Annotated in this window: 58 protein-coding genes and 4 pseudogenes; 42 read left to right on the top strand and 20 right to left on the bottom strand. The window is 43.1% G+C overall.

Annotation, left to right across the window (positions count from 1 at the left end; translation table 11 throughout):
- Positions 1–218: 218 nt before the first annotated feature.
- Entirely contained in the window at positions 219–563 is a 345-nt protein-coding gene (locus E1963_RS16675) for a sporulation initiation factor Spo0A C-terminal domain-containing protein (protein WP_132280432.1), read from the bottom strand.
- Positions 564–674: 111 nt separating this feature from the next.
- On the opposite strand from E1963_RS16675, the pseudogene E1963_RS23150 reads away from it, so the two are divergent.
- The 3 genes and pseudogenes from E1963_RS23150 (at position 675) to E1963_RS16660 (ending at position 5,479) form a co-directional block, all read left to right on the top strand.
- Positions 675–1,588, top strand: a pseudogene (locus E1963_RS23150) (LysM peptidoglycan-binding domain-containing protein).
- Positions 1,589–2,125: 537 nt separating this feature from the next.
- On the top strand, positions 2,126–2,821 hold the full coding sequence (locus tag E1963_RS16665; protein WP_132280429.1) for a response regulator transcription factor: 696 nt from the start codon (positions 2,126–2,128) through the stop codon (positions 2,819–2,821).
- Positions 2,822–2,833: 12 nt separating this feature from the next.
- Positions 2,834–5,479 carry a sensor histidine kinase gene (locus E1963_RS16660; protein WP_132280426.1) on the top strand — a complete coding sequence of 882 codons (2,646 nt, stop codon included), beginning with the start codon at positions 2,834–2,836 and terminating at the stop codon, positions 5,477–5,479.
- Positions 5,480–5,795: 316 nt separating this feature from the next.
- Here the strand turns inward: E1963_RS16660 and E1963_RS16655 are convergent, their stop codons facing one another.
- The 3 genes from E1963_RS16655 to E1963_RS16645 form a co-directional block, all read right to left on the bottom strand.
- Positions 5,796–5,966 carry a cysteine-rich KTR domain-containing protein gene (locus tag E1963_RS16655; RefSeq protein WP_132280441.1) on the bottom strand — a complete coding sequence of 57 codons (171 nt, stop codon included), beginning with the start codon at positions 5,964–5,966 and terminating at the stop codon, positions 5,796–5,798.
- A 73-nt stretch (positions 5,967–6,039) separates the two neighbouring features.
- Positions 6,040–6,627, bottom strand: coding sequence for a nitroreductase family protein (locus tag E1963_RS16650; protein ID WP_132280423.1), 588 nt, complete (start codon positions 6,625–6,627; stop codon positions 6,040–6,042).
- The gene (locus E1963_RS16645; protein ID WP_132280420.1) at positions 6,624–7,229 is read right to left on the bottom strand and encodes a TetR/AcrR family transcriptional regulator; all 606 of its coding nucleotides are present in this window, start codon (positions 7,227–7,229) and stop codon (positions 6,624–6,626) included. The genes E1963_RS16650 and E1963_RS16645 overlap by 4 nt, the downstream gene beginning before the upstream one ends.
- A gap of 339 nt (positions 7,230–7,568) precedes the next feature.
- Between E1963_RS16645 and E1963_RS16640 the strand changes: the two genes are divergently transcribed.
- From E1963_RS16640 to E1963_RS16630, 3 genes are all read left to right on the top strand, one after another.
- Positions 7,569–7,826, top strand: a complete 258-nt coding sequence (locus E1963_RS16640) for a hypothetical protein (RefSeq protein ID WP_132280417.1) — start codon at positions 7,569–7,571, stop codon at positions 7,824–7,826.
- 164 nt (positions 7,827–7,990) lie between these two features.
- Positions 7,991–9,142 (top strand): class I SAM-dependent methyltransferase, encoded by a 1,152-nt coding sequence (locus E1963_RS16635; RefSeq protein ID WP_132280414.1) that lies wholly within the window; start codon positions 7,991–7,993, stop codon positions 9,140–9,142.
- Positions 9,142–11,601 (top strand): hypothetical protein, encoded by a 2,460-nt coding sequence (locus E1963_RS16630; protein WP_132280411.1) that lies wholly within the window; start codon positions 9,142–9,144, stop codon positions 11,599–11,601. Before E1963_RS16635 ends, E1963_RS16630 begins: the two co-directional genes overlap by 1 nt.
- 77 nt (positions 11,602–11,678) lie before the next feature.
- Here the strand turns inward: E1963_RS16630 and E1963_RS16625 are convergent, their stop codons facing one another.
- Both E1963_RS16625 and E1963_RS16620 read right to left on the bottom strand, forming a co-directional pair.
- Positions 11,679–12,170, bottom strand: coding sequence for a QueT transporter family protein (locus E1963_RS16625; protein ID WP_132280408.1), 492 nt, complete (start codon positions 12,168–12,170; stop codon positions 11,679–11,681).
- Positions 12,171–12,384: 214 nt separating this feature from the next.
- Positions 12,385–13,032 carry a helix-turn-helix domain-containing protein gene (locus tag E1963_RS16620; RefSeq protein ID WP_132280405.1) on the bottom strand — a complete coding sequence of 216 codons (648 nt, stop codon included), beginning with the start codon at positions 13,030–13,032 and terminating at the stop codon, positions 12,385–12,387.
- 171 nt (positions 13,033–13,203) lie between these two features.
- Here E1963_RS16620 and E1963_RS16615 point away from each other — a divergent pair, with 171 nt between their 5' ends.
- From E1963_RS16615 to E1963_RS20815, 7 genes are all read left to right on the top strand, one after another.
- Positions 13,204–13,410 carry a hypothetical protein gene (locus tag E1963_RS16615; protein ID WP_132280402.1) on the top strand — a complete coding sequence of 69 codons (207 nt, stop codon included), beginning with the start codon at positions 13,204–13,206 and terminating at the stop codon, positions 13,408–13,410.
- Between the two features lies 1 nt (position 13,411).
- Complete coding sequence (locus tag E1963_RS16610) at positions 13,412–13,813, top strand: hypothetical protein (protein WP_132280399.1); 402 nt, start codon at positions 13,412–13,414, stop codon at positions 13,811–13,813.
- The gene (locus E1963_RS16605) at positions 13,782–15,650 is read left to right on the top strand and encodes a bifunctional DNA primase/polymerase (RefSeq protein ID WP_132280396.1); all 1,869 of its coding nucleotides are present in this window, start codon (positions 13,782–13,784) and stop codon (positions 15,648–15,650) included. Before E1963_RS16610 ends, E1963_RS16605 begins: the two co-directional genes overlap by 32 nt.
- Before the next feature lie 280 nt (positions 15,651–15,930).
- On the top strand, positions 15,931–16,095 hold the full coding sequence (locus tag E1963_RS19815; protein WP_167482231.1) for a hypothetical protein: 165 nt from the start codon (positions 15,931–15,933) through the stop codon (positions 16,093–16,095).
- 81 nt (positions 16,096–16,176) lie between these two features.
- A complete protein-coding gene (locus tag E1963_RS16600) occupies positions 16,177–17,205 on the top strand; it encodes a sigma-70 family RNA polymerase sigma factor (protein ID WP_132280393.1) in 1,029 nt (342 codons plus the stop codon).
- Between the two features lie 335 nt (positions 17,206–17,540).
- The gene (locus E1963_RS20190; protein ID WP_201272057.1) at positions 17,541–18,059 is read left to right on the top strand and encodes a hypothetical protein; all 519 of its coding nucleotides are present in this window, start codon (positions 17,541–17,543) and stop codon (positions 18,057–18,059) included.
- Between the two features lie 199 nt (positions 18,060–18,258).
- Positions 18,259–18,351 (top strand): putative holin-like toxin, encoded by a 93-nt coding sequence (locus tag E1963_RS20815; RefSeq protein ID WP_243117774.1) that lies wholly within the window; start codon positions 18,259–18,261, stop codon positions 18,349–18,351.
- 296 nt (positions 18,352–18,647) lie between these two features.
- Here E1963_RS20815 and E1963_RS16590 read toward each other — a convergent pair whose 3' ends face one another.
- Positions 18,648–18,854 (bottom strand): DUF1778 domain-containing protein, encoded by a 207-nt coding sequence (locus E1963_RS16590; RefSeq protein WP_132280390.1) that lies wholly within the window; start codon positions 18,852–18,854, stop codon positions 18,648–18,650.
- Between the two features lie 450 nt (positions 18,855–19,304).
- Between E1963_RS16590 and E1963_RS16585 the strand changes: the two genes are divergently transcribed.
- The 9 genes from E1963_RS16585 (at position 19,305) to E1963_RS16540 (ending at position 28,581) form a co-directional block, all read left to right on the top strand.
- Positions 19,305–19,580: a hypothetical protein gene (locus E1963_RS16585; protein ID WP_132280387.1), complete on the top strand. Its 276-nt coding sequence runs from the start codon at positions 19,305–19,307 to the stop codon at positions 19,578–19,580.
- Between the two features lie 120 nt (positions 19,581–19,700).
- Positions 19,701–20,213, top strand: coding sequence for a hypothetical protein (locus tag E1963_RS16580; protein ID WP_145964197.1), 513 nt, complete (start codon positions 19,701–19,703; stop codon positions 20,211–20,213).
- A 274-nt stretch (positions 20,214–20,487) separates the two neighbouring features.
- Positions 20,488–20,733, top strand: coding sequence for a hypothetical protein (locus E1963_RS16575; protein WP_132280381.1), 246 nt, complete (start codon positions 20,488–20,490; stop codon positions 20,731–20,733).
- 146 nt (positions 20,734–20,879) lie between these two features.
- Positions 20,880–21,863, top strand: coding sequence for a tyrosine-type recombinase/integrase (locus E1963_RS16570; protein ID WP_243117773.1), 984 nt, complete (start codon positions 20,880–20,882; stop codon positions 21,861–21,863).
- A gap of 873 nt (positions 21,864–22,736) precedes the next feature.
- The gene (gene asnS / locus E1963_RS16560; RefSeq protein ID WP_132280372.1) at positions 22,737–24,128 is read left to right on the top strand and encodes an asparagine--tRNA ligase; all 1,392 of its coding nucleotides are present in this window, start codon (positions 22,737–22,739) and stop codon (positions 24,126–24,128) included.
- 18 nt (positions 24,129–24,146) lie between these two features.
- Positions 24,147–24,836, top strand: a complete 690-nt coding sequence (vanR, locus tag E1963_RS16555; RefSeq protein WP_132280369.1) for a VanR-ABDEGLN family response regulator transcription factor — start codon at positions 24,147–24,149, stop codon at positions 24,834–24,836.
- Positions 24,826–26,064 carry a sensor histidine kinase gene (locus E1963_RS16550; RefSeq protein WP_132280366.1) on the top strand — a complete coding sequence of 413 codons (1,239 nt, stop codon included), beginning with the start codon at positions 24,826–24,828 and terminating at the stop codon, positions 26,062–26,064. The genes vanR and E1963_RS16550 overlap by 11 nt, the downstream gene beginning before the upstream one ends.
- Positions 25,970–27,031, top strand: a complete 1,062-nt coding sequence (locus E1963_RS16545) for a metallophosphoesterase family protein (protein ID WP_132280363.1) — start codon at positions 25,970–25,972, stop codon at positions 27,029–27,031. The genes E1963_RS16550 and E1963_RS16545 overlap by 95 nt, the downstream gene beginning before the upstream one ends.
- Entirely contained in the window at positions 27,028–28,581 is a 1,554-nt protein-coding gene (locus tag E1963_RS16540; protein ID WP_132280360.1) for an ATP-binding protein, read from the top strand. Before E1963_RS16545 ends, E1963_RS16540 begins: the two co-directional genes overlap by 4 nt.
- A gap of 104 nt (positions 28,582–28,685) precedes the next feature.
- Here the strand turns inward: E1963_RS16540 and E1963_RS16535 are convergent, their stop codons facing one another.
- The 5 genes from E1963_RS16535 to E1963_RS16510 form a co-directional block, all read right to left on the bottom strand.
- Positions 28,686–29,852 carry an iron-containing alcohol dehydrogenase gene (locus E1963_RS16535; RefSeq protein WP_132280357.1) on the bottom strand — a complete coding sequence of 389 codons (1,167 nt, stop codon included), beginning with the start codon at positions 29,850–29,852 and terminating at the stop codon, positions 28,686–28,688.
- 27 nt (positions 29,853–29,879) lie between these two features.
- Positions 29,880–30,650, bottom strand: coding sequence for a DeoR/GlpR family DNA-binding transcription regulator (locus tag E1963_RS16530; RefSeq protein WP_132280354.1), 771 nt, complete (start codon positions 30,648–30,650; stop codon positions 29,880–29,882).
- 602 nt (positions 30,651–31,252) lie between these two features.
- Positions 31,253–32,446, bottom strand: coding sequence for a site-specific integrase (locus tag E1963_RS16520; protein ID WP_132280351.1), 1,194 nt, complete (start codon positions 32,444–32,446; stop codon positions 31,253–31,255).
- Positions 32,447–32,524: 78 nt separating this feature from the next.
- Positions 32,525–32,728: an excisionase gene (locus E1963_RS16515; RefSeq protein WP_002610247.1), complete on the bottom strand. Its 204-nt coding sequence runs from the start codon at positions 32,726–32,728 to the stop codon at positions 32,525–32,527.
- Entirely contained in the window at positions 32,728–33,789 is a 1,062-nt protein-coding gene (locus E1963_RS16510; protein ID WP_279230718.1) for a replication initiation factor domain-containing protein, read from the bottom strand. The genes E1963_RS16515 and E1963_RS16510 overlap by 1 nt, the downstream gene beginning before the upstream one ends.
- A 494-nt stretch (positions 33,790–34,283) precedes the next feature.
- Here E1963_RS16510 and E1963_RS16505 point away from each other — a divergent pair, with 494 nt between their 5' ends.
- The 3 genes and pseudogenes from E1963_RS16505 to E1963_RS16500 form a co-directional block, all read left to right on the top strand.
- On the top strand, positions 34,284–34,919 hold the full coding sequence (locus E1963_RS16505; RefSeq protein ID WP_132280348.1) for a helix-turn-helix domain-containing protein: 636 nt from the start codon (positions 34,284–34,286) through the stop codon (positions 34,917–34,919).
- A gap of 182 nt (positions 34,920–35,101) precedes the next feature.
- A pseudogene (locus tag E1963_RS23540) lies at positions 35,102–35,176 on the top strand (YdcP family protein); the annotation flags it as partial.
- Positions 35,163–35,779: pseudogene (locus E1963_RS16500) on the top strand (conjugal transfer protein); the annotation flags it as partial. The pseudogenes E1963_RS23540 and E1963_RS16500, both read left to right, overlap by 14 nt.
- A 40-nt stretch (positions 35,780–35,819) precedes the next feature.
- On the opposite strand, the gene E1963_RS16495 reads toward E1963_RS16500, so the two are convergent.
- Complete coding sequence (locus E1963_RS16495) at positions 35,820–36,671, bottom strand: LysR family transcriptional regulator (RefSeq protein WP_167482230.1); 852 nt, start codon at positions 36,669–36,671, stop codon at positions 35,820–35,822.
- Positions 36,672–36,789: 118 nt separating this feature from the next.
- Between E1963_RS16495 and E1963_RS16490 the strand changes: the two genes are divergently transcribed.
- From E1963_RS16490 to E1963_RS16425, 14 genes are all read left to right on the top strand, one after another.
- A complete protein-coding gene (locus tag E1963_RS16490) occupies positions 36,790–37,314 on the top strand; it encodes a DUF4865 family protein (RefSeq protein WP_021372156.1) in 525 nt (174 codons plus the stop codon).
- Positions 37,315–37,373: 59 nt separating this feature from the next.
- A complete protein-coding gene (locus E1963_RS16485) occupies positions 37,374–37,733 on the top strand; it encodes a winged helix-turn-helix transcriptional regulator (RefSeq protein WP_010776691.1) in 360 nt (119 codons plus the stop codon).
- An 89-nt stretch (positions 37,734–37,822) separates the two neighbouring features.
- Complete coding sequence (locus E1963_RS16480) at positions 37,823–38,374, top strand: cysteine hydrolase family protein (protein WP_021364918.1); 552 nt, start codon at positions 37,823–37,825, stop codon at positions 38,372–38,374.
- Positions 38,358–38,723, top strand: coding sequence for a winged helix-turn-helix transcriptional regulator (locus tag E1963_RS16475; RefSeq protein WP_021364917.1), 366 nt, complete (start codon positions 38,358–38,360; stop codon positions 38,721–38,723). The genes E1963_RS16480 and E1963_RS16475 overlap by 17 nt, the downstream gene beginning before the upstream one ends.
- Before the next feature lie 87 nt (positions 38,724–38,810).
- A complete protein-coding gene (locus E1963_RS16470) occupies positions 38,811–39,311 on the top strand; it encodes a YbhB/YbcL family Raf kinase inhibitor-like protein (protein ID WP_132280341.1) in 501 nt (166 codons plus the stop codon).
- The gene (locus E1963_RS16465) at positions 39,301–39,816 is read left to right on the top strand and encodes an FUSC family protein (RefSeq protein WP_010776687.1); all 516 of its coding nucleotides are present in this window, start codon (positions 39,301–39,303) and stop codon (positions 39,814–39,816) included. Before E1963_RS16470 ends, E1963_RS16465 begins: the two co-directional genes overlap by 11 nt.
- 44 nt (positions 39,817–39,860) lie before the next feature.
- On the top strand, positions 39,861–40,214 hold the full coding sequence (locus E1963_RS16460; protein WP_025480781.1) for a winged helix-turn-helix domain-containing protein: 354 nt from the start codon (positions 39,861–39,863) through the stop codon (positions 40,212–40,214).
- A gap of 175 nt (positions 40,215–40,389) precedes the next feature.
- Complete coding sequence (locus E1963_RS16455) at positions 40,390–41,589, top strand: Na+/H+ antiporter NhaC family protein (protein WP_132280338.1); 1,200 nt, start codon at positions 40,390–40,392, stop codon at positions 41,587–41,589.
- Between the two features lie 15 nt (positions 41,590–41,604).
- Positions 41,605–42,813 carry an S-methyl-5-thioribose kinase gene (gene mtnK, locus E1963_RS16450; RefSeq protein WP_132280335.1) on the top strand — a complete coding sequence of 403 codons (1,209 nt, stop codon included), beginning with the start codon at positions 41,605–41,607 and terminating at the stop codon, positions 42,811–42,813.
- A gap of 69 nt (positions 42,814–42,882) precedes the next feature.
- The gene (locus E1963_RS16445) at positions 42,883–43,935 is read left to right on the top strand and encodes an S-methyl-5-thioribose-1-phosphate isomerase (RefSeq protein WP_132280332.1); all 1,053 of its coding nucleotides are present in this window, start codon (positions 42,883–42,885) and stop codon (positions 43,933–43,935) included.
- Between the two features lie 10 nt (positions 43,936–43,945).
- Entirely contained in the window at positions 43,946–44,929 is a 984-nt protein-coding gene (locus tag E1963_RS16440) for a 2-hydroxyacid dehydrogenase (RefSeq protein ID WP_132280329.1), read from the top strand.
- A gap of 11 nt (positions 44,930–44,940) precedes the next feature.
- The gene (locus E1963_RS16435) at positions 44,941–46,383 is read left to right on the top strand and encodes an FGGY-family carbohydrate kinase (RefSeq protein ID WP_132280326.1); all 1,443 of its coding nucleotides are present in this window, start codon (positions 44,941–44,943) and stop codon (positions 46,381–46,383) included.
- A 44-nt stretch (positions 46,384–46,427) separates the two neighbouring features.
- Positions 46,428–47,081 (top strand): L-fuculose-phosphate aldolase, encoded by a 654-nt coding sequence (locus tag E1963_RS16430; protein ID WP_132280323.1) that lies wholly within the window; start codon positions 46,428–46,430, stop codon positions 47,079–47,081.
- Between the two features lie 132 nt (positions 47,082–47,213).
- The gene (locus E1963_RS16425; RefSeq protein WP_132280320.1) at positions 47,214–48,071 is read left to right on the top strand and encodes an IS256 family transposase; all 858 of its coding nucleotides are present in this window, start codon (positions 47,214–47,216) and stop codon (positions 48,069–48,071) included.
- A gap of 156 nt (positions 48,072–48,227) precedes the next feature.
- Here E1963_RS16425 and E1963_RS20805 read toward each other — a convergent pair.
- The 5 genes and pseudogenes from E1963_RS20805 to murC form a co-directional block, all read right to left on the bottom strand.
- Positions 48,228–48,800 (bottom strand): annotated as a pseudogene (locus E1963_RS20805) (IS3 family transposase); the annotation flags it as partial.
- Between the two features lie 56 nt (positions 48,801–48,856).
- Positions 48,857–50,041: a ribose-phosphate pyrophosphokinase gene (locus tag E1963_RS16410; RefSeq protein ID WP_132280317.1), complete on the bottom strand. Its 1,185-nt coding sequence runs from the start codon at positions 50,039–50,041 to the stop codon at positions 48,857–48,859.
- The gene (locus E1963_RS16405) at positions 50,028–51,041 is read right to left on the bottom strand and encodes an ATP-binding protein (RefSeq protein ID WP_132280314.1); all 1,014 of its coding nucleotides are present in this window, start codon (positions 51,039–51,041) and stop codon (positions 50,028–50,030) included. Before E1963_RS16405 ends, E1963_RS16410 begins: the two co-directional genes overlap by 14 nt.
- 27 nt (positions 51,042–51,068) lie before the next feature.
- Complete coding sequence (locus E1963_RS16400) at positions 51,069–52,118, bottom strand: DnaD domain protein (protein WP_132280311.1); 1,050 nt, start codon at positions 52,116–52,118, stop codon at positions 51,069–51,071.
- 136 nt (positions 52,119–52,254) lie between these two features.
- Entirely contained in the window at positions 52,255–53,634 is a 1,380-nt protein-coding gene (murC, locus tag E1963_RS16395) for a UDP-N-acetylmuramate--L-alanine ligase (RefSeq protein ID WP_132280308.1), read from the bottom strand.
- Positions 53,635–53,865: 231 nt separating this feature from the next.
- Between murC and E1963_RS16390 the strand changes: the two genes are divergently transcribed.
- From E1963_RS16390 to spoVG, 3 genes are read left to right on the top strand one after another with little or no spacing between them, the layout of a single operon-like run.
- On the top strand, positions 53,866–55,140 hold the full coding sequence (locus E1963_RS16390) for a glucose-1-phosphate adenylyltransferase (protein WP_132280305.1): 1,275 nt from the start codon (positions 53,866–53,868) through the stop codon (positions 55,138–55,140).
- Complete coding sequence (gene glgD, locus E1963_RS16385) at positions 55,137–56,255, top strand: glucose-1-phosphate adenylyltransferase subunit GlgD (protein ID WP_132280302.1); 1,119 nt, start codon at positions 55,137–55,139, stop codon at positions 56,253–56,255. The genes E1963_RS16390 and glgD overlap by 4 nt, the downstream gene beginning before the upstream one ends.
- Before the next feature lie 30 nt (positions 56,256–56,285).
- A complete protein-coding gene (gene spoVG / locus E1963_RS16380; RefSeq protein WP_066571483.1) occupies positions 56,286–56,579 on the top strand; it encodes a septation regulator SpoVG in 294 nt (97 codons plus the stop codon).
- A gap of 10 nt (positions 56,580–56,589) precedes the next feature.
- Here spoVG and E1963_RS16375 read toward each other — a convergent pair whose 3' ends face one another.
- Both E1963_RS16375 and E1963_RS16370 read right to left on the bottom strand, forming a co-directional pair.
- Positions 56,590–57,123: an RNA pseudouridine synthase gene (locus tag E1963_RS16375; protein WP_262202166.1), complete on the bottom strand. Its 534-nt coding sequence runs from the start codon at positions 57,121–57,123 to the stop codon at positions 56,590–56,592.
- Positions 57,124–57,321: 198 nt separating this feature from the next.
- On the bottom strand, positions 57,322–57,558 hold the full coding sequence (locus E1963_RS16370) for a helix-turn-helix domain-containing protein (protein WP_132280296.1): 237 nt from the start codon (positions 57,556–57,558) through the stop codon (positions 57,322–57,324).
- Positions 57,559–57,671 lie beyond the last annotated feature (113 nt).

The raw sequence follows: 57,671 nt of genomic DNA, 5'->3' as shown, positions 1-57,671 counted from the left end.
TGTTGTTCAACTATCTGACTCTAAGTATAATGGATAAATATGTCTAAAGTATGTTAAATATCTAAAAGAAATCGAAAATTCCTTAAGCCCTTCTTAAGAAGTCAGAAAGAAAGAGTGAATACGACGCCATTGGGTAAGAGGCAGGCTGGCAAAGACGTACCATCGTCTTTTTCCAGCCCGTCAGTGAGGGTGAAGGACAGCTATGTTGAGCTGCCGCGTTATATTGTATCCGTACAGCTCTGGCTTAGATGGTCGACCAGTATATCCAGGAAGACGCTGGACGTCGGCCTGGCGGATAATGGGCGCAGGGATATCTCCTGAAGGAGCTGCCGGTTCCCTTTCTCCCAACAGACGTTGATGACAGTACGGATATCCCGTTCCACGCTGCTGCTTGTGGCCCGATACTCTTTGGCTATCTTAGGATAGAGCAGCTTGCTGACGGACAGAAGATAATTTTCATCTTGCATACACAGTTGAATACCATAGTTAAGATACCGGTATCCCCGGTAAGTTGCACCTATACCCAGCGTGCGGACCAATCGTTGGATTTTTTGTTCTTTCATGGTAACTTTCCCCCATACATAAAAACCTCACATTGAAAAACTTCTGCTGTGACTGAACACACCAGCTATATCATAACTCATAGGGTTTTAAGTTTCGACACATTATTCAAAATGAAGCATAAAATAATAAAAAATATTGAGGTAGATAATATGAGCATTCATGGTATAGATGTAAGTGAATTTCTGGGTGGCATCAACTGGGCGGATGTGAAAGGCTCCGGGACCCAGTTCGTAATGATACGTGCCGGATATGGACAGGGCAACCTTGACCCGGAATTTAGACGGAATGCGGAGGAATGCAACAGACAGGGCATCCCGTCTGCTTTGACTTTGAAGACGCATCGGTAACTTATGCGGCGGGCCAGGGCGTGGCAGTAACGCGGCAGCTGGCGACCAGCCTGGTAACCGCTTTCTGCAGCAGGGTGGAACAGCTTGGGTACTTTGCCATGTACTACAGCAACCTGGACTTTTTGAACCGTATGTTCGACGCATCACTGCGGCAGAAATATGCATTGTGGTACGCCCAGTATGCATCGGAACCGTCTATCCGGGGCATGGCAATATGGCAGTACAGCGATGCCGGCCGCGTCAGCGGCATCTCGGATAATGTAGACCAGAATATTGCGTATTATGATCTGGCAAATGTCATCTCCCGGGCAGGCCTCAACAAAATGAACCGGGAAGTCACGACACCGGCTCCGCCGGCTGCCTACCCTACAGATGTGATCATATATACGGTTAAGCCGGGAGACAACCTGAGCAGCATCGCGGCCAGATATGGTACGACGTATGAGACGCTTGCATCTTATAATAATATAGAGAATCCTAATCTCATATTTCTGGGACAGGAAATAAGGATACCGGTCGGATATCAAGAAACGTCTGCGAGATATTACACTATCAAGCCTGGCGATACGCTCAGCGGCATAGCGCTTCGCTTCGGCACCACCGTGGCGGAGCTTCAGCAGCTGAACGGCATCACGAATCCCAATCTTATATATGCAGGGACGACAATCCGGGTTTAAATCATGAAATATTATTATATGACATAAAGATATTGTTAAGTTGATAAAAGCACGTTATTATATAGAAAGATAATGCTGGCTCATCCGGGGATATAAATATCGGCCCGGGAGATCTGGGGTATCTGGTGAGGACAGCGGGGAAAATGGCTAGTCCGGGGACATAGCGGTGCATTAAGGCCGGAAGGCAGGATTTGTTATTTGATTTTGGAATCTGGTGACGCTATGGGATGAAACTGGGAATGTGTCCATATCCAGGACGTGGTTCTTCTGTGGGTAGAGAAATAGTAATAGCGCGGATGCCGGTGGCTGCCTGTGACGTAGCCCTGTAAGCACATGCAGCGGAATCTGGTATTCCGTCTATTTGTCTCCGGGTATGGAGCCGCGTTATCTTGTCTGGCCGGACAGCAATGGTCCGGCGGGTATCAAGGCCTGAATCCTTCAAGGATTTGGGCCTTTTTCATACAATCTTAAGAAATTTCTGTCGAAGCCCTTAAAAATTCTCTGTTAATCTTGTATAGTATAAGGGAGGTGATGAAAATGTCTAAAATATTAGTATGTGATGATGACAGAGAGATTGTGGAAGCAATCGATATATATTTGACACAGGAAGGTTATGAGGTATTAAAAGCATATGACGGGGAAGAGGCGCTGAAAGTGCTGCAGTCAGATAAGGTAGACCTTCTGATTATCGATGTCATGATGCCAAGGCTTGACGGTATCAGAGCCACCCTTAAGATACGGGAACAAAACAATATGCCTATTATTATCCTGTCCGCCAAGTCGGAAGATGCGGATAAGATACTCGGGCTCAATGTGGGAGCTGATGATTATGTGACGAAACCATTCAACCCGCTGGAGCTCGTGGCAAGGGTCAAATCTCAACTGCGCAGATATACGCAGCTTGGAAGTACGGTAAGTGGTGAGAGCCAGGCGGTATATGAGGTTGGAGGCTTGTCTATCAATGACGACCTGAAGGAGGTCACGGTTGACGGTGAGCAGGTAAAGCTTACGCCGATTGAATACAACATTTTATTATTGCTTGTTAAAAATCAGGGAAAAGTGTTCTCCATCGACCAGATATATGAAAATATCTGGAACGAAGACGCCATAGGCGTAGATAATACGGTAGCGGTACATATCAGACATATAAGGGAGAAGATAGAAATCAATCCGAAGGAGCCGCGTTACCTGAAAGTGGTCTGGGGAGTCGGGTATAAGGTGGAGAAACTTTAGAAGGGAGTTTATATGAATCAATGGTATAAGGCCAACCTGACGAAAGGGATACTGATCGTGGCGGAGCATGTCCTGGCAGTCGTGACGGTGGCCAGCCTGGTCTGGGTCCTGACGTACCCTGCCTTGATGGGGGATCTGTTTTCGGGGCATGCGGCCAGGAAATTTGAGGATTCTACAGCTTTCAGCGGACAGCTGCAGTCAGCGACGTCTGAGATACTGAAAGGCATCGGAACACGGGGGCTGTTTGAGACAGAAGGGAAATTTGACACGGAACGTGTGGTGGACCTAAAGGAATTCTATGAAAATAGCAAGATCAGCAATGAAAACAGCAGCGGCCTGGCTTATAAGCTTGGGGACTTGGAAAAGTGGGCGGAAGGATCAGCGTATGCAGACGGCCGTGCCATGAACGAGAACGATAACCAAGAGCCGATAATTGTGTGCAAGAGGTCGGATGGGACATTTCGCTACTATTATTTTACACAGCTAGAGCAGCTGATTAATGACGGGGAGCTGAGTTTTGTCATTGCGAGCAACAGTAACGGCGAGGAAATCACTTCTGACCAGATTCTGTATGAACTGCGCAGCGGGGGCCGGAGCGAAGTTACGTACAGCACCGAGACAGAATCCAGATTCAAAGGGCTCCAGAACCGTGAGGGCAAGATTGAATTTATAGACTGCTGGAACTATGACGGGTATCAGATCGATGAAAAGTATGCACCGATCGGTGCCGCGAATCTGCTTGAGATTGCCAATGACAATGCAAACTGGAACGGCAGGCTCAATGACATCTTCCAGATGCTGGAGAGCAGCATCTATTCAGTCAATGGCTATATCCAGACATATGAGACTTGGGAAAACAACTGGAGGGAAGGGGACACGAACCTCGTCTACCTGTATGCGGACACAGCGGGCAAGAAGGTCTATACAAATAAAGAAGAATTAAAAGACTTTAACAAGCTGGATGAAAGCTTGAAGATGATATCTAAGAGTGGAAAATATCTCATCGTGAAGCCAAGGCTGTCTGATTTTAACTCTAACATCGACAACGAAGACGCGTCTACCTGGAAGGACCTGATACAGTACAGCGGGCCTGCAGAAGAGAATTTTGTGTATGCGGTCGGCGTGGATACATCCTACCCGATTCAGGACAGCTTCTATTCGCAGAATCAGATATATGAAAAGTATGGCTCCCGCATACGGGGCATAGCGGTGCTTGGGCTGGCGGCAGCGATTTTGCTTTTGACAGGAATCGTATGGCTGACTATCATTGCAGGCAGAAATATCAAGGACGAGGAACTGCACTTGAACTGGTTTGACAGGTGGAAGACAGAACTGGCGGCTGCAATCGTCATCTTGCTGTGGATAGGGCCTGTGCTGCTGGTAGGGAGGGGCATATCTGATTACTTTATCGGTCAGGTCCCTGATTACAGCGATACGTATGCGCTGACCGTGTACAGCTATAACGCAATGCCCGGTGTCGTGCGCAGCGGCATGGTCGCAGCCTACACATGCGGCCTGTTCCTGATCGGATATATGAGTCTTGTCCGCAGAATCAAGGCGCGAACGGTGTGGAACAACAGTATCGTAAAGGGTCTGCTCAGCTTTATCAAACAGTTGTTTGTCAACATGCACTTCGTGTGGAAGACGGTTATACTATTCTTTATGTTCGGTTTTGTACACTGGCTTGCTGTGCTGAGCGGTGCGATTGTAAACTGGTTCTGGTTTCTGGTGATGCTGGCTGTGGAGGCGGCGGCATTTATCTATCTGGTACGGATGTCTATTGCCAGACAGAAGATCCGGTCGGGTATCGAACATATATCTGCCGGGGAAGTCGATTTCAAGATACCGCTTGACGGGCTGAAAGGCGAGCAGCTGATGCTGGCGGAACGGGTCAACTCAATCGGAGAAGGTCTGGATGCCGCGCTGGAAGAAAGTATGAAGAGCGAGAGGCTGAAGACGGATTTGATAACAAACGTCTCCCATGACATCAAGACACCGCTTACTTCCATTATTAACTATATCGACCTGCTCAAGATGGAACACCTCGATGATTCGAAGATACAGAGATATCTGGAAGTGCTGGAGGCAAAGGCGCAGAGGCTGAAGACATTGACGGAAGACGTGGTCGAAGCCTCCAAGGTCAGCTCCGGCAATATAACGCTCGACTTAATGAATATCAACCTTGTAGAAATGATACAGCAGACGAGCGGAGAATTTGAAGAGAAGTTTACCGAGAGAAATCTAAATGAAGTCCTGAACCTGCCGGAAGGGGATGCTATTATACATGCCGATGGACGCCGCATGTGGCGCGTACTTGAAAATATATACAACAACGCGGCAAAATATGCGATGGAAGGTACCCGGATCTATGCGGACCTGAGTGTGACGGACATGATCGTAATCTTCAGTCTGAAGAACATATCGGACCAGCCGCTTAACTTTACTGCGGATGAGCTGACGGAAAGATTCCTGCGCGGTGATGTGTCGAGAAGCACAGAAGGCAGCGGGCTCGGACTGTCCATTGCGAAAAGCCTGACAGCGATGCAGGGCGGCACCTTTGATCTGTATCTCGACGGAGACTTGTTCAAAGTGACGATAACCTTCCCTCGAGTTGCAAAGGCGGCCGAAAACGAAGAGGGACATGGAGAAACGAATTAGGGACACCATGATACCAAGATAAAGAGGGATAAGGAATTATTCAACGGCTGACAGACAGGTTGTAGTAACTGAAAGCGGGTATATCGTGAAATGCGGTATATCCGCTTTGTTACGCAATAGAACGCTGTTTTTGAGGGATTGAATATAAAACCCTTACCTCTCTATTTTCGCGCCCGCAAAGCCGCATAAATCAAGGCTTTTTTAATCCCTAAATGACCACAAGACACCCATAATAGATAGAGGGCGCAAGCGGTCTTTCCATTTGTGCCCTCTTGCCTTCCTGTGAGCAAAGACGGGAAAAGCCGTCAAGGGCGTGTTATCGGCTCTGCGTCGGTGCGTCCGGCTCTTTGATAACGGATATATTGAGTTGCTTTACATTGATTAAGGTTTCCTGCTTACACTTCGGACAGAACAACGGGAAGTTTTCAAGTACCGTATCTTCCCGCAACCTTATCCGCGTTTTACTTTTGCAAACAGGGCATAACAGCCATTATTCTATATTTGCCACCTACTTTTGAAACAAATAGTTATTGTTCGCATTTACTTATTCAAAACAAAACTTATTGAAATTCAACTACTTCTTCAAAACTTTTTCTTGGTCGTTCAGAAGGATTTTCAGCGGGGTATCCTAATGCTACTGCTGCAATTATTTCGCCTTTATCTCCAAAATAATTTTTCAAATCATCATAGGCAAAATATGTATCACAAATCCATAATGTTCCTATTCCTAATGCAGTTGCTTCTAACAGCATATTTTGAATTGCAGCACCGATTGACTGAATATCCGCGCGCTCATAAATTTTTTCTTCAGGCGTCAAATTTTCGTATAATGAATGTCCTGTGGGATTGCATATTACAATTAAAGCTGAAGCCTGCGCCATAATCGTAGCGGTATGTTTAGCCCCTGCAATATAACTACCGCTATTTGGTAAAAGCGATTTAGTATTTTCTTCTTTTTCTATTCCTTGACGCATTATGCTCACAAATTTTTCCTTTGCTTCGGATGTTAAAACAATAAACTTCCAAGGTTGTCTGTTTTTAGCTGACGGAGCTTTGAGAGCTGCATAAATTATTTTCTTTAATATTTCAAAAGGAATAGTTCTGCTTTGGTATTTTCGTATGCTTCTACGCTCGAATATTTCTTTCATTTTTCAACAACTCCCTCTAAACGCCCTGTAAATATCAACTTTTTCATTAAATCAATTTGCAAGTACAAGCTCTCTATCGGTACATTTGTAGAAAGCATTATTTCCTCAAGACCTATTTGCCAATAAAAAACTAAATCTGCTGCTTCGGATAGATTATCATAAGAAATCTTTTGTAGCTTTTTTCTTAAAGACAATATTTCGACAATAGGAGCTTTTAATCCGTCCATTGCCCTTACAAAAAAATTATTATCGGTTTCTGCTTTATGAGCTATGAAAAACTCAATCATAGCCAATTTCAAACTGCCTTTAACATTTATCATTTCTTGTTTCAGATTTTCAAAATAAGCATTAACTACCGTCTGAAAATCTTTGACATCATCAATGTTATGCTTGGTTTTTTGCATACAGGTTTGATGATGTGATTTTATTACCTCCATAAATATTTCGTCTGTTGAGTTAAAATAAAGATAAATCCCCCCTCGGCTAATATTACAAGCGTCTATGATGTCTTTCATGGTAACGGCTGAAAACCCTTTTTTACTGAATACTTGTTCTGCACGCTCTAAAATTAGATTTCGCTTTTCCAATGACTTTTTAGCCATACTTCTATACCTCCAAAAATGACATTATTTTATGACACCAATGTCATTTTGTCAATAACTTTCAAATATACTTGTAAGGTAACCGTGATGTAATAACGATTAAAAGCAATTTTTTCAAAAAAACTTTCTCAAATCTTTGGCAAAATCGCAAAGTGCAGTGTTGTATATAGTGAGGGGCAAAGTGCAACAAAAGCCGCCTTTCAATCGGGATATTGAATGAGAGAACACACAAGGGTTTGGGATTTTCCCAACAAGAGAAAATGCAGCGCATTTTACGGAAAGGGTACCTCTTTCCTATGCTTGCTCCCTACTCAAAACAAAGGAAAGGACGGGAAAGGAATGGAAAGGAAACGAGAAACTGAACACAACGATTTATTACTTCAAAAGGGCAACCCGCTGAACGAAACCGTTACATACAAAGTCGGCGGCACGCTTTATGAGGTGTCAACGGTCTGCGGCGGCTCTGGATTCCTCTACGACAAAATGAAACGGCTCATAAAATCGGAAACCGTGAAAACGCCTACTGACAAAGAAAAGGAAGTCCGCTATAATAAAGATAACAACCTGTTTGTCGGGCGTTCATTACAGGAGGAATGAACAATGACGACAACGAAAAATTCATGAAGCAATCATTGACGAAAAACTCTTTGAACGGGTACAGGAATTAAGGGCAAGCAAACGCCGTCCCGCCAAGCAAGCGGAACGGCAAGGGCTGTTTTCCAACTTGCTTATATGTGGAAAAAACAGTACAATATACTATTATGAAAGAGATAAGAAGACTATTAGCTGAAAACTTAAATGATATGTTTATACATGCTGTACTGAGCAATCCGAGAACGCGGGAAGGATGGTCCAAGGTGAAGGCACGCCCGGTCCTGATCAAGGAAGAACGGATGATCCAGCTTGAGATGTTCAGGGGGAACCAGGCTTTCCATCAGAATGTGGGCATGGTAGAAGCCGGGGAGGCCATAGCCGGACTGATGGAGTCTATGAAACAGATGCAGCTTGAGACTACGGAAGCGCTGTATACCGTGCTCATAAGCAAGAAAGGGAAAGTCACTGTCAAGAAGAAGATTCAGAAAAAGGAGCCTATACCTGCGGATATAAGCCATAACAGGAGAAAACAGTATATCCTCAGGGAAGGGGTGCCGGTTCCATTCCTGACGGACCTGGGAGTCATGACGGAGGAAGGGAAAGTTATTAAATCCAGATTTGACAAATTTCGTCAGATTAACCGTTTTCTTGAGTTTATCGAAGATATACTCCCTCAGCTTGAGCGAGGAAGAGAGGTTACGATTCTTGACTTCGGGTGTGGGAAGTCTTATCTGACATTTGCAATGTATTATTATCTGCATGAGCTGAAAGGGTATGATGTCAGGATTATCGGGCTTGATCTAAAAAGCGATGTAATCCGCCGCTGCAATGAATTAAGTGAAACGTATGGATACAGCAAGCTTCGTTTCTTAGAGGGTAATATTACAGATTATACAGGAGTGGAGAAGGTAGATATGGTCGTCACCCTCCACGCGTGTGACACGGCGACAGATTTTGCGCTGGCTAAGGCCGTCCGGTGGGATGCAAAAGTTATCCTGTCTGTTCCGTGCTGCCAGCATGAACTGAACGCACAGATGAAGAATGACGTGCTTGGGCCGGTTATGAAGTACGGGCTTCTGAAAGAGCGGTTTGCAGCGCTCGTCACTGACGGGCTGCGGGCACAGTATCTGGAACGGGAAGGTTACGACGCCCAGATCCTGGAATTTATAGACATGGAGCATACGCCGAAAAATATATTGATTCGTGCAGTAAAGACAGGAAGAAAAAGGGAGAATCAGGATACAATAGATATATGTGAAGAATTTCTTCATGTATCACCAACCTTAGGCAGGTTGTTAGATGAAAAAGGGGAACTGTGATGAACATAAAAAACCGATTGATAAACGCGGGGATATTATTAGCAGTCTTTATCACGGCTGTACTTATATTCAGCTATTTTACGAACCGGAGAAACGATAATATGACAGCGGATATGGGAGTCACGACCTATCCGCAGGTATCATTTTCCTGCAATGGTTTCAATGTGAACCTGCTGTCGGGTTATGCCAAAAAAATGGACATCCCTGCCATGAGGGATACGATTACCCCGGTTGACGGCCAGACGCTCGATCTGAATATTGAAGCATATGGCAACAAGATCAACAGACTCAAGTATACGGTATACACTTTGGATGGTAAGGACAAGCTGTTGGAGAAGAAGGTGAAAAAGGCGGGAAAAGGTGTCAGCCTGGAACTGGCCGGTGAGAATCTTCTCTCCGAGGAGAGGGTATTGGAGATTGTGCTAAGTCTGGATGGCGGTAAATCGGTATATTTTTATACGCGTATCGTTGATTCCACCAATGATAATGTTGCCGAATGTCTCAACTATATCAGCGATTTTCATGAAAATGCATTAGCCAAGGCGGAAGGGACGGGCATCGGAACTGCAATCGAACCAAATGAAGAAGGAGATAATTCCACATTCCAGCATGTGACCATCCATTCTGATTATAACCAGGTGACATGGGGAAGCCTGGAGCCTTCCGTCGAAGGCGGGGAGCGCTGGTACATCAAGGAAACCAACAGCACATACACTTCCGTACAGCTGGAATATAAAGTGCGCTGCAAAGGAGAGGAGAATGAGGAAGATGTGTATAAGGCCAAGGAATTCTTCCGTGTCCGGCACATTGCAGATGCTCAGAAGACCTATCTCCTCGATTATGACAGAACCATGGAGCAGATTTTCGATCCGACGAAGAAGGTGCTCAGTGAGAAGGGAGTCCTGCTCGGGATTACGTCACATGACGTACAGTATATGGTGAGCGACGACGGCAGTACCGTTTCCTTCGTGCAGGCGGACGAGCTGTGGAATTACAACAAAGATACAGATGAGCTTTCACTCGTGTTCAGCTTTTCCGACGCGGAGAATTCCGATACAAGGAGCCTGATGGCAAAGCATGAGGTAAAGCTGCTGGCGTCGGATGACGACGGGAATGTGACATTTGCGGTATATGGCTATATGAACAGGGGAGAGCATGAAGGCGAAGTCGGGGCTGCCATCTATTACTATAATATAGACCAGAATTCCGTGGAAGAGAAGGCATTTATCGCAAGCGACAAATCATACGGGACAGCGGTGTATGAGCTTGGCAGATTCGTCTACTACAATGTCGGGAAGGATATGCTGTATGTAGTGGTAGAGGGAAACCTCTATGAAGTAAATGTAGAAAAGAAAGGAAAAGTAACGAAAGAGGTTATCGTGGAAGGGCTGCAGGAAGGGCAGTATGTAGTGTCCGATGACGGACATATGATCGCATACCAATCCAACGGCAATCTGACAGAAGCAACGGAAATACAGGTCATCAATTTTGCGAACGGTAAGAAGCGTAAAGTGACATGTGAAGAAGGTGAAGTCGTCCGTCCCCTTGGCTTCGTAAATAATGATTTCGTGTACGGAGCTGCCAGGACGGCCGACACGGGAAATACGGTTTCCGGTGAGACGGTCGTACCTCTTTATAAGATTGAAATACAAAACAGCAAGAGCAAAGTCGTGAAGACTTATGAGCAAAAGGATATATACGTGCTGGACGCACAGTTTGAAGAGAACATAATCACCCTTTCCAGAGTCAGGAAAGAGGGAGCTGCGTATACAGGAACCGTAGATGATTATATTACGAACAATGAGGAAAAAGAAGAGAGTAACATCTATCCGGAATCTTACGTGACAGAGCTGAAGGAGACGCAGTACAGGCTGACCTATGCAGACGGAATATCTGATAAAGAGCCAAAGGTGCTGAAGCCGAAACAAGTGCTGTTTGAAAATCCGACTGCCATAACGTTCGACGATGACAGCGCGTCCGATAAGTGCTATGTATACGGATACGGCGAGCTGCAGGGCATATACGAGAAAGCGGGCGCCGCAATACAGAAGGCCAATGAATATAACGGCGTCGTCGTGTCATCGCGGCAGTCTTATATATGGGAGAGGGGCAACAGAAATCTGCAGCATGCAATCGCCGGAAAGGACAATGAGATTCAGACAATCCGTGACCGGCTGAATGCAGGTGATGCACCCATCGACATCATGAACGACATATCGAAGGAGAGAGGGATGGACTATACCGGATGTTCGGCAGAAGAGCTGCTCTATGTCATCAATCAGGACATACCGGTCATCGCAATGCTCAATGCATCCTCTTCTATAATACTCACCGGCTATACAGAAAGCACAATAAGCTATATAGATACGGCGAGCGGTGAGAAAAAGAACGCGACATACGAAAGTATTGATGAAATGACCCAAGGAAGCGGGCACGCGTATATCGGATATGTCAAATAGGGACACTTCAAGGCGAAAAGGGGACGGAGGTTTTTTGAAAAACCTCCGTCCCCTTTTCGCCTTGAAGTGTCCCTATTTTAACAGCAGGGCTTAAAGACCATATTCTTATATTTGTTCAATGCATAGTAGAGAACCATCCCCAGTACACCGCAGGATGCAAGCTCCCCGATACCGACTGTCAGCATCATAAGCGGAATCGGCAGGGCTACGCCGTAGCCGAAGCGCAGAACAAATGGCACGATGACGGTATTAGCCGCGATGGGAGGTAACGGTGCCAGAAACTTGTTCTTATTCCGTAGCCGGTAAGTGAATACGGCCCCAAGCAAGGTGGCGAGGCTTCCGAAGATGATGTCCGGGAGCATGGCGCCGCCGAGTATGTTTCCGATGAGGCATCCTATAAACAGACCGGGGATTGCGGCTGGAGTGAACAGTGGCAGGATGGTAAGCGATTCTGCGATTCTTACCTGTACTTCTCCGAAAGATAACGGTGCAAATACATAAGTGAGCACCACATAGATGGCAGCTATCATGGCCGCCTGTGTCATGGTAGAGATATTCTTGTTCTTCATTTTCATTCTCCTTTAGTTTTGTTTTACGTGTGGAAGGTCTCGAACACACGGTAATTGGTAGCTGCCAGACCAGTGGATACGGTATGTACAGCGATTTGTAGTATAGCACGGGCAATGTTCAAAATCAAGTAAAGTACAAAAAAAGTACAAAATGGGAGATTTTAAAGATGCCGGACGCTGCTAATGCAACTGTCCGGCTTGTATTAAGGAGAAGTTATTCTATTTTCGGTGGCTCGTCTATAACAAAACCAGTAGACTGTTTCAATGCTTCCAAAAGAGCTTCATATTCTGTCCATTCAACATAGTGCTTAAACTGATCATAGGATGCTGTAAAATCTTGCCATGTGTCATCTTCTACCATAATTAGGTGGTTAAAATCACGCATAACCTTTTCCTTCCATGCGTCATAGATGTTCTTATCAATGATACCTTTTTTGTACAAAGTAGCTGTCTCCTGCCAGGATTTTAGGAACAGCTTGATAACTGGGTCGTAAAAAGCGATTCCTTTGCAATTACTCAAATCTTTTTGCTTATGTGAACAGTCACAGTTTGCAAATAAACCGATACTAGAATCTTGTAATAAGAAAAGTTTTTTAATATATTCAGAATAGGTTGATGCGGGCCGCTCTTTGATTTTATATGGCATGTCGTCTTTTAAACCGAACAGCCAGTCGATAGAACAGTCAAATTCCCTTGCTATGTTGGCCAATAAAGGCGCAGGAGGAGTTTTAGAACCATTTTCATAGGCTGATAATGAAGCCATTGTACATCCTATTTTTTTACCGAAATCTTTTTGTGTCATCTTGACGTTTCTTCTCAATTCCTTAAGCCTTTCGCTTTTAAAAGATATATTTTTCTCCATTTTTTTTACCTTCTAATAATTATTTTGTGAGTTTATCTTTGTTTATAAATAATGTATCACTATTTAAGTTGGATGTCAACGAAAACGATAGTAAATAAATGAACATTGACAAATATATACGAACGTATATAATAAACATATAAACAAATCAGATAGGAAGGAGATTTTCACATGAATCTAAGAGCAAAGGAACGCACACAGCCTACTAATGTAAGACTGATGGACACCGAGGAACTACGAGCCTACACCAATCTGGGCCGTAACAATGCCATGAAGCTCGGCGAAGAGATTGGTGCAAAAGTCAAGATAGGCCGCCGGGTATTATGGGACAAGCGAAAGGTGGACGAGCATTTCGACTCCCTCACGGGGGTGAAATAGCATGGCAAAAAGTAAGCATAACCAAGTACATACAGGTAACCAGCCCGGCAAGGCCGATTACCATGTAGCAAGCCTTCTTCCAGTAGGGAAGGAGAAAGCTATCAGTACGGCAGAGCTTGTACGCCTCACAGGGTGCACATCTGCCAGGGAGCTGCAGCAGCATATTGCTTCAGAAAGGAAAGCAGGGGCAGTTATATGTTCCTCTTCTGCAGGCGGGTATTTCCTCCCTGCCAACCATGAGGAAATGGCGGAGTTCTGCAAGGTATTGGAGAACCGCGCCAAGAATACACTCATGGCACTGCGGAGCACCAGGCGGGCGTTGAACGTGCCAGAGGGGCAGCAGGGCATTAAGGATATGGAGGCGTTGAAAAATGGACAAGACGATGAAACAGTGTGCCCTTGAATATGCAGATATGGGGCTTGCTGTCCTTCCTATAAAACCGCCAAGAATAGGAGGGACAGCACCCGGAAAAATGCCCTACATATCAGAATGGCAGCATAAGGCATCTACAGACAGGAAACAGATCGATGACTGGTGGACACGCTGGCCGGATGCGAATATAGGGATAGCAACCGGGTGCATATCGGGCGGCCTTGTGGTCATTGACTTGGATATTGACAAGGATAGGGGAATTGATGGGTATGAGTCGTTGAAGGAATGGGAGAGAGAAAACGGAAACATGCCGGAAACGTGCCAAAGCATTACCGGGCGCGGTGGCTACCATCTCCTTTACCGAGATTCAGCCAGAAATCGAACCCGGGCAGGGCTATACGAAGGGATAGACATCCGGGGCGAGGGGGGCTATATTGTAGCACCGCCAAGCATGCATCATAATGGACGTAGATATGCGTGGGAACAGGAGCCGGGAGAGTACAGCATAGCCCAGGCGGACAGCAAGGTGATAGAATTTCTTCAAGGCCCTGTACCAGACCCGTTTAAAGGTTCGGGCTTTGAACTGCCGGACACGATACCAGAGGGGCAACGTACCGATTATATGGTGAAGATGGTGTGCAGCATGCAGGCGAAAGGGGCAAGTGATGAAGCGATAAAGGCAGCAGTAAAGGCTGAAAACAACTGCAAATGTTTCCCACCGCTTACAGATGAAGAGCTGGAAAAGGAGATATTCCCTGCACTGCAGAGATATGAAAAGGGAACGGCGCCATACACGGCGGTTTCTGATGGAGGGAGGTTCCGGCAGCAGAAGAATTACAGCCTTGCAATGGTGACAATGGAGGAAGTGGAAGAGAAGAGCCCGGAATGGCTTATTACGGATTACGTCCCTCGGTATCAGATTACGACTCTTGCGGGGGATGGCGGGGCAGGAAAGACAACTATCTGGTGTGATATAGCGGCGGCAGTCAGCAGCGGAAAGCCCTGTTTCCTTGAGAGAGGGATTCCGGAAGATTTCATCAAGTCAGAACCGGGTACGGTACTTTTCTTTTCCTCAGAGGATTCAGCAGAGTATACGCTACGTAGCAGATTGAGGAAAGCAGGGGCCGCATTAGAGAACATCCATTCCATCAGCTTGAAGGATGAGCGGTTTTCTGAGGTAAAGTTTGACAGTCCTTTTCTGGAGCGGCTGATTGAATATTATCGGCCGAAACTGGTGATATTTGACCCAATACAAAGCTTTATACCGCCAGAAATCCAGATGGGGCAGAGGAATGCCATGCGGTCATGCTTGAATCCTCTGATTGGTCTTGGTGAGAAGTACGGGTCTACCTTCCTTGTGATAGTTCATGCGAACAAACAGAGCGGGGTGTATGGACGTAAGCGTATAGCGGATAGTGCAGATATATGGGACATATCCCGTAGCGTGCTGATGGTAGGGGATACTGTGGAAAAAGGGGTACGCTATCTGTCACATGAAAAATGCAACTATGGAATGACCGGAGATACGGTACTCTTTTCCATTGAGAACGGCACGATTATAGACAAAGGCTATACAGAGAAGAAAGACCGGGAGTTTGTGAGCGAAAATACTTTCATGGCTCAGCAGAGGCCACAGAAGGAAGAGGCGAAAGAGCTTATTTTGTCATTCCTGGAAGATGGGGAAAAAGAGGTTGCTGAACTGGATGCGATGGCGGCGGCCCAGAGCATATCCAAGAATTCTATGAAAAATGCAAAAGCTGAATTAAGGAAAGAAGGAAAGATAAAATACCGAAATGCTGGAAGCGGTAGAACTTGTGACAAGAAGTTTTACATCTCTCTTATACCCAGTGAAAAAGTCAACGAGTAAAGCTGAAACCCTTATAAATACTGAATTTGTTTAACTAGAGGGGGGTCAACGAGTTAAACGAGTTAAAGCCATTAACTGGAGGGGGGCCTCTAGTTAATGGAAGCCTTATAAACAGGGCATTTGCCTTTAACTGGTTGACCAGCGGCCTGGGTATAGGAGAACCAACGAGTAAAGAGAAGGAGGGTATATGAATAAATACTGGTATGTAGTACATAACGGGACATAATATCTGATAGGCTTCTGCTATGGAGAGCCCAGACAGGACGATGAAAAGGCAATCATGAGTTGCATGGAGGAGTATTGCGATAGAAAGAAGTATCGTCTTGCATTGCTGGTGCAGGTGTTCCCGATGCTTCCCATTGTCAATCAGATTTATCCGGTAGAGCCAACGGAGGAATCCCGGTACTGCTTTGAGTGTGCATTGCAGGCAATAGAGCAGGCATAAAAAGAGCCTGCCGGAATGTGAATAGGCAGGCCCACAACTAGGGAAAACTAGATACTTTGATTGTAAAGGAGTGGGCCTAAAATGTCAAACGAAGCGAGGACGAAGCGAGGAATTTTTCAGATTGAACCAAGAGCGAAGCAAGAGGATTTTCAAATTAAAGCCCGAGCGAACCACGAGAAAAAGTTAAACGAACAACGGGCGAACTACGGAGAAAAGACAATTGAACAGCGAGTGAACAGCGAGGATTTATCCAATGAGCAGCTAGCTGCCCGGATACAGTCTGGAGTGGATACGGCTGATAACATGCTCAGGCTCTGGCAGCAGACCCGGAGATTCATCACCATGCTGGCGAAGAAGTACAGCCCTTACGCCGATATGGAGGACTTGGAGCAGGAAGGGTATATCTCCTTGTGTGAAGCCGTAAGGCACTATGATGTGGAGCAGGGTGCGCCCTTCATCAGCTATGCGGCCTTCTGGATAAGGCAGGGTATGCGTAGGTACGTAGAGAACTGCTCCGGCGTCATCAGGATCCCGGTTCATGCCCGTGAATGGGTCGGCAGATATAAGAAGATAGCCGGGGAATACCGCAAATATTATGGTGCGGAGCCGTCAGAACGGGCCTTGTGCTATCTCCTTCAGGTCAGCCGGGAGAAGCTTCATTCCATACAGGAAAGCGTCCGCATGAGCAGCATAAGCAGCTTAAGCCAGCCCATACCGGGAGAGGATGGAGGAATCACCTTCGAGGAGTGCATACCGTCTGGCGAGGATATGGAAGAGGATGTCATGAAGGGGCTGGATTCCGAAATGATGCGCCACCAGCTATGGGAGGCGGTAGACAGCCTGGAGGGAGGGCAGAGCCAGGTCATAAGGCATAGGTTCCAGGACAGGTTGACTGTGAAGGAGACGGCACAGCGCATGGACATAGGCCCGGGGAAGGCCCGGCAGATAGAACGTAAGGCAATGAGGAATCTAAGGCTGCCAAGCCGTAGCCAGAAGTTCCGGGGGTACTACGAGGAATACATGAGCGCAGCTTCAAGCCGTCATATCGGCATCGGCGAGTACGCCCGGACATGGACAAGCGAGGTTGAGCGGGATGCGCTGCACCTTTGAGATTCAGAGTTTCCAAAACAAACGAACAATTGCAACGTTGCGTTGCGATAGAGTAGGAAAAAAACAGGAAAGGCAAGCGATACCCATGCTACATGGATTGTTCTGCCCCAACATTTTCCAACATCTGACATCCGGCAAAAGGGAACATGTAGTTGTAAACAGTGGTAACACTTACATAATCGTGCCGATAGAGATGCAGGGGCGAACGGAGCATTGGGAAGGATGGGAACGCCGAAAATGATAAGATTTGCTAAGGTCTTGCTAACAAATGCTAACGTTCGGAAATAAAAGCGAGCGTTCGGATATGGAAAAATAGGGAATGGAGGATGCACAATATGAGATTGAACGTGAACAGATACAAAGAGCTGATGGAGCTGAAAGGGATAGGAAAAGAGGATATAGAGAGACAGACCGGGCTGACATTGTACACGTTAGACTGGATATTTGAGAATAAATGCTTGGAAACAAGTACGCTGGAACGGCTGGCGGTGGCAGTGGGATGCGAGACGAATGCGATAGCCCTTCCTGACCGCTACCCCAATGAGAACGTGATTGATTGGATAAAGGACAGCGAAACTGCAACGCTGAGTCTCACACAGGGCAGAACCATCACAAGGGTGATGAAGCTGGCAGAGAGCCGGCCGGAAGAGTGCAGAATCATAGCAAAGAATAAGGACGGCAGTATATGCGCCAAAGTACCGATAGGCTGGATTAAGATTAGTCCTGTCCGTAAGGCGTCAGAGGAACAAAGGGAAGGTGCAAGGAGAAGGATGAAAGAATTAAGGGAAAGAAACGTCTGTAATGTTGAAAATGCTGTTTCCTGCTTTGGTGAAATGAAGCTAAAATCAATTTAAACCCGTCAAGGGTAGAAATATATGCCTAAGGGGGTAAAATGGATTTTTGGCTTGAATTACGAGCAGAGTACATTGACAATATAATATTGCTGGAAAAGATAGGCTATGGTATAATCGGGGCAGGGAAACCAAAGCGAGGCGGCTTACCCTCTTTTCGGAGGGGTCACACCCTCCAGACGTAAGAAAGGAGGGTGCCTATGTGGTTACATATTCTGACTTGATTCAGTTTGGTATACTCATAGTTGCCCTTGTAGGTCTGTGCTATCAGATTTTCAAGGACAGAAGAAAATAGCCGCCACTACTCGCAATAGTGACGGCTTGATGTAAATTAAGCATTTAACATATTGGGGTAAGCCGCTTCCGGTTTCCCTTTTCATATATTTACTATACTACATTTATAGTAAAACATCAAGTATCACAATACTATAAATGCAGTAAACGGCTATCACAGGCTCATTTCACGAAGGTACTATTAATAGTACCACGCGTATCTGGCAGCAGGATTCAAGAATATCTTAATTTTCTGAGTCCCTAAAAGCAGTATCAGCCATTGGCCGGGCTGAAAGTTCAGCTCTATCCGGCGTAATGCTATTCTTCCTTGTCACGTTCCATAGTCTCATCAATAGCACGTATAACAAAAGAATTCATGCTTTCACCCTGCGTATCAGCATGGGCTTTGATAACTTTCTTCTGCCCCTTTGGTACTCTTATGCGGATATCCTCTACAGTTTCCTTTAAATATTTTTCATTAGCACGCTTACGAGCATCAGTATAATAACTTTTCTCTTCGGGCATAATGCACCCTCCTTTATAAAGATTCATTGGTTGCCAAAAAGTCCGAGGTTCTCCTTTATTATACTCATATTATAGCATAAGTCAATACATGTGTCCATGTACATAATAGACAAAGAATAGAGGTATGGGAACATGTAAAATTGGGTATTATGTCAATTGAAATGTATGTGCCCATGTATTATAATGTACTTACAAGGTAAGGAAAGCAAAGCGACCGAGGAAGCCGAAAGCCCTCACAAACCTGAAGCCATATACCTGTGAACGCCTGCGGGGTCGGTAATAGCCAGGAAGATTCTTCAGGGGTTGCAAGGCCACCGAACAGCTCGAAAGGCTGTGAAGCCGGGAACCATATACTTGTGAGTGAACGATTACGGAATCAATAGCCAAGAAGATGAACCTAGCCGGGGCCAGAACCTTAAGAAAACTTCAGTTTGAAAGGAGATTATGACAATGACGGAGAGAAAGATTACCAACAGATGCAGGAAGCTCAAAGAGCTGGAAGAGCAGCAGAAGGAGCTTGAACGGCAGATAGACGCCCTGAAAGCCGAAATCAAGGCAGATATGGAGAGGAAAGACCTTCAGGAGCAGAAGGTTGGCGACTATATGGTAAGGTTCACTGACGTGCTGACAAGCCGCTTTGATACCAAGGGGTTCCGGCAGGAGCATGAACGGCTTTATAGTCAGTACGTGAGACAGGTAAGCACCAAGAGATTTTCAGTAGCATAAAAATAGCCCTTGCCAGAACCGACATTCTGGCAGGGGCGGGTATAGCCGGAGCTACTCTATAAATTCAACTACATAGTAGCATATTCCCGGCAGGAAGGGCAAGACAAAAATATGGACTTGATGGAAAAATTAGAGCAAAGCATTGGAACAATCAATTCGAGATATGACTTGTCATCTCGCGATACGAGGGAAATAATAAAAAGCATGTCTGGGCCGATTGATGGCGTCTACAAGGGATTCCGATACGGATACCTGCAGGGGATGAAGGCGGCAGAGGCTAAGGTGAAGGAAAAGTCGGCCCACGAGCCGAAGTATAAGAATGAGCTGAGGCAGGCCATATACTACCACGCCAGCCATACAAAGAATGTATTCATGCTGCAGTATCTATTGCAAATTGCTGATATCTTTCGGCGCAGGTATGATGACGAAGAATATAAGAGCGTGACCAATTTAGAGAATTATCAAGCATCAGTGATATGTGATATTCTTCAATGCCAGGATGAAAACCGTGCCAGAAATGCCCGGACATTCTTAAGCAGCTATGCTTCAAATAGCGGGAGCAGAAAGGCAGGGCCATATCATGAAAGACAGCCGGGAACTCATTATGATACTTCTGACCAACAGTTCGACTGAGGAACTTTGGTATATGTACGAAAATGGAGAATGGAATGATACAGCAAAGCAGTGCTTTGTTGACGAGCTGGATAAGAGAGCATCTGCCAAAGGATAAGCACAATCTGAAAGGAGGGCAAGACAAAAGCCCCAGGGGAGCGGCAACTCCCAAGGGGCCAAAAAATAAGCATAACCCAATACACACACTGTACGGGCTATATTGATTATAACCGTCATATAGCCCAAAAGCAAGGATTATCATGCTGCAGCATGGCAGCAGGAACAGGAGGCTATAATGATAGACAGGATAGGCACAATCTATGAAGAGGCGTACAGCAAGTCCTCTACAGCGGTCAATGAGGACATGAAGCTGAGTGAAGAGATAAAGGAGCTACTGGCTGAGGCAGATGACCGCAGAAGCCTGAGCAGGGACGAGGTGGGCGACCTTGTATTCGCTGGCAGCAGCACAGGACAGGCGCAGGGATTCAGGGAGGGCTTTCGTTATGCTTTTGCATTGATGTTTGAAAGCCTTCTGGGTTAGGCGGTGGCACTATGGCAGTTGATAAAAGAGGTAGGAAGCTACCAAAAGGTATACAGCAAAGATATAATGAGTTTGAAGGGCGTTTTATGCACCAAGGCAAGAGCTACCTAGTTCATGGGAAAACGATAACAGAAACTCAGAAAAAAATGGAGGATTTAAGATATAAACTGAGGCATGGCATATTTGTCGAAAAAGAGAAGGTTACTCTGACAGAATGGAATAAGACGTGGATGGAGGAATACAAGAAGAACCGGGTAAAGATAGGGACTTACATCAACTATGAGAAATACTACCAGTCTATCATCAAGGATAGGATGGGTGGCAAATACATCTCAGATATCCGGGGAGAGCACATCCAGAAGCTATATAATGATTTGGTGAAAGAAGGGTATGCTCTATCCAGCATCAAGATTGTAGCGGCGGTGCTGAACGGATGCTTCCAGCAGGCCTTGAGGAATGGTCTGGTTGAAAGGAACCCGGTCAAGCTGGCAGAGCTACCAAGGCAGACAGAGAAGAAGAGCAGGCAGGCCATGACGAAAGAGCAGCAGGCCCTCTTCATGGAATACGCCAAAGAAAGCTACCTGTACAACTTCTTTGCAGTCATGCTCCGTACAGGCATGAGGAATGGAGAAATGCGGGGGCTTAAGTATACCGACATTGATAAAAAGGCGAAAGTCATTCATGTGCAGAGGACGTTAAAGTTGATTGAAGGTGTCGGCTACATGGAGGATACGCCAAAGACCATAGCGTCTAGAAGGGATATCCCTTTGACCGGTGATATCATATATCTGCTGGATGCACAGCGGAAATACTGGGGCTTCAAGGTGGAGAAGATGGATAGATACCTTTTCTGCAATGAGGATGGAGGGCCATTAAGCCGGGAGCGGGTGCAAGGAGAGATAGACAGAGTAATAAGACGGATAAGGGCAGCAGGCAGCGAATTTGACCGTATAACGCCCCACGTGTTCCGGCATACCTTTGCAACCAGGGCAATTGAAGCGGGGATGAAGCCCCAGGTATTAAAGACCATTCTGGGCCATAGCTCTCTGGCAATGACGATGGATTTATACAGTCATGTATTGCCGGATACCAAAGGGGAGGAGATGGAAAAGATAGCAAATGTATTTTAAAGGGCGGGAACATTCCTGCTCTTTCTTTAATGCCGTACAAAAACAGTACAAAAAAAGTACAAAATTGCAAGGCTTAACATAAACCGGCATAAAAAAGAAAAGCCCGAAAACGGCGTGTTTTCTAGGCTTAATTCTACTCTGTAAATCACCATAAATATATGGTTATAGAAGTTTTGTTTTACGTGTGGAAGGTCTCGAACACACGGTAATTGGTAGCTGCCAGACCAGTGGATACGGTATGTACAGCGATTTGTAGTATAGCATGAAGGGGAGATAAAATCAAGGAATGTCCGAAAATTGCTCTGGCAACAGAACAATTGAATATTGCTGGACAAGATAAGTAATGGTATAATCGGGGCAGGGAAACCAAAGCGAGGCGGCTTACCCTCTTTTTCGGAGGGGTCACACTCTCCAGACGTAAGAAAGGAGGGTGCCTATGTGGTTACATATTCTGATTTGATTCAGTTTAGTATACTCATAGTTGCCCTTGTTGGTCTGTGCTATCAGATTTTCAAGGACAAAAGAAAATAGCCGCTACTACTGCCATAGTGACGACTATTGTATAATAGCGTAATAGTCATTTATAGGTAAGCCGCTTCCGGTTTCCCTATTCATATATTCACTATACTATATTTATAGTAAAATATCAAGTATCGGTTACTAAAAATATAGCAAACCGCTTATACAATCTCTATTGATTAAGGTACTATTAATAGTACCACGGTTTTATACCATATCTGGCAGCAGGGTTCAAGTATTCTTAATTGAAATCCCCTATTTGGCCGGGGTGTATAATAGATGTAAATTTCAATTCACCCTCCTTGACGGATGTGTTATAATGACTACATGAATAATATAAAGGAGTTAATTGGTATGGATTTGATAACTATCAGAGAATTGTATAAAAACAGAGAAGAATATCTGGACAAGGACATTACAATCGGAGGATGGGTGCGCAGCCTGAGGGATTCCAAGGCGTTTGGATTCATTGTTGTCAATGACGGAACCTTTTTTGAACCTCTGCAGGTAGTGTACCACGATACGATGGATAATTTTGATGAGATATCCCGCCTCAACGTAGGAGCCGCTGTCATCGTGACAGGCACGCTCGTAGCTACGCCGCAGGCGAAGCAGCCATTTGAGATACAGGCAAGAGAGGTGGAGGTCGAGGGAGCATCCGCGCCAGACTACCCGCTCCAGAAGAAACGCCACAGTTTTGAATATCTGCGTACGATAGCACACCTGCGGCCGAGAACGAACACATTCCAGGCAGTATTCCGCGTGCGTTCCCTTACGGCATACGCACTCCACAGGTTCTTCCAGGAGAGAGGCTTCGTCTACGTCCATACGCCAATCATTACAGGAAGCGACTGTGAAGGTGCAGGGGAGATGTTCCGTGTCACGACGCTTGATCTTGAGGATACGCCGAAGGACGGGCAGGGAAATGTAGACTATTCCAGGGACTTCTTCGGCAAAGAGACGAGCCTGACAGTCAGCGGACAGCTCAACGGTGAGACATATGCCCAGGCGTTTCGCAATATATACACGTTCGGGCCGACGTTCAGGGCGGAGAATTCCAACACGACGCGGCATGCCGCTGAATTCTGGATGATTGAGCCGGAGATGGCATTTGCAGATCTGGATGACAATATGATGCTGGCGGAGGCGATGCTCAAGTATGTAATCAATTACGTACTGGAAAACGCGCCCGAAGAGATTAGTTTCTTTAATTCTTTTGTGGACAAGGGACTCCTTGACAGGCTGAAAAATGTCGTTTCTTCCGAATTTGCGAGGGTCACATACACGGAAGCGGTTGAGATTCTTGAGAAAAACAACGATAAGTTTGAATATAAGGTATCATGGGGAACAGACCTTCAGACCGAGCACGAACGCTATCTGACTGAAGAAGTATATAAGCGTCCGGTCTTTGTGACAGATTACCCGAAGGAGATTAAGGCGTTCTATATGAAGCAGAACGATGACGGCAGGACTGTTGCGGCGGTCGACTGCCTAGTGCCGGGAATCGGGGAGATCATAGGAGGAAGCCAGAGAGAAGACGATTATGATAAGCTGCTTGCAAGGATGAAGGAGATGGATCTCAAGGAAGAGGACTATGAATTCTACCTCGACCTCAGAAGATATGGTTCTACAAGACATTCCGGATTCGGGCTCGGATTCGAACGGTGTATCATGTATCTGACGGGCATGGGCAATATCCGTGACGTCATACCGTTCCCGAGAACAGTCAACAACTGCGAGCTGTAAGTTGCCTGGAGGGTAAGTATGAATATATTAGTAGTAGATGATGAAAAGGAAATCGCAGATGTAATAGAACTTTATCTGCAGAGCGACCAGTACGATGTACACAAATGCTATACAGGGCAGGAGGCGCTCGATTACATCGGCAGCATGAAGATTGATTTGGCTATACTGGATATTATGCTTCCGGACATAGACGGATTCCAGATTCTGAAGCAGATTCGTGAGAAGTATACATTTCCGGTCATAATGCTGACAGCTAAGACAGAATATATGGACAAGATAACGGGGCTCACGATGGGGGCGGACGACTATATTCCAAAGCCGTTCAACCCGCTGGAGCTCGTGGCCCGTGTGAAGGCACAGCTGAGGCGGTGTACACAATATAACGACGGAAGCAGGGAAGAGGGAGATATCCTGGATTTCGGGGGGCTCTTCCTGAACCGGACGTCGCATGAGTGCGTCTATAATGAAGTTCCACTCACGCTTACGCCGATTGAATTTGATATACTCTGGCTGCTCTGCGAGAACAGAGGCAAGGTTATCAGTTCAGAAGAACTGTTTGAAAAGGTGTGGAATGAACAATATTATAAGAACAGCAACAATACGGTGATGGTGCATATCAGGCATCTGAGGGAGAAGATGAGCGCGCCCACCGGAAAAACCGATTTCATCAAGACAGTATGGGGAGTAGGTTATAAGGTTGAAGAATAATTACCGGAAGTTAAAATTCAGTATCCTGCTGCAGACGGTGCTGGTCACAGCACTGACTGTTTTGGTGGGCGGATTTATACTGAATTATGTGATTGACGGTATCTATAACGACAGCTTTGCCAAGACATTCGTCAGTATGATGATGCATCTGAATATGGAAGAGCAGACGGCGATCGATTTATATTGGAGGCTCATTGGAAACAATAAGACCTTCTTTATGATAGTTGGTTTTCTGCTCTTATTTGCTTTATTCTTCTACGTGGCGCTTTCAAAGATGACAAAATATCTGGACCAGGTAGGCGAGGGGATTGAGAACATACTGTCTGATTCCACCGAGCCAATCCGCCTCATCACAGAACTGAAGCCGATCGAAATCAGGCTGAATGAGATCAAAGCTACGCTGAAGCGGCAGGAGCTGGAAGCGGAGGAGGGGGAAAAGAAGAAGAATGACCTCGTCGTGTTCCTGGCCCATGACCTGAAGACGCCTCTCACCTCCATCGTGGCTTATCTGACAATGCTGGACAGCCATCCGGATATGACAGAAGAAGAACGTGCAAAGTATATCCACGTATCGCTGGAAAAGTCTATCCGGCTGGGCGAGCTTATCAATGAGTTTTTTGATATTACAAGATATAACCTTCAGGATATTGAGCTGGAACCGATAGAAATCAACTTGTCCATGATGATTGAGCAGCTGGCAGATGAACTCTACGGGGTGCTGCAGGAGAAGCAGCTGGCTTGTGAAGTGCAGGTAGAGGAGAATCTGGTAGTATATGGGGATCCCGATAAGCTGGCACGCGTCTTTGACAACTTGCTGAGAAATGCGATAGCATATTGTTATGAATATACAAAGATACAGATCAGCGCACAGATGAAGCGGGGAGATATTGAGATAATATTTACCAATGAAGGCGATAAGATACCCGGGACGATGCTTCAGACGATATTTGAAAAATTCTACCGGGTGGATGGCTCCAGGTCGAGCGGCACCGGAGGCGCGGGACTTGGCCTGGCTATAGCAAAGGAAATCGTAGAACTTCACGGAGGATTGATCCGTGCGAAAAGTGATGACATAAAGACGCAGTTTATCGTGACGCTGCCGTCTAAGAACATAGAGGAAGAAGGAGCAGCAGATGAAGTTCATACACATCGCAGACATACATTTAGGAGCAAGTCCGGACGCAGGAAACGCATACAGCAAAAGCAGGGCACAGGAGATATGGAATAGTTTTGCGGGCATAATTGAACAGTGCAGGGCCGAAGAGGCGGACGTCCTTCTGATTGCGGGCGATCTGTTCCACCGGCAGCCGCTTCTTCGGGAACTGAAAGAAGTGAACTTTCTGTTCGCGGGCATACCTGATACAGAAGTATTTATCATAGCGGGCAACCACGATTATCTGAAAAAAGATTCCTATTACCGGACATTTTCCTGGGCGGAGAATGTACATATGATACTGAGTGAACATATGACGTGTGTGGAACTTCCGCGGCTCAATCTGGCCGTATACGGACAGAGTTATGTTCAGAAGGAAAACGCCGACAGAATTGGCAGTGAAGCGGTCCCGCTGAGAAAGCAGAAATATGAAATTCTATTGGCCCACGGCGGCGATGATAAGCACATGCCGTTCAGAGTGGGTGAGATTGCGAAACTGGGATATGATTATGCGGCTTTCGGCCATATCCACAGGCCGCAGGAGCTTATACCAAACAGGGCGTATTTCAGCGGCGCCCTGGAACCGATTGATAAGAATGATACCGGAACCCATGGATACGTTGTGGGAGAGATTGCGGACGAAGTCTGTAAGACCTCTTTTGTACCGTGCGCTGTGAGAGACTATGTACATATGGACATACCGGTGACAGAAAATATGACCGGATACGGCGTGCGTGAGGCGATACAGAGCGCGATTGAAAATAACGGAATCCAGAACATATACAAAATAATACTGACGGGACAGAGAGACCCGGAAATATTATTTGATTTGACTAACATGGATACTTACGGAAATATCATTGAGATCGCGGACAATACGAAACCGGCATATGATTTTGATAAATTGTACGAACAGAACAAGGGGAATCTCCTCGGAAAGTTTATTCAGAATCTGAACAATGGGGACAAGGAAAGTATCGAATACCGTGCGCTGTGCGAAGGCGTGCAGGCGTTGATGGAGACGAGAAGAGGCTTTAAATGAGAATTCAGGAACTGATTGTAAAGAATTTTGGAAAAATAAAAGACAAAAATGTGGAACTGTCCGATGGCGTCAACCTGTTCTATGGAGAGAATGAGTCCGGGAAGTCCACCTTACATACGTTTATAAAAAGCATGCTGTTCGGGCTTGAGCGGGGGCGGGGAAGAGCCTCCGTGAATGACACGTTCAGCATGTACGAACCGTGGGAGAATCCCAACTATTATTCTGGTATGCTGAAGTTTGAAAGCGGAGGGAAGAGATTCTGCCTCAGCAGGAACTTTGACAGATATTCCAGGAATGCAGAGCTCATATGCGAAGATGACGGGGAAGAGCTGTCTGTAGCCGATGGGGATTTGGAGATGATTCTTGGAGGGCTAGCCGCGTCCGGCTATGAGAACACAGTATCCATAGGCCAGCTGAAAGCAGAACCGGGGCAGCCGCTTGCGGCTGAACTGAAAAACTACGCGTCGAATTACTATGCCACCGGCAACAGCGACATCAATCTCGAAAAGGCGACCGGCGCTCTCAGGGCCAGGCTCCGCGAGCAGGAGCGGGAAGCCAAGGAGGCCCTGGAGAAAAAGCACCGCACAAGAGAGAAGATAGAACTGGAGGCTTCCTATGTATGGCGTGATGTCCACCGTCTGGAGGGGGAGCAGGAGCGTATCAGCGCGGAACTGGAGTACAGGAGGGAAAAAGAGCGCCGCAGCCGGGAAGAGCCGGATAACAAGCGCGTCCTGGATGAACTGCGCCCGAACAAATGGCGCATCCATCCGCTTGAAATAATCCTCTTTTCCATTGTCGTTATATTTGCCTTTGTGTTTATACCGAGGCCGTGGAACTACCTTGTGGCAATTATACTTTTTCTCCTGAGCGGAATCTATGTGTGGAACCGCATGAAGGTCGATAAAAGAGCGGTCAAGACTGAGCCTGAGATTATTCTGGAGGAAATAACGCCGGAGGAGGAGAAGATACCGCTGGAGAAGCTTCGATGGGAAATGAGTCATGTCTGTGAAGAGCTGCGTGAGAGGCGGGTGCAGTATGACAATCTGAAGGAACAGCTTGAGGAACTGGACGAAGTGAGCGATACGTCCAGAGAGCAGGACAGGGACATCCGGGCGGTCAGGCTTGCCATGGAGAAGATAAACGAACTGGCAGCCAGAATGCAGGACGAGCTGGAGCAGAAGCTGGACGACAAGGCGTCTGAGATAATGAATGAAATTACGGGCGGCAAGTATACGAAGCTTGTGGTGGAGGACAATTTACATATGAACCTGATTTCAGAGGGCAGGAAAATACCGGTTGAACAGGTGAGTCGCGGCACTGTAGAGCAGACGTACTTTGCCCTTCGTATGGCGTCGGCCGGGCTGCTCTATGAGGAGGAGTATCCGGTGATTCTGGACGATACCTTTGCATACTACGATGACGTACGGCTGGAAAATACGCTCAGGTGGCTTGCCGAAAATAAAAGACAGATTATCATATTTACATGCCAGAAACGGGAAGAACACATACTGAACCGGCTGGGGATTAGATTCAAAGAACTATTACCCTAAAAAAGTATGGCTTATGAAAAAATCCACTGCAGGACAGAAAAAGTATCTGTCCATGCAGCGGATTCTAAAATAATAGTTATAACAGCAATTTTCATATTACTTTTCTATAAAGCAAGTTTTAAAATATTTACGAATTCGTCCACATGTAATGGAATATAGTGTCCAACTGGATTCTGATTGTTATTAGTTGCCCGGTTAGCCATTTCTTCAAAGTGTTTGTCATCAATATTTAATTCTTTCAAAGTTGTTTTCAAATTCAGGGATTTGAAAAATTGTTCTAATTTATCGGCAAGAATATATGCCATTTCAGTTTCAGTATAGTTATAAGTATCAACATCAAATACACGTGCAGAAAGCTGTGCAAGTTTTGCAGGTTTAGCGTCCGCCATATACCGGCACCAAGCTACAAGAACAACAGCCATTCCTTCACCGTGAGTAATTCCATACAGGGCGCTGAGTTCATGTTCAATTCTGTGAGAACCCCAGTCAGCTACACGTCCCGTATCAAGAATACCATTGTGAGCAATAGAAGCAAGCCACTGCACTTCTGCACGGGCATTATAATTTTGTGGGTCTTTCATCAGGCGTTCAGCATTTACCATGATTGCTTTGACTGCGCCTTCAATCATATAATCTGTCGTATCTACATTCGGTACATCTGTAAAATATCTTTCTAGCAGATGAGAAAGAATATCTGCACATCCGCAGGAAGTCTGATAAGCAGGAAGTCCCAGTGTATACCGTGGGTTCATAATTGCAAATTTCGGAATAATCATATCATCCTCAAAGCCCATTTTTAACAGTCCGTTTGATATGATAGAACAATTGGATGTCTCAGAACCGCTGGCAGGCAATGTAGTAATGGCACCAACTGGAAGTGCTTTTTCAGGAGAAGCAGTACCGTCAAAGAAGTCCCAGACATCTCCGTCATATGGAATACCAAGAGCAACTGCTTTGGCAGTATCCATAGAACTTCCGCCGCCGATTGCAAGAATGAAGTCAACGGACTGTGCCTTTCCTTTTTCTATCAGTTCACGCACTAATTCAATCTTTGGATTTGGAACAACTTTGGAACATTTTGTAAATGTGATGTTTAGCTTATCACAGGCATTTTTTACAACGTCCCAGATTCCAAGGTCTTTAATAAACTCACCGCTGTATACCAATAATAAAGAAGAAACATGATACTCCTGAAGTAAAGCGTATACTTCATTTTCAGAGCCGTCTCCAAAAAGAATTCTTGCAGGGTTTTTATGTGTAAAATTTATCATAATGTAAATAAAGCCTCCTAATACTTATTAACAGTATCGAATGGGGAGGTTGCAATTTTTGAGAGTTTCTTCCCAGACTTCAGGAAGTTTTCTATCAGAAATTACAAGATTAATATTTTCTAATTTGGTAATAACATAGTCTGCTGTGTCAGAGAATTTTGTGTGATCCGCAATTAGAAAATGCTGACGGGAATGTTCAATATAGGATTTACGAATTTGACTTTCATTCAGATTATTATCGACAAGTCCATGAGTTAAGTCAACAGCCGGACAACTAATAAAACATTTATCTGCAAGATAGTGAGAAAGAGCATCTGTTGCTTGGTATCCAACAAAGGAGCTGGCTCTCTGACGGAAAGAACCACCGATTGCAATTAATTTTACAGCAGAAGACTGTTTACCAAATAAATTAAAGATTCGCAAAGAGTTGGTGATAATGGTCACTTTTATATTTGTTATAAATAACTGCTGGGCTAAGGTAAGGCAGGTAGTACTGCAATCCAGCATAATGGTGTCATTTTCCTTAATATAGTTTTTAATTGTGTAAGAAGCCAGTTCTTCTTTTTCCTTTGAAAGAAAAGTTTCACGCAGATAAGTCGGTGCTCCCTTATCATCTGCATCCGGCAAAAATGCACCGCCATGAATTCTTTTTAATTTATTGTGGGCTTCCAGGTCTTTTAAATCCCGCCTTATTGTTTCTTCGCTGCAATTTAATTTTAAACTCATATCTGAAATAAGAACACTTCCATACATATGAAGTTCTTTTTCAATAAATTTCTGTCTGTCGATCTTAAGCATAATTATCAAATTCCTCCTAAGAATATTTGCTGTGTGATATGTAAATTATGATGATGTTAAAATAGTATCACGTATAAACGATAAAATCAACATTTTTTTGTGTAAAAACCGTCAAAATGCATATAAAATACAATTATAATAACAATATTTCAAAAAATATAACAATAAATGTTGACATATATGAATTAATGTTGTAATTTGTGGTTAGTAAAGAATGTGAAAAGGAGGACAGAAAGGGAAAGATTTTAGAATATTTGTTGGGTGTGTGAATGAAATTGTGATAGTTTTTGAAAACTGTTAAAAGAAAGGAAAGAGAAAAATGAATAATAATTCAAACAAACAGGGCAGCTTTTGGGGTCTGGCACCTTTGGTAATTTTTTTGATTGTTTACTTTGCAATGGGGCTTGGAACTAAAGACTTTAATAATTTAATAAAAATTATATATGTCTTTTTGACTATCTTTTTATATCTTCTTAAATGTCCGCAAAGCCTTATTTTATCGGCTCTACGGGCATTTTGCTTTTGTGGTAAACCTCACATATCTAGGTCTATCTTCTTATATTTTCGCTATCAAGCGTGGTTAAAATCGTGGTAAATACTTCTTATGCGATTAGACGCTGAACCTCTGATTTTGCGGTATCTATGGACGCATGAGCATACCAGTTCATTGTGATACTGATATTTGAATGCCCCATGATATACTGTAAATCTTTCGGGTTCATGTTCTTGCTTGCCAATCTTGTGCAGAATGTATGGCGTAGTGTATGTGGCGTGATATGTGGCAAAGGGTTATCCTTATGGTGCTTGTTGTATTTCTTTACCATACGGACAAAAAGCATATTGTAATCAATCGCAACTTTGGGCTTGCCTTTATGATTGACAAATAGAAAGTTGCCCCTTCCGTCTATCACAAATGGTTCTGCCTTTGGGCGTTTCTTCATAACCCGTTGAAATGCCTGTATCGTTTCTCTGCTTAATGGCACTTGCCTTGTTCCGCTTTTGGTCTTAGGTGTTTCAATATAATAGCCCTGTTCTTTGCTCTTTAATAACTGGTGGTCGATAATCACAACCTCATGGATAAAATCAACGTCCATGATTGTCAGTCCGCACAGTTCCGAGATACGAAGTCCTGTTTTTAACAGTATCAGCACATCATCATAATACTTGTGATACACGTTGTCCGTCTTGATGAATGAGAGTAGGGCTTGTTCCTGTTCCTCTGTCAATGCGACTTTCTCTTTGGTATCATTTTCTAGGACTTCACTTAACTTGAAATCAAAAGGGTTTTTCCTTACACAATCGTCTTGTATGGCGATATAGAATGACGCTTTTAACGAGCGTTTATGGTTGTTAATGGTATTATAGGAAAAGCCTTTGTCTTTCATGCGTAACGCCCATTCCTTAGCGTCAGAGGGTTTTATCGTATCAATGCTCCTAGCACCTAACTTGTCCTCTTTCAATAACCGCATGAGCTGTTCCCGTTGTTTCTGTGTGCTTTTCTTCACATTTGCCCTCTGTGCGTTCTGTTTGGCGTAGAGTTGGCAAAGCGTCATTTTCTTGCCTGTGCTGTCGATACCGTCCTCAATATCCCGTCTTATCTGCTGTTCCAGTTCACGAAGTGAGGGTTTTTCCCGTTTTCCCTTTGGTGTCGGGTCTGTGGGTGTCAATCTCCAAGCATACACATATTTTGTGTTTCCAAATGCGTCCACATATTTATATAAGTATTTCCCGTCTGTTCGTTGGCTCTCTCCAGTATGCAGGATACGTCCTTTGCTATCCCGTCTTTTTTCTTTCATGGTGTCTGCTCCTTTCCTTGTTGGAAAGAGCCTTGACATGACTTGTGTTCATCATAACACATACAAGGCTCATTTGCATTAGATTGCGTCCAATTTGTCAATGACCTTTTCAAACTGTCGGCGTTTAATCTGTATGCGGTTGCCATTCATAATGAGCCAGCCAGCGTCCTTGTTTTCCTCTGCCAATCGTCTTAACTTGTTTTCTCCGATACGGAAATACTTTGACGCTTCTTCAATGGTAAGGGTGTATTTTTCCCATACAGGAATATCGTTGTTATTCATCAGATACCCCCTTTCCCATGTTTCGTGTCATACTGTATATAGGGGATAAGGTCGGTGCGGTCTATCCTCTGTAAGTGGGCGGTTAGTTTACTGGAAAGGGAATTGCTGTATCTTGCCTTATCAAGCATAGTTCCCACTTTTTCCAGTCCACCTAATGCGTCATGTTCTTCCAAGAAGTAAAAACTTTTCACAGCGGAAATCACGCCACCCTCTGTGAGCCATTGCTGTGTTTCCTCAAGAGAATTACGTAGTTTCGGTACTTGCAGTTTTAAGACTTCCACAGCCCCTAAAAAGCGTTCCCAAAACCGACACGTTTTCCATCTGCTCTTATTACTTTCATTTCTGTTTGGTACGACAAAGCGTAGGTTGTTTGCCAATAGCCCGAAAGCCAGTTCCCCAAGTTCCAGCGGTCTGTCCTTGAATGTCATGGCAAAAGCATGAGCCTTATCATCACGCAGTTGCATTTCTGTCCGTTTCCAACTGCCAACTTCATCAAGTGTCTTATTATGTTTTGAACAGACTTCCTTATCTTTATCATAAAAGCGGTAGGACAATCCCGATTTACCAGCACCGATATAAACGGTCTTTGCGGTGTCGAAATCATCAAACTTGCTTTCGTCAAAGTGGTAGCCCTCACTATTCGAGATAAATTCCTCTTTTTCGCATTTCTTCTTTATCTGTTCTATGGTAAAGAATGGCTTTTCGTTCTTATCATCAATGGCAATATCAAGTCTTGTGAAATGGAAGTTATCCAGTCCGTATCTTTGCTCACAGCGTCGGAACATATCCCCAAAGGTATAATTCCTACTGTCGAGAATACGGAAAATATCATCACAACCTCTGCCAGTCATAACAAGATAACAGCCTAGTCCCTGTGGGTTGTCCTCTGTCTTTCTTGCGTCCCCCGATACATAAATATCTCCAATCTGCCAGCGTGCTTGATAAGTCTTGAATTTTATCGTTGCTGGATAAACATTGAAAATGTCAGTCGGTAAATCTAAAATGTGCATAATTACATCTTCAGCGGTTGCCGTTTCAAATACAATGCTGATGTAATCAATCTTAACGGATAAATTTGTGTGTGTAGTTATAGTGCATTGCTCCTTTCGTATGCCCCGTTTTTTGCTGGGTAAAAATTGTGTTTTTTCCTTTATTTATCACAGTTTCTAGGTACTATGACATGTATACGCAGGGCGGTGTTACATATACGCCCTCTGCGAACGCCAAAAGGCGTTTTTTCTTCCTGTGCCTGTCCCGTTCTTAACGCTCACGAGCCTTTGGGAGGCTCGTGGCTAAACGGAACAGCCCCAGTCAGAAACCCTGTTTTCGGTCGGATAGTCCATGCCTATTCATGCTGTCAAAGTGAAAATATGTCTTTCCTATGCTTACTCAAGCATGTAATTGACCCTAGCGTGCTTAATCACTCTATCTGATACGATAATAACGCCATTAGAATTACTTGTCAAGAAGTTTTTATTGACTTTTAGATATATATTAAGTATGATATGCTTATAAATAACAAGAAAAGCAACGAAAGGAGCGGTTATACTAAGTTATGGAGGGTTATATAAAGAAAATCAGTTTCTTAGGAGAGAACATACAGACCATAAGAAAACACAGAGGAATGAAACAACAGGAACTTGCGGACAAAATCGGTATCAATATGCAGAGCCTTTCCAAGATTGAACGTGGTGTGAATTACCCTACCTTTGATACGCTGGAAAAGATAATGGACGTGCTGGGTGTAACACCCAATGAATTATTGTCGGGAGAATGGAAATATGTTAATCAAGCCGAAAAGGAAGTCTGCCAATTTCTACGGACAGAAGAACGACTAAATGCAGAACTAAAACATGGACACTATGATAATTTCTTTGACAGCGAGGAAGAATGGCTGGAATATGAATTAGAAAAGTTACGGGAATATATTACCGACTACATCAACGGAACAAGCATTGAAACGTCCGACCTTTACCCAATCAAAGAATTTATACAGCATTTGAAGTTTCAAAAACTACTAAACCGCTATGATGATTTATACAGCATGGATATGTTTGGGGAAAGCATAGAGGGACATAAGTATAAAACACCTTATCAAGTTGTGAAAATGATAAACCCTAACTCAAAAGAAGATATGGAACTGTTACGAGAAGTATTAAGGAATAACCATTTAGATGATGAGGACGAGTAATCCTTTTCCTCTTGCGAGAAGATACAGCAAACAAAAAGCCCAATCAAGAGTGCAAAGCACCACCAATGGTGGCAAGCTCTTGACAGGGCTTTTCTTTTCTGTGGTGGGTAATCAAGAGGAAAAAAGAAGAAGTGCGCATTTTTACACAAGAAAAATGACAAAAGTATGCTGATTTTTGTTGTGGTACAGGGTTGGACTGGTATGTAAAGGCAGAGGATATTGTATTGAAGAATAAAGGCAATCAGAACGCAGGCAATCAGTGGTTATCTGACAAAGGAGTTGTAGGACTTGAATGTAGATACTATCAGAACGGATATACCGACCAGCTCTGCCGTTACTGATGTGATTGTGTGGAATATCGAGCAGTCGGGAACGGACACTTTTTCTGCTACCTACGAAGTAGATCAGCAGATAAAGGAGGGCGACCAGACGAAAGCGGTCAGTGCTACTTATACCGTGACTGTCCATGTGGACGCAGACAGGAATATGGTTATCACAAAGAACCCGACCCTTGCCCCAGCACGCCAGAAATCAACCTATGAGCCAAAGGCACAGGAAACAGACGGAACAGTGGACGCTGAAACAATGCAGGACGCTACGGCATTTTTGGAAACATTCTTTAAGCTGTACCCTACGGCAACGGAAAAAGAACTTGCTTACTATGTAGCTGGCAATGTGTTTGAACCTATCGGTAGGGACGACCTTTATTCTGAATTAGTCATCCCGTATTTACGGCTGACGGGGACAATGTGAAAGTCAAGGTTGCCGTGAAATTCATAGACAATCAGACAAAGGCAACGCAAGTATCACAGTTTGAGCTAGTGCTACATAAGGATAGTAACTGGAAAATTGTAGGATAACATAGTAAAAGGCAGATACACCGTGCCGTGGTTATCTGCCTTAGTTGTTATCTATTTTAAATTGTTTTTTTAGAATGTCCTTTAAAGCAAAATATTCTGACGGAAGCTTATTCATAGCAATCCACATATGAATTGATGTATATTGCAAATCTTCAATATAGAAGCTATTGATATTTTGTTTATCTGCTAAAATATATTTTGGTAATAATGATATTCCACCGCCCATAGCAACGGTATTAAGAATTGCTTCTACAGTATCTAATTCAATTATCATTGGTGATTTCGATTGATGTAAGTTCCACCAATCCAAAAGAGCTTTTCTGTAGGGGCAGGACTTGATATTATTTATGATAATTGGATATGTAAAAATATCATTTATGGAATTGCAGGAGCATGGAGTTGCCAGCATTAAATTTTCTTGAAACTCCAAAATCCGCTTACCTTGTGTAATATTGTGGGTACTGTTAGTGATTATACAATCTAATAGTCCATTAGATAGACTCTGGTCTAATTCGTCTTGGTTTAGTGTGGAAACTGACAATGACACATTTGGAAACTGTTTTTGATATTCAATGATACATTGGGGCAATAAATAACCAGCTATTGTCTGTGTTGTGCCAATTTTTAAAGTTTTAGGATTGTTCTGAAAAGATTGTAACGTCTTATCTAGTAAAGAGATTATCTTTTCTGCTTGATACAGTAATTTTTCTCCATCTTTTGTGAGGGTTACACCTTTGCTATGGCGAATGAATAGTGTCGTGTTTAATTCGCTTTCCAGTTTTTTGATATGTGCAGTAATATTAGATTGAACATACCCCATACTTTCAGCAGTTTTTGATATTGATTTTGTATGAGCAACTTCTCTAAATATTCTAAGTTCCAGACTTTCCATAATAGCACCTCCATTATTATTTAAAATGATATCTATCATCATTTACAACTATTATACACATAACGAACTAAAATGTATAATTAAATTGTAATTTGAATAAAGAAAGAAGGAAAAAATAATGATTGCTATGCAATATAAGATTTCACTACCAGATAACTACGACATGAACGTGATTAGACAGCGAGTAGCTGATAATGGACATAGAACGGATGGCTTTCAGAATTTGATATTTAAAGCATACCTCATATCTGAAAAAAAAGATTCTTCAAGGAGTTGTAATGAGTATTCTCCACTATATGTATGGAAGAATAATGAAGGTATGAACAAATTCATTTTTGATGGTTATTATGATAATATTTTGAGTTCATTCGGTTGGCAAAAAATAAATATAGGTATTCCAATAACATGTTGTTTGGGAAAAGACTTTAATCTGTCAAAGTTTGCTCTTGAAATTGAACATGAAATTACACCAATGGAACAAATGAAAGCTATAAATTTTTCATTGGATAAAGATGATTGTACAAGTAAAGTGTTAATATATAATCCAGACAAATGGAAATATGTAGAATACTATTTCTATAAAGATAGACCTATTAAAAAGACTATTGGAAAAATTTATTCAATATTGCATTTGTCACAATAAAATATGTTTTGAAATATTGAGCTTAAACATGTAAGATATTTCACATAGGAGATGATAAAATGAAACTTAGAGAAAGCTATACATGTCCATTAGAACTTGTTCATGATATTATAAAGGGAAAATGGAAAACGATAATTATTTTTCAACTTAGAAATGGAAAATGCTCTTTTTCCGAACTCCATCACAGTATAGCAGGAATTACTCAAAAAATGCTATTGGAACAACTGCGTGAATTAAAACACTTTGGCTTAATTGATAAAAAAACATATGATGGATATCCTCTAAAAGTAGAATACTTTTTAACTGGACAGGGAGAAAAGATGCTATCAGCAATTAAGATAATGCAAGAAATTGGTATAGATTACATGGTAGAGCATGGTATGACAGAAATCCTTGATGAAAAAGGAATTTGTTATTAAACTCTATCATATACACGAAAAAGTAAGTAATTTACTTAGAAACTATTATCTTATATTATTTAATTAGAATTAAGAGAGGATATGAGAGTATGAAAAAAGCATTACTTATTATTGATGTGCAGAATGATTATTTTCCTAATGGAAAGTGCCAGTTGTATAAACCAGAGATTGCGTTGAATACAATAAAAGATTTATTGAAAATTTTTAGAAAGCAAAACTTGCCAATTATTTACATTCGCCATGAGTCTATCCATGGAACATTTTTTAATCCAAATACAAATGGTGTACAAATCCATAATGATATTAAACCATTAGATACAGAAACAGTTATTGTTAAACATTATCCAAATAGTTTTTATGAAACGAATTTGCAAAACAAACTGGTAGAGATTGAGGTAACGAAATTGGTTGTTTGTGGAATGATGACACATATGTGTATTGACACAACTATAAGAGCTGCCAAAGATTATGGCTATGAGATTACACTAATATCAAATGGTTGTGCGACCAAGGAATTAAAATGGAATGGAGTCAATATCCCAGCAGATACAGTTCAAAGCATATTTATGGCTTCTTTAAATCAGAAATTTGCTAATGTTATTACAAGCACGGAGTTTTTGTCAAATGAAATTACGAGATGAATATACATGTCCTTTGGAATTAATTCATGATATGATAAAGGGAAAATGGAAGCCAATTATTTTATGGCGCTTACGATTAGGTGCTACTTCATTATCTAAATTAGAGAATGATATTGATGGAATTACACAAAAAATGCTTTTGGAACATTTAAAGGAACTTATAGATTATGGATTTGTTGATAAAAAAACATTTTCTGGTTATCCACTTCATGTCGAGTATTTTTTGACGGAAGATATGGGAAATCAAATACTAGAAGCATTACGAATTATGCAACATATAGGGATTGAATATTTAAGGAAAAATGGAATGGAAAATGAATTAACTGAGAAACACGTGATTCCAGACTAATACCTACAAAAAAGTGGGTAATTTACGTTTTTCTTCCTCTTTGTTAATATATATCTGAAATTAAACGATATACAAGGAGGAAAATTTATGTATATTTCAAGTATAGGAATTTCTAATGGAATTATTGAAAAAAAATATGGTAGTCATGGAGTGCAATTCAATGAAAATGATGTGCCAACGTATTCAATTCCGTTCAAAATTAAAAATGCACCAGATAAAACGGTTTCCTTTGCCTTTATACTGGAAGATAAAGACGCATATCCAGTGACGGGTTTTATATGGGTGCATTGGTTAGGAGCTAATCTAACAAGAAGTGAATTAAAGGAAAACGAAAGCCAGACAGCAAAGGACTTTATACAAGGTGCGAATAGCTGGACAAGCATATTGGGGAATCAGCAAACCAGAGAACAGGCAAGCTGTTATGGTGGAATGGCACCACCAGATAAAGCACATATTTATGAGCTTCATGTATTTGCCCTTGATAAACTGCTTGATTTAAAAAACGGATTTTATCTTAATGAACTCTATCAAGAAATGGAGGGGCACATCCTTGAAGAAGCTGTACTAAAAGGGTTGTATGAAAAGTAAGCCTGTTAAAGTTGGATTACGGACAATTAAGACGGTACTTTCTGTGTTCCTTTGTTTTTTGATAGATAGCTTAAGAGCTTCAAGTGTTCCTTTTTATGCAGTGATTGCGTCTATACTGTGCATACAGCCAGATATGGAAAACAGTTTGAGCGTTGCTAAAAACAGGGAACTTTCAACAATTATCGGCGGTATACTTGGAATGCTCTTTTTGCTTATGGAAAGAATTTTTTTGCCCATTCAGCCAGAAATACTTCGGGAATTGACTTTATCTATTTTATTGATTCCAATCATCAATCTGTCTGTACTGTTGAAACAGAAAAAAGGAACATTTTTAACGTGCGTTGTATTCTTATGCGTAACAGTAACACATGAGAAAGATATAAGTCCTATTTGGTTCGCATGGAATAGGATTGTTGACACTTCATTAGGGATTGGTATTTCACTGGCAGTAAACTCTTTCCCCTTTCATAAATTTAAGGTAGGTGGTACTATGGGAAAATACTGATTGTTGAATTTACTGAAAAAGAGGACGCTGTTTTCCAACAAGCGGTGGAATGGCTGTCCTCTAAACTTGCTTACACCCCTGCTTCTTTTAATCAGCAGAAAAAAGGATTTGATATAGACCCATTAACCCGTACCTTTACCAACGAAGAGGGAACGTCTATATATCTGACTGCTAAAGAATTTGACCTGCTCCACTTCCTCATGTTACACAAAGGGCAAGTATTTACGAAAGACCAACTATACGAGAATGTCTGGGGCTTCCACAATGCCCCAGAGGGAAACAATCTCACATCATTCATACGGAAGCTAAGAAAGAAGATAGAACCGTCCCCAGACAATCCGCAGTACATACTAACTGTCTGGGGTGTCGGCTATAAATTCAACGAAGAAAAAACGTAATTATTTTTATACATTAGCGTGTAAATAAAATTACGGTTTTTATTTATATCGTCATATCAAGGCTCATTCAATCGTGGTAATTTCGTGGTAAAATGAATATTTCCATATACTTTAAAATGCTTTGAATGTAGTATTTATGCAGATAATTGCAAATTAGATATAAAATTTTCCATTAATGATTGGTATTTTCCTTGCATCAGCTATTGCATTATTTGTAAAGAGTCCGTGTGCTGAGAAAATGTCTTTTGAAGAAAGGGTAAATATGTTCTGTAGAGGAGGCGGTGAGCAGACACTGATTCTGATGGTTATCATCTATATGCTGGCAGGTGCTTTCTACGGTGTTGCTGGAGGAATGCACGCTACGGATACAGTAACAAATATCGGTATATCTATTTTACCGGCTAATATGATTTTACCTGGATTATTTATTATCGGTTGTATCTTAAGTTTCTCAATGGGAACTTCAATGGGAACCGTATCAGCACTTATGCCTATCGCAATTAATATTGCAGATAAGACTGGCGTAAGTCTTGCATTAGTAAGTGGTATTGTTGTAGGCGGTGCAATGTTCGGAGATAACCTTTCTTTCATCTCTGATACAACAATTGCAGCAGCAACAACACAAAATATCGGAATGAAAGAGAAATTCAAAGCAAACATTCTTATGGTACTTCCGGCTGTTATTATTACTATTGTGGTTCTTGCATTATATCCGATTGACGCGGCTAAGATTGCAACAGGCGGAGATATCAATATTGTAAACCTGATTCCATATGTACTGATTATTGCATTATCTATTGCAGGTGTACATGTTATTCCGGCCATGACAATTTCTGTTTTATCAGGAATGGTTATTGGCGTTATCCATGGTGATTTTTCCGCAGTAGAATCTTTCACCGTTGTACATGAAGGTATGAAGGGAATGCAGGATATGGCAGTTATCGCTGTTTTCGTAGGTGGTCTGGTTGCAATTATGAAATATCTTGGAGGTATCGATTGGCTGCTTGCAAAACTGTCAAAGGGAACAAAGACAAAGAGAGGTGCAGAGTTGAGCATTGCTGCATTGGTAAGTTTAGTTGATGTTGCAACTACTAATAACACAATTTCTATCATTGCTGTCGGACCGATTGCAAAGGATATTTCAGAAGAATTTGATATTGCACCACAAAGAACAGCAAGTATTCTGGATTTATTCTCTTCTGCCTTTAACGGATTGACACCATATGCAGGGCAGCTGCTTACAGCAGGTGCTCTGGCAGGAATCGCTCCGGTAACTATTATGCCATATGTATGGTACTCCATCCTGATGATTATCTCCGGAGTAATATTTATTTTACTCGGATGTCCGAACATTAAGAAGAAAAAAGAAAAATAAAAGGCGGGCATTAAAATGAACAAATATTCTAAACATTTCTTATTAGACACAGAGACAGTAAAGGTATATACAAAAAAGGTTTTAAATCTTTTTACAGAAGAGGAAAAGTTGGATGCCATTGAAATAGGAGACGGAAACATCAACTATGTTTTTAAAGTATGGAACCCGGAGAGCGGAAAATCCGTTATTATTAAGCAGGCTGATACTGTACTTCGTTCATCCGGAAGGCCTCTTGATATGCACCGGAATAAAATCGAGGCAGAGATTCTTGAAATAGAAGGAAAATATGCACCGGAATATGTACCGGAAATCTATTACTATGATAAAGCTATGTATGTATTATGTATGGAAGATATTTCTACGTATAAGAATCTCAGAAAAGAATTAATGGGAGGAAATACATTTTCTCATTTTAGTGAAAACATTTCAAAATTCTTAGTGGATACACTCCTTCCTACTACAGATCTTGTCATGGACAGGGCAGAGAAGAAAGAAAAGGTAAAGTTATTTACCAATCCGGAATTATGTGACATATCAGAGGATTTGGTTTTTACAGAGCCATATGATGATTATAAAAACCGAAATATTATCTTAGATGAGAATCTGACATTCGTAGAAGAAAAGTTGTATTCTGATAAGGAATTACATACGGAAGTAGGTAAACTCAGAGATGATTTTATGAATCATGCACAGGCACTTATCCATGGAGATTTGCATTCGGGTTCTATCTTTGTAAATGAAGAGGGGATGAAAGTCATTGACCCAGAATTTGCTTTCTATGGACCTATGGGATATGACATCGGCAATGTAATAGGAAACTTATTCTTTGCATGGGCAAACAAATATTATACAGATTCTGAGAATATACAATTTTTAGATTGGGTAAAAAATACGATTTTAGAGATTGTTGATAAAGTACAGCAGAAGATGGAGGAAAAATACAAAGAGATTGTAAAGTTTCCTATCTATACCGCTGAGGGATTCAGAAAAGATTATATTGCAAAAGCAATGGCGGATTCTCTTGGATATGCCGGAACAGAGGTTATCCGCAGAGTTGTCGGAGACTCAAAAGTTATGGAAGTAACAAACGTAGAAGACCCGGGCAGGAGAATACCGATGGAAAGAAATCTAATTGAAATTGGTATCCGTTTAATCAAAGAAAGAGCAAAATTAACCAACGGAAAAGAAGTTGTAAAATTAGGTACAGATGTATTAAAGAATTAGCATAAGGAATTGGGAGTACTGTTTAATTGCGGTACTCCTGATATCTTAAAAAGACAGGGAGTGAAAAGAATGGAAAGACAGGATCAGGATTTGGCATTTATGCTTCAGTATGAAAATGTTGCCTGGTATGAAGATGGAAAAGTACGGATATTAGACAGAAGAGTCTATCCGACAGAAATAAAGTTTGTAGAATGTAACACCTATAAAGAGGTTGCAAAAGCTATTACTGATATGGTAACGCAGAGTGCAGGACCTTATACTGCGGCAGGAATGGGAATGACGCTGGCTGCGTATGAAGTAAAGGATAAGAAAGAAGCGGAACAGATAGCGTATCTTACACAGGCTTCTTATGATATCTCTCATGCAAGACCAACTACCGCAAACAGAATGGGCATCGTTACAGAAGGCTGTCTGAAAGCTGCAAAGGAAGCGATGGAAAAAGGAGCTAATCCGGTTGAAGCTATATTTAACAGAACGATTGACTCTTTGAACAGAAGATATTCAACTATGGGAAAAGTAGGAGAATATCTGGCAGATTTATTTCCAAAGAACGGAACCATTATGACACAGTGCTTTGGAGAAACAATTATAGGAATGATGCTCCGTGCAGCCCGTAAAAATAATAATGACGTTAAGATTTACTGTGCGGAGACAAGGCCATATCTGCAGGGGGCAAGACTTACTTCCAGTTGTTGTTCACAGATGGGATTTGATACAACAGTGATTACAGATAATATGGTTGCATATACGATGCAGCATAAAAATGTAAATTTATTTACATCCGCAGCAGATACGATCGCAAGGGATGGACATATTGCTAATAAAATCGGAACATACCAGATAGCAATTCTGGCAAAATATTTTAGAATTCCATATTTTGTAACAGGAATTCCAGATGAGGATAAGCTTCATGGAAGTGACATTATTATAGAAGAAAGAGACCCGGCACAGGTATTAAGCTACAGAGGAATCCCAAATACTCTGCCTGAGGTAAAAGGAATATATCCATCCTTTGACATTACACCACCGCATTTAATCAGTGGAATTGTAACTGATAAAGGTGTATATACACCATATGTACTAAACGATTATTTTGATTCTAAAGTAAAAGAATTCTATTAGGAGTAAGACTATGAAATTATTAATCAGAGCACCATTTACAGAAAAGAAAATCGAAGAATTAAAGCCTTATTTTGATGAGATTATATATGACCCGTGGACAAAAACGGGTGAGAGGTATTATGAAGATGAGATGTTAAAGGTATTAAAGGAACTTGAACCAGATGCGGTAATAACAGAACTTGACCGGGTAACAGAGAAGGTATTATCCGGCTATGACAAGCTTAAATTTATCGGTGACTGCAGAGCAAATCCTGCAAATCTGGATGTAGATGCGTGTACGAAAGCCGGTGTTCCGATTCTCTGTACACCGGCACGTAATGCACAGGCCGTAGCAGAGATGCTTGTAGGACTTTTACTTAATTATATGAGAAATGTTCTTCCTTCTGTAGAATGGCTTAAAAAAGGCGAATGGAAAGAAGGAACTACACCATATTATCTGTGGATGGGACATGAATTATATGGAAAGAAAGTAGGATTTGTTGGATTCGGAGCTGTAGGCCGTTCTGCTGCGAAGATACTGGAAGCATTTGGCTGTGAGATTGCATTTTATGACCCTTATGTGGAATTTGTAAAAGAAAATTATAAAAAATGTGAAATGGAAAAGATTTTCCGGGAATCAGATATTGTATCTATACATCTGCCAGTTCTTGACAGTACACGGGGAATGATTAATGAACAACTGTTCGCACAGATGAAAGAGACAGCGATTTTTGTAAATACGGCAAGAAGTGCAGTTATAGATGAAGAAGCCTTAATAAAAACACTGAAAGAGAAGAAAATCCAGGGCGCTATTTTAGACGTACTTTCGGTTGAACCTCCGACGGAAGAGGCTCTTGAGGTTGCAAAATTTGACAATGTTCTTTTAACACCGCATATCTGTGGTTCTACATTTGAAGTGACGGATCATCAGTCCGAGATTATGACAGACAGGATTATAAAATGGCTTAAAAATGAAGATCTGGAAAAAGTAGTTTATAATCGCTGTGTACTTTAAGGAGTATTGAGATGGAAAGAAATTACATAGTAGTCGACCTGGGAACAGGCAACTCCAGAGCAGCACTTGTATCATCCGCAGGGAAAATATATGCAGTAAAATCTTTTGAGAATATCTACCATAAAGATGAAATGTATGAAGATGCACAGTATTTTCTTCCGGAAGAGTGGCAGAAGCCTATTATGGAAGGATGCCGGGAGTTAAGGAAAGAGTATCCTGATATAAAGGTATCAGCAGTTGTTTCTTCCGGTGCAAGGGAAAGTATTGTTCTGTTTGATAAAGACGGACAGGCTTTTCTGGGACTTCCGAATATTGACAACCGGGGAAGAGAATGGGTAAAAGAAATACCAGATAAAGAATATATCTATGAAATAACAGGACGCTGGGTGACAGAAGATTTTCCTGCCGCAAAGCTTCTGGGATTAAGGAAAAAACATCCGGACTTATATAACAGAGTAGAGAAAATTACGAGTCTGAGTGAATGGATTGGAGAAATATTTACAGGAAAGATTGTTATAGAACCATCCCAAGCATGTGAAATACAATTATTTGATATAGAGACACTGGAATGGTCACAGCGTATATGTAATTATTACGGTATCCGAAAAGAAATACTGCCGGAGTTACAAAAAGCAGGAAGCAGTCTTGGAAGGATAAAAGAAGAACTGTGTAAAGAATTATTACTTCCTGTTAATACGGAATTCATTATAGGAGGAGCCGATACCCAGGTAGCTGTAAAAGGAAGCGGCATCCATACTGGTGATGTTGGTATTGTATCAGGAACTACTTCTCCTGTTGTTACGATTGTGGATAAAATGTATTATGATAAGGAAGAAAGATGTTGGACGGACTGTAATCTTGGGGGATATAATTATCAGGTAGAGACAAACCCCGGTGTAACAGGAATGAATTACCAGCGGTTCAAAAAGATGTTTTTTGAAAATGTCCCTTACGGAGAGTTGGACAGACTGATGGATGAAAAAGAAGAATTTTTGTGTACAGCCTCATTTGCCTCTTTGAATTTTTCAAAAAAACAGTCATTGAAAAAAGGCGGATTTATTACTGGAGCACCTTTTGATGCGGCTCTTGATACAACGGATCTGTTATGGGCACTGGTAGGTGACATTGCATGTTCTATCTATGTACAGTATGAAAGTCTTTGTGAAATGATACCGCATGAGAAGGACTACATTCTTGGGTGCGGAGGAGGATTACAATCAGAAGTTTTGTGTCAGATGATAGCAGATTTGACCGGGAAAAAATTGATTATATATGAGGGATTTGAACAAGCATCTATCTACGGATGTATGAAGGTATGTAATGAATATTTTGAAATTTCTTATGAAAAAAGCAAGGGAAAAGAAAAGCGTTTTAAACCGCGCACAGACAGTCTGATACAAAAATATTATCCGGTATGGCTTTCAAACAGACAGATGCTTAATCCTATTAACTAGGATAGCAAATAGATTACATTTATTAAAGAAGGGAAGAAAAAAAGATGTTATTACAGGAAGAAAGAGGTCAAATCGTAGAATACGGAAAGAAGATGAGTGCAGATGGATTAAGCACAGGTACAAGTGGAAACATTAGTATTTATAATTCTGAGAAAAGTCTTATGGCAATCAGTCCATCTGGTGTCGGTTATTTTGATACTACACCGGAAGATGTAGTAGTAATGGATTTGGAAGCAAATGTAGTAGAGGGAACCAAAAAGCCGTCAAGTGAATGGGCTTTACATACAGCAATGTATAAAACAAAACCGGACTGTAGAGCAGTTGTACATGCGCATTCCATGTATTGCACTGTTTTCGCAGTACTGAATCAGCCGTTGAAAGCAGTTCATTATGTTATCGGAGATGCAGGAGTTGCAACAATACCATGTGCACCGTATAAAACCTTCGGAAGTAAAGAACTGGCAGAAGCGGCAAGTGAAGCGTGTGGAAAAAGCGATGCAGTATTACTTGCGAATCATGGTATGCTGGCATGTGGAAAAGACTTAAAGGGCGCATATGGTCTGGCATGCGGAATGGAGTTCTGTGCAGAAGTACAGTACCGTGCAATGTGCATCGGAGATCCAGTTGTGCTCAGTGATGAAGAGATGGAGCATGTTATGATAAAATTTAAAAGCTATGGTCAGGCAAAAGAAAAATAGAAAGTTGATGCTAGGCAAATAATGAGGATGGAATTCTGTATTGCACAGGAGGGAGTATGAAAATTTTGCTGTAAATATGTAAATGAAAGGTTCTTCTATGATAAAATCTAATTCATAGGAGGGCCTTTTATTATGGCAAAACAAAAGAAGCCTGTACACCGGGTACAAATGACGGAGGGCAAGCGTAACATCATTCATCAGCTACTGGAAGAATACGATATTCAGACGGCTGAAGATACCCAAGATGCACTTAAGGATCTTCTTGGTGGAACCATCAAGGAAATGATGGAAACCTCCGAAGGATTTATTTCTGATGTAACAGATAAGATTCTTCCCCAGATTGAAGACTGGCAGAACCGGCCTCTGGATAAGGAAGTCCTTACCATTCAGGTTGGAGATAACGAAAGTTCTAAATACTGGCTGTCTGTTCTGAATGAGCTGAAAAACCGTGGTGTAAAAGATATCCTGATTCTCTGTGCTGACGGCCTCACTGGGATTAAAGAAGCTATTGCGGCTGCATTCCCTAAAACAGAATATCAGCGCTGCATCGTCCATCAGGTAAGAAATCCACTGAAGTATGTTCCAGATAAAGACAGAAAAGCTTTTGCAACGGATCTAAAAACAATATATCAGGCTCCAGATGAGAAGAAAGCCCTGGCAGCCCTTGACCGGGTAACTGAAAAGTGGACTCCGAAATATCCGAATTCCATGAAACGATGGAAAGACAACCGGGATGCGATTTCTCCAATTTTCAAGTTTACAGCAATTGTCCGAAAGGTAATTTATACCACAAACGCCATAGAATCACTGAATTCCACATACCGGCGTTTAAATCAGCAGAGGAGCGTATTCCTTAGTGACACAGCTCTGCTGAAGGCTCTGTATCTGGCTACCTTTGAAGCAGCAAAGAGATGGACGGCTACCATCCGGAACTGGGCTCAGGTCTACGGAGAGTTGAGCATTGTGTATGAAGGCAGACTGCCGGACTAAAAATATTCAGGTTAAGACAGGCGGAAGAACCGCCTGTTATTGACATGCCATCAGCCAGATGGTATATATAAAACAAAGGGTGAAAAGCTCATTTTTAAGCCTTTCACCCAGTCTTATCATAGAAGAATCTTATTTACAGACTTTTCTTCACAGTCTCATTTCCCCATTATACATATCAAGGATTGGTGATAAATATAGCTTCGTTCCAAACAATGCAAATTCCGTAATGTCCGTTGTCCATTTCATATTTGGCTTTTCGCCTTAAAATCACGTTGGATGATGTTCGGTGCAATTTTCCCAACTTCACCTTTATATGAACGGTATTTTTTCATCCTTACCATGCATTTGATATGCAGTTCTTTCATTAGCCGCTGGACCGTTTTATGGTTGATGGTATACCCTTGATTATGTAGCTCCATAGTGATTCTTCGATAACCATATCGTCCCTGATTTTCATGATATATGGACGTAATAGCCGTTTTAATTTCAGCATATTTATCAGGTGCCCCGCCTTTTTCAGGTAATAATAATAAATACTGCGGGGGATTCCTGCCAGTTGTAATAATGCTGCCAATTTAAAGGTTCGCCTTAGTTCTGTTATGACAGCTACTTTATCCTCTTCTCGGACTTTTCCCGCTCTTGAACTAAGCCGTTCAATTTTTTTAAGTATTCATTCTCCATCCGGAGCCGTTGTACTTCCGCCAGAAGATCTTCGGTCGCATTGATATCTTTCTTAGATTTATGTGGTCGCCTTGTTCCCATTTTGAGACAGACTCCCAATTGCATTATATCTCTTCGCCGCGCTGGTACTTCTGGATTACATTCTGAATCCTTTCATTCGGGTCGAGAATGCTGCTGATGGAGCCGTCGTGGTTCAGCGTATCGATCATCAACGCGATATATTTGCTCATATCGCAGCTGATATAATAGGGCTTTTCAAGAAGCTCCGGCGTCTGATATATGAGGTTCGTCGTAAGAATGGCGTCGAAGAGGCCTTCTTCATAAGCCTTGTCAAACTTGTCCATCCCGTTCGTGAAGAGTCCGAACGTGGCGGCGGCGAAGATTCTTTTGGCCTTCCGCTGCTTCAGCTGCTTTGCCACATCCAGGATACTGTCGCCGGAGGATATCATATCGTCGAGAATAATCACGTCTTTACCTTCCACGGAGGAACCGAGGAATTCGTGGGCGACAATCGGATTGCGGCCTTTTACTATCTGCGTGTAGTCGCGGCGTTTGTAGAACATACCCATATCAAGATTCAGCACATTGGCGAGATAGATGGCCCGCTCCGTCGCACCTTCATCCGGGCTGATTGCCATCATGTGTTCGCTGTCTATACGGAGGTCTTTGAAGTGGCGCAGGAGCCCTTTGATGAACTGGTAGGTAGGCCGGACGGTCTCAAACCCGCTTAACGGGATGGCGTTCTGTACTCTTGGGTCGTGGGCGTCAAATGTTATGATATTGTCTACCCCCATCCTGACGAGCTCCTGGAGCGCCAGGGCGCAGTCCAGTGATTCGCGGCTGCTCCGTTTGTGCTGCCGGCTTTCATAGAGGAACGGCATGATGACGTTGATACGCCGTCCCTTGCCGCCAATCGCGGCGATAACCCGCTTCAGATTCTGATAATGGTCATCCGGTGACATGTGGTTTATATGTCCGGTCAGAGAGTATGTGAGGCTGTAATTACAAACGTCGACCATGAGGTACAGGTCTCTCCCGCGGACGGACTCTCCGAGAATGCCCTTGGCCTCACCGGAACCAAAACGCGGTACTTTGGCATTTACAAGATAAGTATCGCGCTCATATCCGTTAAATACAATGTCATTTTTGTATTCCGGCCCGTCTTCGCGGCGCCATTTCACGATATAATCGTCGACCCTTTTGCCCATCTCCTTGCACCCGTCGAGAGCGATGATGCCCAAAGCCCCCACCGGTATATTTTCCAAATTACGTTCGTTACGGCGTAACATCCTTTGTACCTCCTAGGTTTAATAATTTTTTCTGGATTCTTATATCATCTCCGGTGAGCCGGAGCATTGTAAAATTACTGCTCAGACGAGAGAACGTCCGTTCAGAATATATGGATTTCAAATCTTCAAGCGCAAGATTTGTCGAAATCATAGTCGATTTCTGCCGTAGTAATCTTTCGTTCAGACATACGAACAGCTGAGAGGTTGTAAATGAGTTCGGGAGTTCTGTGCCGAGATCGTCAATAATCAGCAGGTCGCAGCTGTAGATGTGTTCAAAGGAGTCATCTTTTGCCTCTTCCCTTTTTCCGAATGTGTTTCTGGCAAATACGTCAAATAACTGGGCCGCAGTAAAATAGATAACAGAAAATGACGTATCAATCAACTCTTTTGCGACACAATGCGTAAGAAATGTCTTGCCGACCCCTGTATCTCCATATAGTAGTATGTTTCGGAACTCTGAGGAAAATGTATCCACGAATTCATGGCATGCCTTCAGGGCAGTGTCGATAGCTTCGCGGGAAGAACGTCCTTTTACGGGGTCTATGTGGTTGTATGAATAATAGTCGAGACGGAAAGTGGAAAAATTCTCTTTTTCCAGTATCTCCTGCAGATTAGACTGTGTGTATAACAGATCCACGATGGCCTTTTGGAAGCAGTGGCATTTTCGGCTGCCGATATAGCCGGTGTCCTTACAGTCCGGACATGTGTACTGCAGCTCCAGATAGTTTTCCGGGTATCCGTTTTCCTTCAACAACTGCAGCTTTTTGGCGGAAAGCCGGTTTATATTATCCTTAAGGGAGGAGAGGGCCAGGTTGTCCCCTTCCAGCAGCTTACGGGCCTGTGCGACACTAAAAGCGGAGATAGAATAATCTATCTCCTCTAGCTTTGGAATTCTGCGATAAACATCTTCGTACCGCCTGCGCAGACGGCTTTCGTTATCCAGCTGTCTCTGCTCATATATGCGCATTAAAAATTCGTACTGGGAATTCGAAAGTGCCATGTCAGCAGTCTCCTTTATCTTGTTTTATTACTGGACGAGCTTGCGTTCCAGGTCATTCATGTCATAATTGCGTCCTTCAAAATTATTGAACTTGTTGTTCTTTGCGCCCGAAGGTGCGGCGGCGTTTTTATCTTTCTTCTTTTTCCGCTCTTTTTCGAGCAGATATTCCGCGTCAAGAGCTTCCACGTCCTTCAGATGTTTTACACCTTTTGCGAGCCAGCTTTTTAATATGGACTCCGTGTAATCAAAACTCGGCTGGTGGATGGTATTCATCGTGCGGCTGCACGCCTCGAGTATAAGCTCAAGTGAAAAGCCGTATTCTTCATTCCACCGGCGTATAAAGGTAATCTCAGAGGAGGCGGGTACGCGCCCTTTGATACCGTAAGCATTCAGCACGGAGTAGCAGTTCTTGTTATAAAGGACAGTGTTTGCCTTGGCCCCGGCTACGGTGGAGATCTTCTGCTCCGCCCAGGCCAGCGCTACCTTCTGTATGTAGTGCATACTCTTGTGTCCGTTTTCCACACAGTATTCAATGAGATATTCAATCAAATCAGTGGACATATGAAGTGTATCGTAAAAATATGTAATCGTGTCAATTTCAGTTGCGGACAATGTCTTGCCGAGGTACTGTTCCGCCACAAACAGAAGTTCCTTGAACTCCTCGCGCTCCCTGCGGTTGCGGTACGGCTGTATGTTCTGTGCCGGAGCTGCCGTGGCGGGTTCGGAGGCGGATCCGGCCGCTGATTTCCCCGGAACCGGGAGCGCTTCTTCCGACGCGGCCTTGTTGACGGCCTGCTCCGCGGAAGGAGCAGCATTCAGGTCTGTCGGCTCAAAGTCAAGGAGTCCCTGTTTTTTCCAGTAATTAAGCGCCCGGATGACATCTTTTTCCGTATCATCAAGAATATCGGCAATCCGGGAAACACTCAGGCTGCCGTCGGGACTGTTTAAATGGCGCAGCAGAAGAAGATATACCTTCACATATTCTCCGTTCGCCTCGGCCATATAATGGTCGATAAATTCATTTTCCAGTACGGTTGTCTTCTCTTGTGCGTGATTGGTCAATGTCAGCTTCTTCATAACGTTACGCCAGTCCTCCCTCATGATTAAGTGTTGCGTAGACATATTATAGCATTAGAAGGACAGGCAAAAAAGCAATTTCTAAGGCAAAAAAGGAGTTTTTTGTTGATAAAATTGTGTGGAAAGTGTGGATAACCTATTTCTTAAGTATGTTTTCCCCAATATTTACAACATCTCCCGCTCCCATAGTTATCAACAAATCCCCTTTATGACACTTATCCAGGCAGAAGTCTTCTATCTCTTCAAATGTAGCGAAATAGTAGGCGTCACAATCATTTTCCTTTAGGGCATCTGCAATATCCCGGGACGAAATTCCGAGGGTGTCTGTCTCTCTGGCTGCGTATATATCTGCCAGTACAACGTGGTCAGCTAGTGTGAGTGCATCTATGAAATCGCGGAACAATGCCTTTGTCCTCGTGTAGGTGTGGGGCTGGAACACGCACCAGAGCTCCTTGTGCGGATAGTGTGCCGCAGCGGTAAGAGAAGCTTTGATCTCCGTCGGGTGGTGGGCATAGTCGTCGATGACGGTAAAGCCGTTCGTCTCTCCTTTGTGCTCAAACCTGCGTTTGGTACCCGTGAATTCTTTCAGTCCGCGGCAGATATCGGACAGCGGTACGGACAGGGTATCCGCGACTGCAATTGCTGCGAGGGCGTTGGAGACGTTGTGGTCTCCATTTACAGAAAGCTGTATACGCTCCATGAATTCGCCGTCTTTCACGAGGTCAAAGGATGCCTCGCCCTTCGCATCGTACGTGATATTAGATGCGCTGTAGTTCACATCGTGTCCGGGACCGTACGTAACGATACGGCATGGCAGGCCTGCTGTAATCTCCTCAAGCCGTTCGATCTCTCCGTTGATGACTAACGTTCCGCCGGCCGGCAGAAGCTCTGCAAAGCGGCGGAAGGAATTACGGATGTCGTCCAGGTCTTTGAAAAAGTCGAGATGATCCTCGTCGATGTTCAGTATGACGCTTATCATAGGATGGAAATGAAGAAAGCTGTTCGTGTATTCACAGGCTTCCGTCACGAACAGTCCCGATGTTCCGACTTTTATATTACCGCCGATGGCTTTCAATATGCCGCCGACAGATATGGTCGGATCCAGTTCTCCTGCGAGAAGTATATGGGAAAGCATGGAAGTCGTGGTCGTCTTACCGTGGGTACCGGAGATGGCAACAGGGACGTCATAATTGGTCATGAGCTGTCCGAGCAGTTCGGCCCGGCTGAGCATGGGAAGCCCTTTCTGCACGGCTGCCTTATATTCTTCGTTGTCTTCATGTATGGCTGCCGTATATACCGCCACATCTGTTCCGTCTATTATATTAGAAGCTTTCTGTCCATAGAATATAGTAGCGCCCAGGCTTTCGAGGTGGTCTGTCAGTGCAGACTCTTTATTGTCCGAGCCTGAGACTGTGAACCCTTCTTTGAGGAGTATTTCCGCAAGACCGCTCATGCTGATGCCGCCGATGCCGATAAAATGTACGTGTACCGGTTGTTCAAAATTGATTTTATACATAAGATACCTTCCTGTTTTATAAAATTCTACATAAGGGCCAAAAATTGGAATAAAAGAATATCCCTATTCATATTATTATAAACATATATGCAAAAAAAACCAAGCCATATTTTTTTTGTTATAAATTAATAAAAAGTTCACAAAAAATCCAATTTTTTTGTAAATGTTGTTCACTGAATATGAAAATTATGGTATAATGTGAGCAACGAATTACTGAGAAGGGGTGATGACATGATTAAGAAAGAGATGATAGCAATGTTGCTGGCAGGAGGACAAGGCAGCAGGTTGGGAGTCCTTACGGCAAAAGTGGCCAAGCCAGCCGTTGCTTTTGGAGGTAAATACAGGATTATTGACTTCCCGCTCAGCAACTGCATTAACTCAGGAATCGATACTGTAGGAGTGCTAACGCAATATCAGCCGTTACGATTGAATACACATATCGGAATTGGTATTCCGTGGGATTTGGACCGTAATATCGGTGGAGTAACCATTCTTCCGCCGTATGAGAAGAGCAATAGCAGTGAATGGTATACCGGTACGGCCAATGCCATTTTCCAGAACCTGGATTATATGGACACGTTTAATCCGGATTACGTATTGATTCTGTCGGGTGACCACATCTATAAGATGGACTATGAGGTTATGCTTGATTACCACAAGGAAAACAAAGCAGACGTCACAATTGCCGCCATGCCGGTGCCTATGGAGGAGGCAAACCGTTTTGGAATTGTAATTACGGACGAGGAAGGCCGTATTACCGAATTCCAGGAGAAGCCGCCGGAGCCGAAGAGCAATCTGGCTTCCATGGGTATCTACATATTCAGCTGGCCGGTGCTGAAGGAGGCGCTCCTTGCACTTCAGGACGAGCCGGGGTGTGATTTTGGAAAGCATATCATACCATACTGCCACGACAGGGAGGACCGTCTATTCGCATATGAGTACAACGGATACTGGAAGGACGTAGGTACGCTCGGCTCATATTGGGAAGCGAATATGGAGCTGATAGATATAATCCCTGAGTTTAATTTATATGAAGAATTTTGGAAAATATACACAAACAGTGATATTATCCCTCCGCAGTATGTATCAGGAGATGCGGTGATTGAGAGGAGCATCATCGGTGACGGTTCGGAGATATACGGAGAGATACATAACTGTGTAATTGGATCGGGAGTGACAATCGGCCCGGGAACGATCGTGAGAGACTCGATTATTATGAAGGATGTCGCAATCGGAAGCGACTGTGTAATCGATAAGTCTATTATTGCAGAGAGCGTGAAGGTCGGCGACAATGTTACGCTTGGAATTGGATCGGAAGTGCCTAACAAGCTGAAGCCGGCGGTTTATTCATTTGGTCTTGTGACCATTGGCGAGAACTCGGAGATACCTGGAGGGGTCCAGATTGGAAAGAATACTGCCATAAGCGGTGTTACATCTAAGGAAGACTACCCGGACGGAATACTTGAGAGCGGAGAAACATTGATAAAGGCAGGTGAACGAGTATGAGAGCAGTAGGTCTTATTTTAGCAGGTGGCAACAGCAACAAGATGCGGGAACTTACCCATAGACGCGCGGTGGCGGCGATGCCTGTCGCAGGCAGCTACAGGGCGATTGATTTTGCCCTAAGCAATATGTCCAATTCCCATATCCAGAAAGTGGCAGTATTGACTCAGTATAATGCCCGTTCGCTGAACGAGCATCTGAATTCTTCCAAATGGTGGGACTTTGGAAGGAAGCAGGGTGGGCTGTATGTATTTACCCCAACGATAACCGCGGACAACGGGTACTGGTACAGAGGGACGGCAGACGCTATATACCAGAACCTGGATTTCCTTAAGAGATGTCATGAACCCTACGTGATTATTACTTCCGGCGATGCCGTATACAAGATGGATTACAACAAGGTGCTGGAATACCATATTGCAAAGAAGGCGGATATTACCGTGGTGTGCAAGGACCTGGAGTCAGGAGAGGACGCGAGCAGGTTTGGTACTATCAAGATGAATGAGTCTATGCGTATTGAAGAATTTGAAGAGAAGCCCATGGTGGCTAATTCAAATACGATATCAACCGGAATCTATGTAATCAGAAGACGACAGCTGATTGATCTGATTGAGCACTGCGCAGAGGAGGAGAGGCACGATTTTGTAACCGACATTCTTATCAGATATAAGAATCTGAAAAAGATATACGGTTATAAGATAAAAGATTACTGGAGCAACATTTCCACAGTGGATGCTTATTACCGCACAAACATGGATTTCCTGAAGCCGGAAGTAAGAAATTACTTTTTCAAGGAACATCCGGATATTTTCTCCAAGGTCAGCGATTTGCCGCCCGCAAAATATAACCCGGGTTCAGTTGTTAAGAACAGCCTTGTAGCAAGCGGAAGTATCATCAACGGGACAGTGGAAAATTCCATCTTGTTCAAGAAGACATTTGTGGGGAACAATTGCGTGATTAAGAATTCTATAATTCTGAACGACGTATATCTCGGAGACAATACGTACATTGAAAACTGTATTGTAGAAAGTCGTGACACAATCAGAGCAAATACGCGCCACGTTGGTGAGAACGGTGTGAAGGTAGTCGTGGAAAAGAACGAGAGGTATGCACTATAGTGCACGGCTGACAGAAAGGGGCTTGAAAAAATGCAAATCACAGATGTACGCGTACGTAAAGTAGCAAAAGAGGGTAAGCTTAAAGCGGTAGTATCAATTACTATGGATGAGGAATTCGTAGTACACGACATTAAGGTCATCGAAGGAGAAAAAGGACTCTTTATTGCTATGCCCAGCAAAAAAGCATTAGACGGCGAATATCGGGATATTGCGCATCCAATCAACTCAGGCACAAGAGAGCGCATTCAAAGCATCATACTTGAGAGATACGAAGAAGCGTTGCAGGAAGAACCGGCTGCGGAGCCAGATGTGGTGGAAGCATAGGACCAGGTGGTCATTGGTTGAGATTTGAGAGACGGCAAAAGGACATCCTTGCGGGGATGTCCTTTTTAGGCGCACGAAATGGGGACGGGGGAAATCTCAATTTCCCCCGTCCCCAACTCGTTTCAGGGTGTCCCATTTTGAAGTATCCCTGTCCCTCTTCTACAATTTTATAGTGCAGCCTTGCGGGCTTTGCACCGGGGACTTCCCGTGTACAGATAGAAGAAGTGTTGGTCCGTCCGTCTTTCAGCATGTAGTTTTCTAGTGTGCCTTCTTTGTCCGGCGGGGTGCCGTCTACCTGTGCCCGGTAATATTTTTCAAAACACGCGTTCTGCATCTGCCGGTTCAGCTCCCGGGCTGCAAGAGGTGTTTTGGCAAATACAAGTATCCCCTTCACCGGCTGATCCAGCCGGTGTATTATGGGGAGGTAGGGTTCGCCGATTTGTGGCCCGCATGAGAAGATATGTATCTTCAGCATGCTTTCCATATCGGGCACGGCCGTATTTTTGCTCTGCGTGGCGACTCCGTGCGGTTTTACGCATTCGATTATATATTTATATGAAATTTTATATAAGATTTTGAATTATCCCCAAAAACACTACATTTATAAGCAATTTCAAAATCGAAAAACATTCATTTTACCACGAATTTACCACGATTGAAGAGCCCTGATATGACAATATAAACCACAAGGGAGATAGCACATGAAATGAAACTGTGTATCTCCCTTTTTCATACTACTTGACTACTTCTCTCTGACTTCAAACCTTAAAATGGCTTTCATCATTTCTGTATGAATTTGACCTTTTAATTCTTCATCAACCTGCATATTTACAGTACCATTTGCATGATAGTATGGACGTAAGCATACTTTAGAGATATAAGCGTTGTAAAAGTCTAAAATTCCTCTGACTGCCTTTTCATCTCCATTAGACGCTCTGCAAATAAGGTCGTAAGAGGGATAACCATAATCTTTTTTCATTTTTCCTATTCCCTTTCATTCAATAACTTCTGTAATTTTCTTAGTCCTCTATCCCGTCTGCTATTGATAGCTGAACGTGATACATGATACAATTTTGAGATTTCTCTGTCGTT

Origin of the sequence: Extibacter muris (assembly GCF_004345005.1) — a bacterium.
Classification (GTDB): domain Bacteria; phylum Bacillota; class Clostridia; order Lachnospirales; family Lachnospiraceae; genus Extibacter; species Extibacter muris.
The sequence above is the reverse complement of the archived record's forward strand: the minus strand, read 5'-3'. Positions and strand labels throughout refer to the sequence as shown.

Excerpts from the sequence above, each read along its gene's own strand:
- E1963_RS16520 (WP_132280351.1), bottom strand. The coding sequence starts at position 32,446 with ATGAAAGAAAAAAGACGGGATAGCAAAGGACGTATCCTGCATACTGGA.
- E1963_RS16505 (WP_132280348.1), top strand. The coding sequence starts at position 34,284 with ATGGAGGGTTATATAAAGAAAATCAGTTTCTTAGGAGAGAACATACAG.
- E1963_RS16430 (WP_132280323.1), top strand. The coding sequence starts at position 46,428 with ATGTTATTACAGGAAGAAAGAGGTCAAATCGTAGAATACGGAAAGAAG.
- glgD (WP_132280302.1), top strand. The coding sequence starts at position 55,137 with ATGAGAGCAGTAGGTCTTATTTTAGCAGGTGGCAACAGCAACAAGATG.
- E1963_RS16515 (WP_002610247.1), bottom strand. The coding sequence starts at position 32,728 with ATGAATAACAACGATATTCCTGTATGGGAAAAATACACCCTTACCATT.
- mtnK (WP_132280335.1), top strand. The coding sequence starts at position 41,605 with ATGAACAAATATTCTAAACATTTCTTATTAGACACAGAGACAGTAAAG.
- E1963_RS19815 (WP_167482231.1), top strand. The coding sequence starts at position 15,931 with ATGAGTTGCATGGAGGAGTATTGCGATAGAAAGAAGTATCGTCTTGCA.
- E1963_RS16445 (WP_132280332.1), top strand. The coding sequence starts at position 42,883 with ATGGAAAGACAGGATCAGGATTTGGCATTTATGCTTCAGTATGAAAAT.
- E1963_RS16570 (WP_243117773.1), top strand. The coding sequence starts at position 20,880 with ATGGAGGATTTAAGATATAAACTGAGGCATGGCATATTTGTCGAAAAA.
- E1963_RS16600 (WP_132280393.1), top strand. The coding sequence starts at position 16,177 with ATGTCAAACGAAGCGAGGACGAAGCGAGGAATTTTTCAGATTGAACCA.
- E1963_RS16605 (WP_132280396.1), top strand. The coding sequence starts at position 13,782 with ATGGACAAGACGATGAAACAGTGTGCCCTTGAATATGCAGATATGGGG.
- E1963_RS16535 (WP_132280357.1), bottom strand. The coding sequence starts at position 29,852 with ATGATAAATTTTACACATAAAAACCCTGCAAGAATTCTTTTTGGAGAC.
- E1963_RS16370 (WP_132280296.1), bottom strand. The coding sequence starts at position 57,558 with ATGAAAAAAGATTATGGTTATCCCTCTTACGACCTTATTTGCAGAGCG.
- E1963_RS16470 (WP_132280341.1), top strand. The coding sequence starts at position 38,811 with ATGTATATTTCAAGTATAGGAATTTCTAATGGAATTATTGAAAAAAAA.
- E1963_RS16635 (WP_132280414.1), top strand. The coding sequence starts at position 7,991 with ATGAAAGAGATAAGAAGACTATTAGCTGAAAACTTAAATGATATGTTT.
- E1963_RS16615 (WP_132280402.1), top strand. The coding sequence starts at position 13,204 with ATGAATCTAAGAGCAAAGGAACGCACACAGCCTACTAATGTAAGACTG.
- E1963_RS16410 (WP_132280317.1), bottom strand. The coding sequence starts at position 50,041 with ATGTTACGCCGTAACGAACGTAATTTGGAAAATATACCGGTGGGGGCT.
- E1963_RS16455 (WP_132280338.1), top strand. The coding sequence starts at position 40,390 with ATGATTGGTATTTTCCTTGCATCAGCTATTGCATTATTTGTAAAGAGT.
- murC (WP_132280308.1), bottom strand. The coding sequence starts at position 53,634 with ATGTATAAAATCAATTTTGAACAACCGGTACACGTACATTTTATCGGC.
- E1963_RS16625 (WP_132280408.1), bottom strand. The coding sequence starts at position 12,170 with ATGAAGAACAAGAATATCTCTACCATGACACAGGCGGCCATGATAGCT.
- E1963_RS16490 (WP_021372156.1), top strand. The coding sequence starts at position 36,790 with ATGATTGCTATGCAATATAAGATTTCACTACCAGATAACTACGACATG.
- E1963_RS16580 (WP_145964197.1), top strand. The coding sequence starts at position 19,701 with ATGGAAAAATTAGAGCAAAGCATTGGAACAATCAATTCGAGATATGAC.
- E1963_RS16645 (WP_132280420.1), bottom strand. The coding sequence starts at position 7,229 with ATGGCTAAAAAGTCATTGGAAAAGCGAAATCTAATTTTAGAGCGTGCA.
- E1963_RS16530 (WP_132280354.1), bottom strand. The coding sequence starts at position 30,650 with ATGCTTAAGATCGACAGACAGAAATTTATTGAAAAAGAACTTCATATG.
- E1963_RS16650 (WP_132280423.1), bottom strand. The coding sequence starts at position 6,627 with ATGAAAGAAATATTCGAGCGTAGAAGCATACGAAAATACCAAAGCAGA.
- E1963_RS16400 (WP_132280311.1), bottom strand. The coding sequence starts at position 52,118 with ATGAAGAAGCTGACATTGACCAATCACGCACAAGAGAAGACAACCGTA.
- E1963_RS16435 (WP_132280326.1), top strand. The coding sequence starts at position 44,941 with ATGGAAAGAAATTACATAGTAGTCGACCTGGGAACAGGCAACTCCAGA.
- E1963_RS16585 (WP_132280387.1), top strand. The coding sequence starts at position 19,305 with ATGACGGAGAGAAAGATTACCAACAGATGCAGGAAGCTCAAAGAGCTG.
- E1963_RS20190 (WP_201272057.1), top strand. The coding sequence starts at position 17,541 with ATGAGATTGAACGTGAACAGATACAAAGAGCTGATGGAGCTGAAAGGG.
- spoVG (WP_066571483.1), top strand. The coding sequence starts at position 56,286 with ATGCAAATCACAGATGTACGCGTACGTAAAGTAGCAAAAGAGGGTAAG.
- E1963_RS16475 (WP_021364917.1), top strand. The coding sequence starts at position 38,358 with ATGAAATTACGAGATGAATATACATGTCCTTTGGAATTAATTCATGAT.
- E1963_RS16675 (WP_132280432.1), bottom strand. The coding sequence starts at position 563 with ATGAAAGAACAAAAAATCCAACGATTGGTCCGCACGCTGGGTATAGGT.
- E1963_RS16575 (WP_132280381.1), top strand. The coding sequence starts at position 20,488 with ATGATAGACAGGATAGGCACAATCTATGAAGAGGCGTACAGCAAGTCC.
- E1963_RS16665 (WP_132280429.1), top strand. The coding sequence starts at position 2,126 with ATGTCTAAAATATTAGTATGTGATGATGACAGAGAGATTGTGGAAGCA.
- E1963_RS16405 (WP_132280314.1), bottom strand. The coding sequence starts at position 51,041 with ATGGCACTTTCGAATTCCCAGTACGAATTTTTAATGCGCATATATGAG.
- E1963_RS16480 (WP_021364918.1), top strand. The coding sequence starts at position 37,823 with ATGAAAAAAGCATTACTTATTATTGATGTGCAGAATGATTATTTTCCT.
- E1963_RS16620 (WP_132280405.1), bottom strand. The coding sequence starts at position 13,032 with ATGGAGAAAAATATATCTTTTAAAAGCGAAAGGCTTAAGGAATTGAGA.
- E1963_RS16495 (WP_167482230.1), bottom strand. The coding sequence starts at position 36,671 with ATGGAAAGTCTGGAACTTAGAATATTTAGAGAAGTTGCTCATACAAAA.
- E1963_RS16610 (WP_132280399.1), top strand. The coding sequence starts at position 13,412 with ATGGCAAAAAGTAAGCATAACCAAGTACATACAGGTAACCAGCCCGGC.
- E1963_RS16465 (WP_010776687.1), top strand. The coding sequence starts at position 39,301 with ATGAAAAGTAAGCCTGTTAAAGTTGGATTACGGACAATTAAGACGGTA.
- asnS (WP_132280372.1), top strand. The coding sequence starts at position 22,737 with ATGGATTTGATAACTATCAGAGAATTGTATAAAAACAGAGAAGAATAT.
- E1963_RS16660 (WP_132280426.1), top strand. The coding sequence starts at position 2,834 with ATGAATCAATGGTATAAGGCCAACCTGACGAAAGGGATACTGATCGTG.
- E1963_RS16640 (WP_132280417.1), top strand. The coding sequence starts at position 7,569 with ATGGAAAGGAAACGAGAAACTGAACACAACGATTTATTACTTCAAAAG.
- E1963_RS16540 (WP_132280360.1), top strand. The coding sequence starts at position 27,028 with ATGAGAATTCAGGAACTGATTGTAAAGAATTTTGGAAAAATAAAAGAC.
- E1963_RS16485 (WP_010776691.1), top strand. The coding sequence starts at position 37,374 with ATGAAACTTAGAGAAAGCTATACATGTCCATTAGAACTTGTTCATGAT.
- E1963_RS16545 (WP_132280363.1), top strand. The coding sequence starts at position 25,970 with ATGAAGTTCATACACATCGCAGACATACATTTAGGAGCAAGTCCGGAC.
- E1963_RS16630 (WP_132280411.1), top strand. The coding sequence starts at position 9,142 with ATGAACATAAAAAACCGATTGATAAACGCGGGGATATTATTAGCAGTC.
- E1963_RS16425 (WP_132280320.1), top strand. The coding sequence starts at position 47,214 with ATGGCAAAACAAAAGAAGCCTGTACACCGGGTACAAATGACGGAGGGC.
- E1963_RS16390 (WP_132280305.1), top strand. The coding sequence starts at position 53,866 with ATGATTAAGAAAGAGATGATAGCAATGTTGCTGGCAGGAGGACAAGGC.
- E1963_RS16590 (WP_132280390.1), bottom strand. The coding sequence starts at position 18,854 with ATGCCCGAAGAGAAAAGTTATTATACTGATGCTCGTAAGCGTGCTAAT.
- E1963_RS16440 (WP_132280329.1), top strand. The coding sequence starts at position 43,946 with ATGAAATTATTAATCAGAGCACCATTTACAGAAAAGAAAATCGAAGAA.
- vanR (WP_132280369.1), top strand. The coding sequence starts at position 24,147 with ATGAATATATTAGTAGTAGATGATGAAAAGGAAATCGCAGATGTAATA.